The following is a 54,876-nucleotide window of genomic DNA, read 5'->3' as shown; positions in this document are numbered from 1 at the left end:
GCAGTCGACGGCTCCTGCCCGCGCCCCACGCATTCGACGACCTTGCCGCCCTGGACGACAACGCCGCGTTCGGCTCCGTCAGCCAGAACCGCGAGGGGATCCTTGATCCAGATCGGCTGCATTTGATCCGTCATTTTCGTCTCCCGGCGACCGCCCGCCGCTCGCCTGCAGGGACGTCCCGGGTCCCGCGACACTTGGCGTTGCTCTTGCAAGACTTCTTAGTCAATGATGTCTCATGTTGAAAGCGTTGACGCATCCATGGACTTGAACACCGTTACCGAGGTCGTCCATCCGCTGTCGCGGACGCAACTGCCCGTTTGGACGGCAGGTGATGCCTGGCTCGCGGGCGGCACCTGGCTGTTCTCCGAACCCCAGGTGCATCTCACCCGCCTGATCGATCTCACCGACCTGAACTGGCCGGCGCTCACGATCGGCGACACACACCTCACCATTGCGGCGACCTGCACGGTCGCGCAGCTCGATGTCCTGGCCTGCCCGCCGGACTGGATGGCCGCACCGCTGATCAACCAGTGCTGCCGTGCCTTTCTCGCCTCGTTCAAGATCTGGAAGACCGCAACCTTCGGCGGCAACATCTGCATGTCGCTTCCGGCCGGACCGATGATTTCGCTGACCTCGGCACTGGATGGCGTTTGCACGATCTGGGCAGCCCGCGGCGGAGAGCGAACCATCCCGGTCATCGACTTCGTGACCGGCGATCATGCAAACGTGCTCGCGCCCGGCGACCTGCTGCGGCAGATCGATATCCCGATCGCCGCCCTGAAGCGGCGTTCGGCCTTCCGCCAGATTTCGCTGACGCCGGTCGGCCGCTCTGCCGCAGTTCTGATCGGCACTGTCGCGCATGACGGCGCCTTCACGCTGACCGTCACCGCCGCGACGATCCGGCCCGTACAAATGTCGTTTGCTGCCATTCCTCGTGCCGACGAACTGCGCGACACGATCCTGCGTCGCATTGCGGACGGCTTTTACCACGCCGACGTCCATGGCAGACCGCTGTGGCGCAAGCACATGACGCTGCGGCTTGCCGAAGAGATTCGCGACGAATTGCAGGCACGCCCATGACGTTCGAGGTCAACGGCAAGACGTTCTCGAATCCGCCGCGTCCCGGGCAATGCCTGCGCACATTCCTGCGTGAGCTCGGTCATCTCGGCGTCAAGAAGGGCTGCGATGCCGGGGACTGCGGCGCCTGTACCGTGCTGCTCGACGGCGACCCGGTCCACAGCTGCCTGATCCCGGCATTCCGCGCCGACGGTCACGCGGTGACCACCATCGAGGGCTTCGCCGGCGTGAACGGAACGCATCCGCTCCAGCGCGCGTTTCTCGATGCGCAAGGATTCCAATGCGGCTTCTGCACCGCCGGCATGATCCTGACCTGCGCTTCGCTGAACCAGGCGCAAAGGCAGGACCTGGATGCCGCGCTGAAGGGCAATATCTGCCGCTGTACCGGCTATCGTGCGATCCAGGATGCGCTCGACGGCAGGATCAATATCGAGGACGCGACGACCGGTACCGCCTTCGGCCGCAGCCTGCCGGCGCCCGCGGGTCCCCTCATCGTACGCGGTGCCGCGCCCTACACCTTCGATACGACGATCGACGGCCTGCGGCACATCAAGCTCCTGCGTTCTCCTCACGCCCACGCACGAATCATCGGGATCGACAAGACGGACGCCTTGAGGGTCGCTGGCGCCCACGCGGTGCTGACGCATGAAGATGCGCCTGACGGCCTGTTCTCGACCGCCCGACACGAGCGCGACTGGATGGATCCAGATGACACCAGGGTGCTCGACACGATCGTTCGCTTTGTCGGCCAGAAAGTCGCCGCCGTGGTTGCGGACAGCGAAGCCGCCGCAGAGGAAGCATGCCGCCGCCTCAAGGTCGACTACGAGATACTCCCCGCCGTGTTCGATCCGGCCGCGGCGATCGCCGACGGCGCCCCGCTGATTCACGGCGACAAGACGAGCATGCACCGCGTCGCCAACGCCGCGCGCAACATCGTCGCGGAAACGCATGGTGAATTCGGCGACGTCGCGCGCGGACTGGCAGAGGCGGCCGTCAGCTATGAAGGCACATTCACCACCCAGCGCGTCCAGCATGCGGCACTGGAGACCCATGGCGGACTGGCGTGGCTTGACGCCTCTGGCATTCTCAACATTCGCTCCAGCACGCAGGTCCCATTCCTCACCCGCCGCGCGTTGGCCGGCCTTTTCAAGTTGCCGCCCGACAAGGTCCGGGTGTTCTGCGAGCGCGTCGGAGGCGGCTTTGGCGGCAAGCAGGAGATGCTGGTCGAGGACATCCTCGCGCTTGCCGCGCTTCGCACGGGGCGGCCAGTCAAGCTCGAACTCACGCGCGAGGAGCAGTTCGTTGCGACCTCGACGCGGCATCCGATGCGCGTCACCGTGAAGGCCGGGGCAGACAAGGATGGCAGACTGACCGCGCTGCAGCTCGACGTGCTCTCGAACACCGGCGCCTACGGCAATCATGCGGGGCCGGTGCTATTCCATGCAGTGAGCGAATCCATCAGCGTCTACAACTGTCCCAACAAGAAGGTCGACGCGATCGCCTGCTATACCAACACGTTGCCGGCGGGCGCCTTCCGTGGCTATGGACTGCCCCAGACGCTGATCGCCGTCGAGGCCGCGATTGACGAATTAGCCAGGCAGCTCGGCATCTCACCCTACGAAATGCGCCGTCGCAATATGGTGAAGCCAGGCGACCCCATGCTCTCGCCGCCTGGCTCCGAATATCACGATGTGAGATATGGTTCATATGGTCTCGACCAGTGTCTCGATCTGGTTGAGCGCGCAATGGCAGAGGAAATCCCCTCCCCGCAGCTCTCCACCGACTGGCTGATCGGCAATGGCATCGCACTGACCATGATCGACACCGTGCCGCCTGCCGGCCACATCGCTGATTGCAGCATCAGGCTTTGCGACGACGAGCGCTTTGAGCTAACCGTCGGCACCGCCGAATTCGGCAACGGCACCAGCACGGTCCACCGCCAGATCGCGGCCACCGCGCTCGCCACGTCGGTCGATCGCATCCGCCTGAGACAGTCCGACACCGCTCATGGCGGCCACGACACCGGCGCTTATGGCAGCGCCGGGATTTTCGTGGCCGGCAGCGCCACGCAAGCGGCCGCAGAAAACCTGGCGCGCGAACTGAAGGCGCTGGCAGGCCAGATGACCGGGAGTGATCCGGGCAGCTGGATCCTGGAAGCCGGTCACGCTGTCTGCGGCCAGCATCGACTGCCCTATGCCGAGCTTGCACGATCGGCACGCGCCGCTGGTCAGACCCTGCAAGCAAGCGGGACGTCGGCGGGCACGCCGCGTTCGGTTGCCTTCAACGTGCAAGGGTTTCGCGTCGCCGTGAACAAGGGCACCGGCGCGCTCAAAATCCTGAAGAGCGTACAGGCCGCGGACGCCGGCCGGGTCGCCAACCCGATGCAATGCCGCGGCCAGGTCGAGGGCGGCGTCGCGCAATCGCTCGGCGCAGCACTCTACGAGGAGCTGCTGATCGACGACGAAGGCCGCGTGATCAATCCGAAATTCCGGGATTATCACGTCCCCTCTTTCGCCGACGTGCCGCGCACCGAGGTCCATTTCGCCGACACCTCCGACAGCATCGGCCCGATGGGCGCTAAATCGATGAGCGAGAGCCCCTACAATCCCGTCGCCGCCGCGCTCGGCAACGCCATCGCCGACGCGACCGGCATCCGCTTTACCGACGTTCCCTTCAAGCCGGACCGGCTGTTTCCGGAACTGCTCAAGAAATTCGGCTAACGCATGATCCGGAAAGGTGCGAAGCGCTCTTCCGAAAAACCGGCCCTGGCTATCGCCGCCCTACCGTACATTCAATCTGGCCATGAGGCTCATCGGTGGGCAGAAACACGTCGTTGTTGTTGTCCAGGCCGAAGGCCGAAAGATTCATCGGGATGAAGTGCATGTTCGGGCAGGCCATGCTGATCTCGGATATCTCAGGAACTGCGGCCAATGCCGCCTCGCCCATCCGGTACAGACTGTCCTGCACGCTCCTGCTGTAGGTTGTCGAGAAGACCTTCAGCACCGTAGCGAGGATAAGCGAATTCGCGGCCGGATAACTCTCGGGCTTTGCGGCCCAAGCCCATGACGCGACCATGCTGGTCGCGCAGATGCGATCCGCAGTCTCGGGGATCGTAGTGTAGCGATCCTTGACGTAGTTTTCCCAGCCCGATTGGGTCGACTTCATGAACGCGAACCCGTCGATACCCGAAACCAGTGACGGCGCGCCGCCGCGGATCATCGCAACTTCAACCGTCGGACGACCGTTGGCGTCGAGCACGAAGCTGTGTGGATGTGGCTTGCCGTCAAAACTCAGTCGGCTCCATTTGGTCTCGTGCGACGCAATCGCGACGGATGAAATCTGCGGATAGGTGTCGAGATATTTCCTCGCCAGCACCTGGCAGAACTCCTCGGTACAGAGACCGGTGTTCTCGCGCGCCACCACGTTGACGATGTTCTTGATGGTGTCGGTCGAGACCGTCATCCTGTTGTCGGCGTGGGTAAAGGTGCGAGCGAAATCGCCTTCAAGCATCGCCTTGATGCTCAGCTGACTGACCTCCTGCCGGTCTCCATCGCGGTGAATCCGCATCACACGGACCCGGCCCTTGCCATATCGGTTCTTGATCAGCGGCACGTCACAGTCTCCAGCAATGGCGTTACGGCGGCGGCGCCGGCCGCCGGTCATGGCCAGTATCGAGCAACGTTCGTGCCATCGGCAAGCCCTTGCCGCGCACTGGACCGGGCGGCATCCACGGCGCGGGCGATCGCTGCCGGAATCTTCACCATGCATGCCGCGCCTTTCGGCAACCGTCCACCGCTTGCAGCTTCGCCCCAGAGCCGTTACGGGACGTCAGATTCGCGCCTCGACGAACGCTCTTTGCGTGGACCGGCTTCCATTTCGCCCGACACCTTCTAGCTGCCGCGATAGGTCGCGTAGCTCCATGGTGTGACAAGCAGCGGTACGTGGAGGTGACCTTCGGGTTCGCTGACCGAAAAGCGCAAGGGTATCCTGTCCAGGAACGGCGGATCGGACAGGGGTACGCCGCGCCCGGCGAAATAGTCGCCGACGTTGAACCGCAACTCGTATGTCCCGGCCGGAACGGGCCGTCCGCCAATCAAGGGCTGATCGGTCCGCCCGTCGGCGTTTGTCGAGGCACGCGTCACGATGCGGCTCACACCAAGTTCCGAGAGTTCGACCAGCTCGACGGCGACCCCGGCGGCTGGCCTGCCACTATGGGTATCCAGCACGTGGGTCGAGAGGCGCCCGTGAACGGCAAGCCTGTCGTCGGCCGTTACGGTCTGATCGAGCCGCAGTGCCGCGATTCGAAAGATTTCTTCCACCGAGTTCTTAATTTCGACGGCGATGTCATTCGGCAGGCGTCGCTCGAAATTGCGCAGAATGGAATCCTTGGTGTGGCGGCGCACACAGACGATGTAGGGAAAGCCGAACTTGGCGCGGTAAGCATTGTTGACACGCTGAAACGCTTCGTGTTCAGCATCCGACAGGCGGTCTAGTCCCGCACCATTCTGCTCGGCAAAGGAGTCGTCGGTGAGGCCTGCCGCACGTTGCGTCTTGTCGGCGAGATCGGGATGCGCCTTGATCAAGGCCAGTTGCAGTTCGGCCGGCGCCCGCTCGACCGCGGCTTTCATCGCCGTGAACAATTGAGCGATGCCGGCATAGGGCCGATCCATCGCGACCTGCTCGGCAATCCACGGCGAATGCTCGAAGACGTTGGCAAGAGCCGCGACAAAATCATTCCGGCTCGCATTGTTGAGACCGATCAACGTCGTCATGACTTCGTCCACTCGTTCATTCGATGGATGGGTTCGCGGCGCGGTGCACCGGAGATCATCCCGTGCAATGCACACCCCTACTGCAACGCACTAGTCCCCTTGCTTCCGCCGGTCGTAGGACCATCCAAACAATCCAGACCGTTGCACTTCTGGTTCCGGTGGCGGCGCAGCAGCTCTTGACTCGGCCTCCGGCGCTGCGGCTACCGGTACATCCTGACATTTCATCGAATAGACCAGTTCGCCTTTCGCGGTGCGACCAATAGGAGCGCAGATGTCCGCAGGTGCGGTTGCGGCCCTTGGGGCTGCCTTGGGCGTTGTCCGCGTCTCTGCGGCCGCGGCGGAAGCGGCCAGCAGCGTGACAAGCAGGATCATCGTCTTCATCGGCTGTGCTTCTCGCATGTTGTGTGTGCGGCTGATCGACATCGCCGCACGATACCCCCTGCCAAAAATTTAGTCGCGCCCAATTATTTTGCGCACCACTTCGTGATTGCAGCCGGGCTAAGCAACGCCGGCGCCGCCACTATTTGCCAGAAACAAGGCCGACGATTCCTCCGGCCGGACGCCCAAGGGAGAACCCAATGAAGAAAAACACCCGCGTTGTCTGCACCGTTCTAGCTGGTCTGCTGCTCGGATCGATCTCGCAAGGCGCTACTGCCGCGGAACGTCACCGCAAGGCGCATGTTGTGCCGACCCAGCAATCGCAGTCCCGGCCTGCCGACGCCTACGCGGCTTGGCAGCCACCCAGGATCAGCAGCCCCGTGCCCTCGTATTACGCCGGCGGCTATTCGGCTCCGGCCGGACATTAGACCAACTCCAGACTGTGGCGCGCCAAGACATCTTCGGCCTGGCCCTGTCGGTCAGGCCGAAGTCGCGACAGAGCCTTGCCGGACCGGAGCCCATCATCAGCTTGGCTTCGCCGCCCGCAACGGCTATTCCATTTCGAGGTGATACCACCGCAGCTTCTCACGCGTGATGCAACGAATGGCACGATCGGCGAGCCACTTCTTTGCGGTGCCGTAATGCACGACATGCACCGAGAAGCCGCCGCTGGGGTCTCCAAGTACCCCGACCTCCGCCACAGCCTCGCATCCCGGCCAGAGCCGGATCTCCTGAAGGCACTCCTCAGCGAGCACCGACCGGACAACACCCGCGGTGTATCTCACAGAACCCCTCCAAGTCCCAGATGCATCGATCGGTCTGAGTTCTAAGCGTCGTAGGCCGTGTACGGCCAATACTGCCGATGGATTAAAATCGAAGCGCTCGCTTCCGTCACAACGCGACCGGCCCCATCGCAAATGATTGCACCGAACGGGCGACCGCTGCACCGGGCGGACGGCCCGGAAAGCGCAACTGCCCATCGAAGCAACGTAGGCTTTCCAGATCTCAGCGGCGGAAGTTCATCTCGGTTCAAGCGACCCTCTCCCTCGGCTGCTCCTTTTCGTTGTGCTCGTCCAGCAACGCGAGCAGGCGCTTTCGCATGATCATCCCGGGCCGATCGGAAGGCATGTGCATTTCGAGCTTCCGGCTCATGTCGACGATCGCGTCAGGATCAGTCGATTCGAGCATCTCGCGATCCTCTGCAATGATGGCGGCGTCCCAATCGATCAGCTCCTGGGTGGAGCAATCGGCTTCGGTATCGTTGCGGAAAAGCAACTGCACGACCTGGATCTGGCCGTCGGAGATCGGCGTCGCGCAATTGAAGATGATGTGACGAATGCCGGACGGATACTCCATGTCGAGGCGGCGGCAGAACGGCATGAACCACTTGTTGCGCTGATGACGTCTTGTGGTTGGATCGGTCGTTCCGCTGATCCGGAAAGCGTTCGGCGGATTGCGGATGGTGATGATGGTCTCGGCGTCGAAACCATCCTCGGTTTCGGTGATCTCGTACTTCTCGGGCTTCGGCTGATTGATGTCGCCGAACGTCCCCTTGTGCACAAACGCGAAATGGGCGTTGTCGAACGAGTTTTCCATCAGGCGGAGCGCCGCCGTGTCCCACTTCTCGTAAAACTGATGGATGCGGCGATAGCCCGTTTTGCCCTCTTCGGGAATGTCGGGAATGCCGCTCAACGGCTCATCGAGGGCGACCCAGACATAACCATATCGTGCGCTGGCCCGGAACGAGCGCGCCCTGGCATCGGGGATCGGCTGCTCGAAGGGAAACTGCGGGACCATGACCAGCTTGCCGTCACGGTCGTACTCCCAGCCGTGATAGCCGCAGACGATATTCCCATTGTTGCACCAGCCTTTCGACAGCTTGGCGGTACGATGGCAGCAGCGATCCTCGAGCGCGGCCGGCGCGCCATTGGCATCCAGGAACAGCACGATCGGCTCCCCCAGCAGGGTGAAGGGCTGTGGACCTGCCCTCAGATGGTCGAGAGGCATCGTTGCGTACCAGAAGCGGCGCAGCACGGGTTGCTTGGTAGCGAGCATCATTTCCTCCGCGGTTCAGGCAGCCAGACGCGAGACAACGCGGGCCGCATCGAATTTCAGCTTTTGCATGTCGAGGCCGGGAATCGCACCGTCCTCGACGACCAGGCGACCGCCGACCAGCAAATGGCGAACGTGCGCTGAGCCGGCACACGTCACCGGCGCGATCATGGGATCGTGCATGCCGAAGTGGCGCGGCTGGTCCAGGCTGAAGATGGCGATATCGGCCTGCTGGCCCGGCGCCAGCGTACCGACGCGCGGCAGGCCCAGCACGCGCGCACCGCCCGCCGTGGCCCAATGCACGACGTCTTCCGCGGTCACCGCGTCGGCCCCCTTCACGGCGCGATGCGTGTGCCAGCAACTATGCATCTCACTGATCATGTCAGCCGCCTCATTGGAGGCCGCGCCATCCACACCGAGCGACACCGCGCCGCCCAGCCGGGCCATCGCGTCCGCCGGCGCAATACCGGAACCGAGGCGGCAATTGGACTGCGGACAGTGCGCCATGCCGGTGCCGGAGCGGGCCAGGATCGCCACCTCCTCTGGATCGAGATGGACCAGATGCGCGAACCAGACGTCCTCGCCGAGCCAGTCGTGCTCTGCGAGCCAATGGACTGGCCGCTTGCCATGAACCGACAAGCAGAAATCGACATAGTCAGACGTTTCCGAAAGATGGCTGTGCAGCCGCAGCTTCATGCGCCGCGCGGCGGCGATCACTTCGCGCAACTGGCCCGGATCCAGCGACCAGGTCGGCGTGGTCGGCGCCAGTGCGACGTGGGTCAGGCTGGCCGGCGACGGATCGTGGAAGCGCTGCGCACAGGCCTCGACCGATTGCAGCATCCGATCCAGCGTTTCGACCGGCATCGGCACAAACTGATCGGTATCGAAATGGCGGCTGACGGTCGCGCCTCCGCGGCAGAACACGAGGCGAATGCCGAAGTCGCGCGCAACGTCGAAAATCACCTGCGCCGGATCGAAGCGAAACGTGTCGCTGAAGAGATAGTGGTGATCGGCGACCGTGGAGGTGCCCGAGAGAAGCAGTTCGGCGAGTGCAATCCGCGCAGCGACCGCCAGGGCCTCTTCGTCGATCGCGGACCAGAAGCGGTACGGTACCGAGCGCAGCCACCCTGCGAGCGGAAGATTGATGCCTTCGCGAACACCTTTCAGCACGCTCTGGAACATATGGTGATGGGTCGATACGAGACCCGGATAGATCACGCAGCCCCTTGCGTCGAGCCTGCGCTCGTCAGGCTCGGACTGCAGTGCGCCGATTGCAACGATCACGCCATTGCGGATCCGGATCGCGCCGGTCGTTCGCATCGCCTCGCCCGGCAGGCCCGTGAAGATCCCGGTGGCATTCTCGATCAGCATTGATGTCATGTCTCGGCCCGGATCTCGCTTTCATGCCAGTTCGATAACGCAAGCCGCGAAAGCGCCGCCATGAGGGTGAACAGCAAGACGCCGGTCAGCGTGATCAGGAACAGTGCCGCGAACATGCGGGGAATATCGAGCGTGAAACCGGCATCGAGGATCTCATAGGCGAGGCCCGAAGAGCGCCCTCCCGTGCCTGCCACGAATTCGGCGACCACTGCGCCGATCAGCGCGAGGCCGCTCGAGATGCGCAACCCGCCGAAAAAGTAGGGTAACGCACCGGGTATGCGAAGCTTGATCAGGCTCTTCAATCGGCTCGCCCGGTTCATCCGGAAGTAGTTTGCAAGGCCCGGATCGACACTGCGCAGACCTAGCGTCGTGTTCGAGATGATCGGGAACAGCGCGACCAGGGTCGCGCAGATCGTCAGCGATATCTGGGTATTCTTCACGAGGATGATGATCAGCGGCGCAATCGCGACCACCGGCGTGACCTGCAACAGCACCGCATAGGGAAACAGGCTGACCTCGATCGCCCGGCTCTGCACGAACATGAATGCGATCAGGGTGCCAATCACGGTCGCAGCAACGAAGGCCTGCAGCGTCACCCGCAATGTCACCAGCAGGGCCCGCAGCAGCGACGGACCGTGCTGCACGAGGCTTATGAAGATATCACTCGGCTTGGGAAACAGGTACACCGGAACGGAGGCCAGGCGGAAACTGCCCTCCCACAAGCCGAACAGCACGATCCCGACGGCGACCGGAGCCGCGACCCGGACGAAGGCATCCGATTGCAGCAACGGCTTCATGCTTCGCCCCCGCCCGACCGCGGCAGCGAAGCTTCAGCGAGCCAGGTCGAGAGCTCCCGGCAATAGGCAGCGAATTTCGGGCTGTCGCGAAACCCGACCCCACGCGGCTGCGGCTCGTCGATTGTCATGGTGCGGAAGATGCGGCCGGGACCGGCAGCCATCACGATGATCCGGGTCGAGAGAAACACGGCCTCATAGATCGAATGGGTGACGAACACTGTCGTGAGCTTGCGGTCCCACCACAGCCGAACGAGATCGTCGTCCAGCTTGTTGCGCGTGAACTCGTCGAGTGCGCCGAAGGGCTCGTCCATCAGGAGGAGGTTGGGCTGCGTCACGAGCGCCCTGGCGATCGACACCCGCATCCTCATTCCGCCCGACAGCTGCCGCGGGTAGTGTTGACCGAACGCTGACAAGCCGACCCGCGCGATCGCATCCTCGACCAGCGGGGCCGCCTTCACCCTGGGCATGTCGGCAAGCTCAAGCGGCAGCCGGACATTGGCTTCGACGCGCGCCCAGGGCATCAGGGTCGGCTCCTGGAACACGAAGGCGAGCCGTCTCCCCTCTTGCCCGACTTGGCCGTGGTCGCCGCGCCACCACAACAGCCGACCGTCGGTTGGCTCGATCAAGTTGGCGATCAGCTTGAGCAAGGTACTCTTGCCGCAGCCGGAGGGGCCGATCAGCGTCAGGAACTCGCCGTCCGCGATCGTAAGGTCGATCGGCGCAAGGCCTCGCGTGCCGTTCGGAAACAGCTTCTCCGCCGAGAGCACCTCGACGACGGGCGGACGGCCTTCGGAGGTCGTCCTGGGCCCGGTGTCGTGATCGAACGCGCAGGGTGGCGGCAGAACGTTCATGGCCGCTCCTATTTCACGCCAATCCTGAGATCCTTGACGAAACGGTCGTCAAACGACTTTTGCCAAGCGGTCTTCGGATCGAGCAGCTCGCCGGCCACCAGGAAGTCGTAGACTTGCTTGTAGCGCTCGGCGGTGATGATGCCGATGCCAAGCTTCGCTGCGTCGCCGCCGTCGACCGCTTTGCTCTGCTTGAGCTTCTCGATCGCAAACGCGATCTGCCCGTCGGTCATCTTGGGATTGTCAGCCTTGATCAGGCCGTTCGCCGGAGCAGGATTCTGCAGATAGTCGCGCCAACCTTCGAGCGAAGCCTTGACGAAGCGAGCCACCACGTCCGGCTTTTCGGCGACCATTCGCTCGGTCGTCACGATTGTCGAGCCGTAGGGTGGATAGCCGCCATCTGCCAGCAGGAAGAACTTCACTTTCTTCTTCTGCTCCTGCGCTTGATACGGCTCGGATGACGGGTAGGCCTGCTGTGCCATGGTCTTGTCGGCGAAGAACGGCTGCAGGTTGAACGTGTATGGCCGGATCTGGTCGTCGCTGTAACCGTATTTCGCCCTCAGCCATGGCCAGAACGTCACGCGCGAGGATCCCGCGATCAAGATCGGCCTGCCCTTCAGCGCTGCAAGGTCCGGCACGTCGTCATGGGTCATGATTCCCTGCAGGTCGAACTGGAACGACGATGCGACAGTCACGAGCGGCAGGTTCTGCTCGCGCCCTTTCATCACCTGGATGTCGTAGCCCATGATGAAATCCGCATCGCCTGCGAGCAGAAGCTGCGTGCCGTTGACCTGGGGACCGCCCATCTTGATGGTCACGTCGAGGCCGGCCTTGTCGTAGAGACCGGTCGCCTTCGCCTGATAGAAGCCGCCATGCTCGGCCTGCGCGAACCAACTGGTGAGGAAGGTGACCTTGTCGGCAGCCCGAGCGGGAGCGAGCGACAGCACAAGCAAGGCGCTCCCCACCAGGGCGGAAGCAAACGTTCGGGAGGCAATCGTCATGGCCATCATGGCTACCCTTAACCGTCCGGTGAATGCCAGCTGCGGATGATTTCAATATTGTCTGGACGGCAACCCGCTCGCGCGGATCGAACCCTCGATGAACTCAGGATGCACGCGTCGACTGTCGCCCGAAAGCATTTTGATTCGAGCGATCTGTTGCTTTTCCGGCAACGCCGATTTTTTGAGCAAGAGGCACCAAATGTCGGCGCCGATCAGCCAAATTTCGGCATGCCGGCGGCAACGCCGTGGCCTAAGCTGGCAGCAGCAATGACAAATTTTGAGCCTGTGGTGATGAGCTTGCGCGCGCTTTCCCCTCCTGCAATTCGTCCCCCGTTCGCACGATACAGCCACGGCGTTGCCGTGCCGGCCGGACATCGCCTGGTGTTCACGTCCGGGCAGCTCGGCGCCGGCAGCGACGGGACTGTTCCGCCGGACAGCGAGGCACAGGCCGATCTCTGTTTTGCGAACATCGCAGCGATCCTCGCCGAAGATCGGATGACGCTGGCGGACATCGTCCGGCTCAACGCCTATGTGACGGCGCGCGAGCACATGCAGGGCTACATGCGGTCACGCGACCGGTTATTTCCCGGGACGCCGCCGTCCTCGACCCTGATGATCGTGTCCGGCTTCAGCCGGCCGGAATTCCTGGTCGAGATCGAAGCGGTCGCTGCCGCGCCGGACCCGAGCTAGCGAGCTTTCCAGCCGAATGCATTTCCGCTCGCGTCAAGAAAGCCGTCCCGGACGGACCTAGCTCTAGAACCGGCGCATTTCGCGTCTGACCTTGGCCAGAAAGCGCGCGCGTTTGGCCGGCGTGGCAACGTTCATGTGATAGAGCGCATGATAGCGCGTCGTCGCCCTTGCCCCGGTGAACCACGGCAGATATCGCTTGATGAGCTTGCGCGGCGGATCGGCCATCGCAATCGCCTGCCAGCGCGGGCGGCCATAGGTTGCGATGCCGCAGATGCGGCGGACGTGATGCAGCATCGGCTGTGCCCGCGCGGGATCGGACAGATCGAGCGCGATGCCGGGGCCGAACATTCGATCGAACCAGCCCTTGAGCATGGCTGGCGGCCCGAACGACCAGGTCGGAAACTGCACCACGATCGCGTCGGCCGCCATCAGGCGGTCGGCGTAGGCCTGATTGTTGTACCGGTTGCGCACGGGGTCGTGGTAGTCGCGCCGACGTTCAGCCGTCAGGACCGGATCGAATCCCTCCGCATAGAGATCGAGCAGATCAACGGCATGGCCGGCTTCGGCGAGCCCGGCCAGCGCCTCCCCGCGGATCGCGGCGTGGAAGCTGTCGGCAAGCGGATGGCAGTAGACATAGAGAACGCGCATATCACGACCCGGCAGCGACGAAACTTCGCATCTTGCCGGGATTGAGCAGATTGTGCGGATCGACCTCGCGCTTGAAGCCCAGTTGATCCGCGTCGGCACGCTTGTAGCGACTGCCGTCCTCGACCGTGTAGACGTGCGGATTGGCGATGAAAACGCCGCGCTGCTCGTGCATCCGGATGATCTCGTTCAGTCGCTCAGCGCCGCGGTAGCGCACGACCGGCAGGCCGCTGCAGGTGACCCGGCCGCCAAAGCGGATGAACTCGAGATGTTGCAGCACCTCATCCGGAAACAGCGCCTCCATCTCGGCAACTTTCTCCATCAGGCCATCATGCGGATAGAGACATTGCAGATAGGTGACGGTGCGGTCGGACTTCAGGACCTGCAGCGTGGTGTGATTCCAGGTGTATTCGTAGAGCGGCACCTGGCCCGGGCTGTCATCGGTCGGGGTCTCCAGCGAGATGGTCCCGCGACGACCAAGCAACGATTTGAAGCTTTCGAGCGACGGCTCGGCGATCATCGCGATCAGGATGCTCTGTCCGTCGGCTACGCAAGGTCTCAACGCACCGAAGTAGGACGGGAGCGGCCAGCTGATCGGCGACAGCAACTTCTTCGTGATGCCATCGGCAAGAGCTGCCTCGTATCCGACCGCCACCGCATCCAGGAAGTCGTCGAAGCAGACGACGACGTCGATCCAGCGCCAGGCAGGAGCCAGCGGCATTTCCAGTGCCGTGATGATTCCCGTGGTGCCATAGGCACGGTTGATCTTTTGTGCCGCCTCGCCGCGCAGTTCGATGACCCGGGGCGTTTCCTCGACGGAGACGATGCGGGCTGCCTGGATATTGCCCGGCTCGCGCAATCCACCATACGTCACGGATCCGATGCCGCCGGAACCGCCGGCCACGAAGCCACCGATCGTCGCCGTGCGCTTGGTGGACGGATGCATGCGCAGTTCCCAGCCCGTCGGCTGCAGGTCGGCGTCGATGGCGCTGAGCTTCGCGCCCGCGCCAGCACGTATCGTTCCGGGCGCCGTCCATTCAATGGCCGACAGCGCCATGATATCCAGCAGCACCCCGCCTTTGAGCGGCACCGCCTGACCATAGTTTCCAGTGCCACCGGCGCGGACCGTCAGCGGCACGCGATGGCGCGCACAGGCCGCAGCGAGCCGGATGACTTCGTTCTCGTCGCGCGGGACGACAATCAGGTCCGCCGATTTGTCATTCAGTAGATCATTCAGGATGGGGCTGTACCAGAAGAAGTCGCGCGAGCGGCGCCGCACCACCTTGTGGTCACGGATCACCGTCATGTCGCCGAGATCGCCAACCAGCAGGTCCAGCGCGCTGGCGGAAAGCTCGCTCACGACGTTTCGTCCTGGCTGGATTGCGCACTGGCGAGTTCGGCCAGGATTTCGTTCGACCTGACGACGAAGCCAAAGCACTGGCGGACATTGTAGAGGGTGGCGGCGAGGCAATAATCCGGCGAGGTCGTGGCCGTGCAATCCTGCAGGAGGAGGCAGTCGTAGCCGCGGAAATTTGCGTCCTGCAGCGTGCACAACACGCACTGGTCGGCGTTGACGCCGGCAAACATCAGCGTCGTGACGCCGAGATTGCGCAGAATGCTGTCGAGCTCGGTATCCTGGAAACCCGACATCCGGTATTTCGCGACCTCGATATCGGAGGTCGCGACGGCGAGTTCCTCGACCACGGCCGCAGACCAGCTGCCACGCTCCAGCACGCGTGCCCCGGCGCGCGGCAACGCGTCGCCGAGGCCGATGCCGGCGCCGCTCGGCTTGTAGACGTGCAGCAGCGCCGGGCTGAGATTGAGACGGTCCGGCCGATTACCCCAGTTGACCCAGATCACCGGCATTCGACAATCGCGCAGCACCGGCAGCAGACGCCGCAGCGGCTCGATGGGTGCACGCGCCGGCGCTATATCTACCCCGATATGGGCCAGCCAGCCGTCCGGGTGGCAGAAATCGTTCTGCATATCGACGATGATGATTGCGCTGCGCGCAAGGTCGATCGAAATCACCTTGCCATCGGCCCGCAGCGCAACCGGACGCGGCGGAACAGGCTGTCGGACCAAATCGGCGCGGCTGTCCGACACCAGCCAGAGGTTGCGCTCGCTCGAACCCAGCGGCGTGAGCGGTTCGGCGGCCGGGTCATGGCGGGGAGCAAAGTTCATGACTGGTGTCCCTGCAGGACGCGGATATCCTCCGCATCGAGCTCCACCGGCTCGCCGCCACGAATCAGCTCCGCAAACCCCTCATTCGGCGTCATCACCGTGAGCGTGTAGAGCTTGCCGGCACCGGTATTCTCGATCACATGCTGGGAGCCCGGATGCAGCAGCAGCGAATCGCCCTTCCGGATCGGCACCGTCCTGCCGTCGCAGCTGGCGAGTCCTTCGCCATGCAGGACGTGGAGGAATTCGTGCGCGATCGCGTGCTCGTTCGGCGGCGTGGCGCCGCCGGGCCGGAAGATCTCGATGACGAAGATATTGTCTATTCCGTCAGTCGCATGATCGAACAGGATTGCGAAATAATTCGTGTCGTTCGGCGAGATGCGAAAGGCCTTGGCCTGGGCAAGTTGCGCGATACCGAATGCCATGCGTCGGTTCCTGTCGTGTTCAGATCTGCTCGGGCCGATCAAATGCGGTGCGGGTCGCAACCGCCGCCAGCGGATACCGGGCGATCTCGTCCACGAGCGTCACCAGGCGCGCGGCCGCGCGCTCGACCACCATCTTGCCGAGCCCGGCAGTTGCCCTGGTGGCGTCGCCGCAGGCGCCCTTGGGATGAAGATCCTGGGTCTGCCAGCCGAATTTGACGACGCCTTCCAGTCCAAGCATCTCGAAATCGCGCGCGACCCGCGTCGTCGCGGGCTCGAAGTTTTCGGCCCGGCTCATCGCCACGGTCTCCGGCGCCAGATGCAGCATCACACTGGTTTCGATCTGGCCGCCGTGAATCCCGTGGCGGATCTCGTCCGCGTCGAACAAATCGGTCATGTCGATCAATTGCGGCCACATCGTCGTCGCCGCAAACATGCCGAAGCGGACGCGAAGGTCGCGGCAGACGATCTCGAGCAGCTGCGGCTGGCCGCCGTGCGAGTTCAGGAACAGGATCTTGCGGACCCCGGCGCGGTGCACCGACTCGCCGATCTCGCACCATACTTTTGCAAGCGTCTCATGCGAGAGCGTCAGCGTGCCCGGAAACGCCAGATGCTCGTCGGACTTGCCATACGGCAATGGCGGAAGCACGAGCGCGGGACAATCGGGATGCATCAACTCGACCGCACGGGTCACGATCCCCCATCCGATCGCCGCATCGACCTTGACCGGCAGATGCGGCCCATGCTGCTCGACGGCGCCAACCGGAAGGATCGCGACGGCTCGTTCGCCATCGAGTTCGGCGAAGTCACCTCTCGAGAGATCCCACCACCAACGAGATTTCACTGCCATCGCAAGACCCGAGCCGGTGGCCAACCCCGCATATGCGTTGGACCACCGACCGAGAATCTTGCACGTGCATCCATCACTTCAAAGCGCTTAGATTCGGCAACCCCGTTGCCTTTTGGGCAACGGCGCGCCATGGTCGGCATATCATCTTTCGGATCGGTGACGATGCTGCATAGCCGCCTCCTGAGCTACATCGACGAGGTTGCGCGGACCGGATCGATCCGCAAGGCGGCAAACCACCTCAACGTCGCAGCCTCCGCCATCAGTCGCCAGATCCTCGCCCTCGAAACGCAACTGGGCACCCCGATCTTCCAGCGTCTGCCAAAGAAGTTGATCCTGACCGCCGCGGGCGAAGTCCTGATCGGGCACATCCGGCAAACGCTGAAGGAGTTGACGCGGGCTCAGGCAAAGATCGAGGAACTCAAGGGACTGCGCCGCGGAGAGATTACAGTCGCGATGATGAGCGGGCTCGCCTCCAACCTCGTGCCGGGCACGGTGAAAGAATTCCGCCTCGCCAACCCGCGCGTCAAGCTGAACCTGACGCTCTTCAATACCGGGGCAGAAATCCAATCCGCGGTCGCAAACGGAGAGGCCGATCTCGGGATCGGCTTCGATTTCGCCAAAGATGCGAACCTGAAGTTGCTGGCGCGCGCGGTTGCCAGGCTTGGCGGGGTGATGGCTCCGGACCATCCATTGGCGAAACGGGCAAGTATTCGTCTCAACGATTGTGTCGACTACCCGATCATCATTGCCGACAGCAGCAGCGCGATACGACCTTACCTCGATGCCGCTTTCACGAGGGCCGCGCTGGATCTTCGACCGATCATCGAGACAAATTCCATCGAGATCATGAGGCATGCCGCAATTCTGGACAACGGCATCACATTCCTCACCCCCTTCGACATCGAGTTCGAACGCAGGGCGGGCCGGCTCGCTTACGTCCCGGTCCGCGAACTCACCAATGACGCTCAGGCGCTGATGCTGATCGGTCACGAGCGTGGCACCAGCGCCATTGCGAGTGTCCTCGCCGAAATGCTCAAGGCAATGATGCTGAGTACCATCTTGTAAAAGTCCAGCCGAGCCGAGCGGATCCGCGCGATCTGGATCGGCCAGCGCGAGGGCGATCCGATCCGCCGCGCTGGTCCGGCGATCGACGCGGGGATCAATGAGCACCCGACGGTTCACGAACCTCCAGGGGGCTCTGCGGTGGTGCGCTTGGCCCTGGCCCGCAACCTTCACAGGCCACGCCCTGAAAGAGGTTGGGAGCGCATTCTGGACCGATCTGCGGCTGGCAGAGAGTGCGATGGAGAAGCTCGCTCGCCTGTTTTCGACGGGAGCTTGTAAGGTCGGAGACAACGAAACGGGCCCCGTTCCGTCAAAGCCCCCCTGACAGATTCGAGCTTTGATCTCGCGGAGGGCTGCCAACCATTTGATTTGATGGGTGGGCGCACCAGGGCTCGATATCAATGGCTTGCGATGCTTGGACAAGGAAATAGCTGCATTTCTTGCCGACAAATACCTTTCAGGACCAGGCATTTGGCACTGCGCCCCAGCTTCGCACAACGAGCCTCATGCAAATCAAAGAATCTATGGCCAAGTGGCCCTTGTCGATTCAGGTGGGGATCTGAGTCATTCCCGCTTGACTGAGTCTACCGCCGACACCCCGATTGCCAGCATATGGGTGACCCGCCCCTCGCAACGCACAGCCCGAGGATGTCCCGCGTCACGCCACGCCAATCTTAGATCGGCAGCCGTAACTGACCTGTCGAAGAGCTCCCAAGATAGCCGGCCGTCAAGTTGCGTTGGTCCGAGTTCGCGCCCGAGCCCCGCGAAGCGGCATCGGACCGGTTCGGACGCATGGAAGTCATCCCCGGAATGGCGTTAGCCGTCGCAGTCAATATCGGCGCCACACCCCTGGAAGTGATGGTTCGATGCGATCCTATCGGGGCGGCTATTTGGAGGGCGTTCCCACCCCCTGGTTCATTAGTCGACATCAGGCGCACGCGCCCCAACTGTGGAACTTCTAGCTGTTGCGCCGCTTACGTCAGCAACGGATTCCTTGCCGATGAATGCTGAAACCGAACTGAAATTCCGCGTTGCGCCGCGCAAATTGTCCTCCATCTTGCGCAACGGCGGTCGGCTGGCCGGCGACCTATCCGAACGAGTACTTGTGTCGACCTATTATGACACGAAGAAGAATAAGCTTAGACGACACGGTCTAACACTTCGCGTCCGCAAGACCGGCGATCGTTACATGCAGACCCTGAAGGTCACGGGCGCGGCCGTAACGCGGGGCGAATGGGAATATGAGCTCGCCGATAAAAGGCCTGACCTCAAGAAGGCAAAGACCACGCCTCTCGAAGACTTGGCTGACGGAAAGCTTGCTCGCAAGTTACGGCCGGTCTTTCGAACCCGCGTCCACCGCACGGCGCAGATAAGACGAGTTCGGAAGAGCCAAATTGAAGTCGCTGTCGATCGTGGCCAGGTTAACGCCAGACGGCGCTCGCGGCCCATTGCCGAGGTCGAACTGGAGCTGAAGTCTGGACATCTGGCCGATCTTTTTCGACTGGCGCGCAGTATCGAACGCAGGACTGGCGCTGAACTTGATCCGAGTTCGAAGGCGGAGCGCGGCTTCCAGCTTGTCGCCGGACATATTGAGGGCGCGCAGCATGCCGAGCCGATCCAACTCGAACGCGAATTTGCACCGCGCGATGCATTCCGCGTGATTGCGCACTCGACGGTTCGTCACATCACCGCGAACAGCGATCCGGTGCGGAACATGGATTCCGAGGGCGTGCATCAGATGCGCGTTGGCCTGCGGCGGCTACGAGCTGCCATCTCCCTCTTCGATGATATCTTGCCGCACACAGATACTGCGCGGGTCAAGGCGGGGCTCAAATGGCTCACGACAGAACTCGCACCGGCGCGAGAGATCGACGTATTTGTCGGGGAACGCATTCAGCCAATCGCGAGGCATGACGCACCGAGACGCGGCGCACGTGCAATCCGCAAGAAATTTTCACAGCAACGCATCGCAGCTTTCCGACGCGCGCGTGACGCGATTGATTCCCCCCGCTACCGCCACCTGCTGATAGATACGGTCGAGTGGATCGAAACGGGACGGTCCCGCGCATCGAATGATCAATCGATCGGCGCCTATGCGAAGGACGTTCTCGATCGCCGAATCAGGAAGGCGCGAAAGCAGGGCAAGCGGCTGAACGATCTCGATGCGAAACAGCGGCACAAACTGCGGATCAAGATCAAGAAGATCCGCTATGCCGTAGACTTCTTTGGGAGCCTCTATAGGGATGCGGATCGGAAGGCGCTCGCACATGTCTCCAATCGGCTGAAGCGGATACAATCCGCTTTAGGATCGCTGAACGATTTCGTGGCCCATCGCAAGCTGGCGATGGAGGCCGCGTTAACGGCGCCGCCCGCGAACCGCCGCGCCCAAGCCTTCACATCGGGCCTCGTCGTCGGCCAAGAGCGCGAGGCCACCCATGACCTTATGAAGGTCGCCACGAAAGCGCTTCATGGCCTGCATCCTTTGGGCGTTGAGCCCCGCTAAACCGAATTTGGCCGCGGGTGCAGCGCTTGGAGAGCCTTCAGGTGGCCCCAGTACGGCCTCGACGCTGCGAAACAAGAATGAGGGAAGCCGCAAGGAGAGACGAATCGGAAAAGGAACAAGCGAGCGCAATCCCCGTTGTTCACATCCGGCACCGTCCGCCAAGCAGTATTGCACGTCGATCTTTGGCGCGCAGCTCCGAACCGGGATTGCTCCATTAGCGCTTGGTTCAATTGAGCGGGAGCAGATTGTGACAGACGAGCTTCTGTACCGCGGTCATCGACTGGTCGTCATCGAGCAGCCAGGCGGTGGTTCTCTGGTCGAAATCACCTCTCTCTCGGGAGGTCAGACGATTCGAACGATGACCTATCAGGGCCGTCAGGAAGCGATTGCCTTGGCGAAACAGAACATCGACAAGCATCCCGGCGGATAGCACGTTACGTTTCCAGACAGCGAGGCGCTATCGGGCGGCCGCGACTCGCACACTGTCGTGTACCCAGCACTTCGCGCCCTTGTCCGATCGCGACAACCGAATAACCCGTTTGGAACGACTCGAAATCTCACGGGTTCGCCTCACGTTCAGTCGGAGGAAGCCCAATGAGATTTACCAACGTCATCTTAGCCGCTGCGCTTGTTATTGGATCGATCGCAACTGCATCCGCTCAGGGCGGCGGCGGCGCTGGTGGCGGCGGAGGAAACTCTCCGGCAAATGCGAGCGGCCAAGGCGCGAGCAGCAGTCCAGGCTCCGCGAATCCGGGCGCGACGGCCAGCGATACGAAAATGAAAAGCGGCGGCTCCGGCATGACCGCACACAAGCACCGTAAGCGGCATCATCGGATGTAAGATCAGCGCTCGCCCGGCAAATCCGGCGATCCGCAGGTTCTCACCACTGCCGCGCCTCAGAAGCGAGGCCTCGCTGCCCGTCTACCCCGGAGGCCTTTGCTCGCAGCTCGCGCGGCCACTGCATTGCCCGCGATTGCGGCAAACAGCGCCATGCGACCGAATCGGCCTGCCGGAAATCTTCCGTCTGCGGGAGCGTCCGCGCTCACCATTGCGCCGCAGCTTACGCAGACGAGGGTTGCAACCACAACCTAGGTTACGAGCGGAACACGGCCAATGGACCGTAGCGAGGGGCGCCGCCGCGGACGGACGCGGAACGCGGGACCGCGAGCCTTGCCAAAGCGCAGGTCTTCAGGAACCATTGTCAACGCGCCGCACTTGCCTTGCGGATGTCCCCGGTTCAGCTATGACGCGCTTTCAACAGACCAGCTCCTCTGTCTTCTCGATCTGGATGGGACTGCTGGTTGCTCTCGTGAGCCCCGCGCCGTGCGCGCACGCCGCGCTCAACCGGGATCAATTGGAGGATGTCGGAGCTACGTCCACTCTGGGCAGCCAATTGCCGCTCCAGGTGCCCCTTGCGAACGAGCAGGATCAGACCCGGCCTCTTCGGGTATGGCTGCAAACGACCCCGGCCGTTTGGATCAATGCCGATTACACCTGCGCGACACTTTGCGGTCCGCTGCTGTCGATCGTCTCGAACGCTTTGGCTGATACCGGATTGCGGCCTGGGCTCGATTTCCGGCTGCTGGTGCTCGGCCTTGATCCAAAGGACACGGCTGGCGACGCCCGGGCCATGAAGGCAAAGCAGGTCACTACTCGCGGCGAAGTGGCAAATCATGCGACATTCTTGCGCGGAACCCCTTCGGCCGTGAACGCGCTACTGGCGGCCTTCGGCATTCGGACGAGCTACGACAGCCAGCGCGACCAGTTCGCGCACCCCATCGCGGCATTCGTGGTAACGCCCGATGGCCGCATTTCGCGCTCGCTGTCCGGCCTCGCCATCGATCCCGGCAGCCTGCGGCTTGCGCTGGTCGAGGCCGGCCGCGGCCATATCGGTAGCTGGTCCGATCAAATCCACCTGCTCTGCTACGGCTTCGATCCCGCAACGGGCGTCTACACCCTCGCAATCTGGCGGGTGCTAGCAGGCGCCGTCGTGATTGCAACGGCCGCCCTCATCGTGCTGGTGGCGCTTCTGATCCGGCGGGGTGGCGTCTCCCCCAAGCCTGGCTGACGAGGCGGCCGTCATTGGCCAGCGCCCTGTCGAAAGCCAGCCACAGCAGTGATCCAGTGAAGAGCACTGCGGCAAGCAGCATCAGCGCCGTCGTCAGCGGTGCAATATTGTGAACCGCCGGCAGGATCAGAAGCGTTGCCTCACACCAGCGCATCAGCAGGATCAGCCCGCAGAGTTTCATCAGCGCGCGGGGGCTGGAGCGAACCGTCGCGCTCAGCAGCGTGAAGAACGGCAGGACGAACTGTCCGAGGGCGACAGCAGCGAGCAAATATTGCCACCCCTGCTCCGACCGGGCCTGATACCAAGACACCTCGTCCGGGATGTTGCCCGACCAGATCACGATGTACTGCATGGCATGCAGGTAACCCCAGAGGAGGATCAGCGAGAGCAGCAGCCCGCTATAGCCCGCACTCCGGCCGATCCTGCGTCCCGAGAGCAGGCTGACGCCGAGCACGAATGAACAGCCGCTAAGCAGCGTAAAGCTAAGGAAAAGAAGGCCGTAGATCGAGGAATGAAAGTCTGGCTCGAGCGATTCCATCCAGTCGACGCCGGCGAGCGAGACGGTCAAGGCGTAAACGACCAACCCCGCCGACGCAACGCGCACCATGTCGTCATCGTTGCGCCACGCCCGGCGCAGCCACACTGCGAACCCGATCCAGAGCCCGAAATAGATCACGCCACGCGATATGAAGAACCAGGGCGCAAGATAGTATGCCTTGAATGACGGCAAGGCGGACGGATCGGCTGCCGCCGGATAGAGCTGCTTGATGAAGAGCAGGACCGGCAGCGAGGCCACGCCGATCACCGGCAACGTTGCCGTCGCCGCGACGAATTGCACGTAGAGTGCCTCGGTCCAGACGCGACGAACCAGGTAGCTCGTCATCCACAACGCCAGCGCTCCGATCGGAACCGCGCCCCACGTCACCCAGGCCACGAGATAGGCCGCGGCCGTGGAGCGGCCGTCGAGGATGAAGCCGGCCGCGAGGACCAATCCCGTAACGAGGAGCACCATCAACCGGATGTCGCGGCGCATGCTCATGGCTGCCCCGTGAGCTTGGCGCGCGCGTCCGCCGGCACGTCTTCGATCGCGGCGCGGCGGCTGAGCTGCAGGGCGCGGATATAGGCCGCGATGGCCCAGCGGTCCTCAGGCGGCACGCGCGCGGCGTAGGAGTACATCGCGCCGTAGCCGTTGGTGATCACATCAAAGAAGTGTTGATCGTCAGCCGTCACCAACCGGTCGACATGGTAGCTGGTCGGGTGTGGCATCCCACGATGAACGATAATGCCATCGCCGTCCCCGCCTGCGCCGTGGCACGGCGAGCAGAAGATCGCAAACCGCTGCCGGCCACGATCCAGCAGAGCAGCCGACAGCGCAGGTTTGGTTGCGACCGCCCTCTCCCGCTCGAGGTCGCCGCGCGCCACGATATTGGCTGGCGGAGGACGCGACACGCTGCCACGGAACAGCGGCGCGCGCGAGTATCCGCTGTATTTCGGCTGCACATCCATGTTCTGGTCGCAGGCTGTGAGCGACAAGGCGAGCACGGCGATGAGCGCCAATCTGATCATGGCGGCACGCGCTCCACGGACGCTGCGCCCGCGTCGGTCAGGAATCCCGCGGTGCCCCGGTCATCGAACATCGGATCCTGGCTCTTGATGCAGAGGAAGAAGCGATCCTTGCTGGCGAGGTGAAAGCGCGGCGCCGAGAAGACCGGATAATTGAGCCGCGGCAGGCCATTCTGCCAGAGCATGGCGACCAGCATGGCAAGCGCGGAGAACAGGATAGTCAGCTCAAACATGACCACCGCAAAAGCCGACAATGCGTAGAGCGGCCGGCCGCCGACATTCAGGGGATAGTCATAGTTAGTGAACATCTGCATCAACAGCGCCGTAGCAGCCCCTGAAAAAGCCCCGATTACGCCGACCAGGGAGATCCATGGGCGCGGAATCCTCAGGATGCGCGCCAGCCCCTCGATCGGAAACGGCGTGAAGGCATCGAGCTCGCGATAGCCGGCAGCACGCGCCTGCTTTGCCGCAGCCAGCAATCCCTCCGGGCTATCGAACTCCCCGAGCATGCCGTAGCTTCGCTCAGCCATGGTGCGCCTCCTGCTTCTCTTCGTGCAGCAGCTCCTTGGACTCGAAGATCGAGATCATCGGGATCAGCCGCACGGCGATCAGGAATGGCACGAGGAACAGGCCGATCGTGCCGAGATAGGTCGACCAGTCCCAGAAGGTCGGGGTGAACTTGCCCCACGACGACACCAGGAAGTCGCGATAGAGGCTGGTGACCAGGATCATGTCCCGCTCCAGCCACATCCCTATCGCAACCGAGATCGAGATCAGGAGCAGCGCCCAACCGGTGCGTCGCACGCCTCGCCACCACAGCGCCTGCAGCGGCACGAAGTTGAACAGCACGGCGCCCCAGTAAGTCCAGGCGTAGACGCCGGCGACGCGATCGAGCAGCGTCCGCATCTCGTGCGCCTCGCCTGAGTAGAGCGCATCGAACGCTTCGAAAACGTAGCCGTAACCGGTCATCAACCCCGTCGCGAGCAGGACCTTGCCGAGCACATCGAGATGGTCGTCGGTGACCAGGTTTCGTAGCCCGAACCACGAGCGCAGCGCGACCGCGATGATGGCGACCACGGCAAAGCCTGAAAACGCGGCACCGAGGACGAAATACGGAGGGAAGATCGTCGAGTGCCATCCCGGGATCTGCCCGGCCGCAAACAGCAGCGACACCTCGCTGTGCACGGACACGACCAAGGGCACGGCGAGCGCCGCGGTCAGGCGATAGGCCTGCGACCAGCGCAGCCAATGTATGGCGGAGCCGCGCCAGCCGAGCGAGGTGATGCCGAAGAAGATCTGCCAGCCGCGCCCGGTTGCGCGGTCTCGCGCGGCGGCGAGGTCCGGGATCAACCCGGTGTACCAGAACACCAGGGAGACCGTCAGATAGGTCAGCACCGCCCAGATGTCCCACTCCAGCGGGCTGCGAAACTGCGGCCAGACGCCCATCGTCGCGGGATAGGGAAACATCCAGTAGACATACCAGGGCCGGCCAAGGTGCAGGACCGGGTAGATGCCGGCGCAGATCACCGCGAACAGCGTCATGGTCTCGGCGAAGCGGTTGAGCGAGTTGCGCCACTCGCTGCCGGTCAGGAGCAGCAACGCCGAGATCAGCGTGCCGGCATGGCCGATGCCGAGCCACCAGACGTAATTGTGGATCGCAAACGCCCAGTTGACGGGAATGTTGATGCCCCAGATGCCGACGCCGCGTGTGAACAGCGCGGTCACCGAGATTATCAGCAGCAACAGCAACGCGCTTGCGAAGGCCATCGCGATCACCCAGCGGCGTTCCGCGGGGAAATGCAGCGGAATGCCGGTGAGCTGGTCGGCGATGCCGCCCATGCTCTGGCGCCTCGGCAGGATGTCGGAACGATCGCTCATCCCTGCCCGCTCCCCGAGCCGTCATCGCGCCAGCGCGCCAGATAGGTGGTGCGGGGCCGCGTGCCGAGCTCTTCCAGCAAGACGTAGTGCCGGCCATCGCGCTTCAGCCGCGCCACCTCGGAATTGGGATCCTTGATGTCGCCGAACACGATCGCCTTGGTCGGGCAGGCCTGCTGGCAGGCGGTGACGACCTCGCCGTCGCGGAGCGGACGGCTCTCCTTGTCCGCCGTGACGTGGGCCGCCTCGATGCGCTGGACGCAATAGGTGCACTTCTCCATCACGCCGCGCGAGCGCACCGTCACGTCCGGATTGTGTGCAGCCTGGGTCGGGGAATCGGCCGGCGCCCGATAATCGAAGAAGTTGAAACGCCGCACCTTGTAGGGGCAGTAGCTCGAGCAGGTCCTGGTGCCGATGCAGCGATTATAGACCATCTGGTTGAGCCCTTCCGGGCTGTGCGTGGTCGCATGCACCGGACATCCCATCTCGCAAGGTGCGTCCTCGCAATGCATGCAAGGCACCGGCTGGAAATGGCTTCTGGGCTCCTCGATGCTGCCGTCATAGTAGCGGGCGATCCGGAGCCAGTGCATCTCGCGGCCGACCTTGACCTGCTCGGCCCCCACGATCGGAACGTTGTTCTCGGCCGTGCAGGCGGCCACGCAGGCATTGCAGCCGATACAGGCGTCCAGATCGATCACCATGCCCCAGGCGTTCTCCGAGGACGACCATTGCGGATAGAAGCTCGCGTGCTCGGAGGCCGGCTGCTTCGCGACCTCCCCGGGGTTCGCCTCACGGACGAAGTCAAAACCTTCCATGCGGTGATGCAGCTGCGTCACCGCGAGCGTTTCGGTGCCATCGACCCGGTGCAGGCTGCCCTTGGCGAGCCACGGCCGATCGGACGGCTGCACCTGGTAGGCGTCGTAACCAAGGCCGTCACCAACCCGCCCCGCCCGCGTCCGGCCGTAGCCCAGATAGAGTGCAACCGTATTGCCGGCTTGGCCCGGCATGATCCAGGCCGGACCTGTGACGCTGCGGTCACCGATCCGGACCTCCACGTGATCGCCGTTGGCGACCGGGATGCGCTTCGCCAGATCGGGGGCGATCGCGACGACGTTGCTCCAGGTGACTGTCGTGAGGGGCTTCGGCAATTCCTGCAGCCATCCGACATTGGCGAACTGGCCGTCCCAAACGGTCGGATCGAGCCGAAACACGATGTCGACTGCACCGTCCGCCGGCGGCGCGGTGACCGCTCCGCTGACGGCCCGCGCATCCACAAAGCCTGCTGCCCCCTGAACGAACCCATCATGGAGCGCCTGCTTCCACTGCGTCGAGAACGTGTCGCCAAACGTGGCCTGCCAGGTTTGGCGGACGGCGGCATCGGGTGCTGGATCGATTTCGCCGAGCAGCATCGCGATGAACTGATGGATGGTTCTTACGTCGTAGAACGGCGCGATCACCGGCTGGATGATGGTCGCCGTCCCGTCGACGGCGCGCGCGTCGCTCCAGCTCTCCAGCGCATGCGCCATCGGGAGTTGCCATTCGCAGAGCGCACCGGTCTCGTCGCGCTGCGAGCCGAGATGCAGCGAGGTTCTCACCCGCTGCAACGCCTCCGCCGCTTTGAGTTCGCCGGGCGCGCTATAAGCCGCATTGCAGTCGATCACGATCAGGGAATGGACTTTTCCAGCGCTGATGTCGGAGACAAGTTCGACAAGCGTCCCGGTGCCGACCGGGCCAGCGATTGGGGCAGTGAACCTCAATGTCTGCCCGGCATTGCCAAGAGCGTCATTGATCCTGGCCGCCCAGATGGCGCCCGCCTGCCCCCCGACCGAGCCGGCGACGATCAAGGACGTGCCGCGCGCGTTGCCGCAGGCATCGGCTGCGCGCTTGATCCAGTCGCGCTCGCGTCCCGTGATGTCGCCCGCGACAGCGCCGGAAACGCCAAGCGCATTCGCCAACGCCTCAGCGAGAGCGGGCATGCGCGAGGCGTCGGCGATCAGCCGGCTTCCTGCCATCGCTCCGGTGGCCGACGGCACGCTCTCCGCCATAAACAGGCGATTGCCTGGACGATCAGCAAAGCGATGCCGGGAGGCTGCCCAACCCCGCGCATTGCGCACCTGATCGAGGCCGGGGCCTAGGAAATCATCGTCGAAGCTGACAATGACGTCGCATTGCTCCAGCGCATAATGAAGGTCTACGCGCTTTCCATAAGCAGCCATGGCGAGCGATTGCTGCGGAGATTGCGCAGCAGGACCATGGAGATGAACCCGCGCTTTGGGAAATTGCTTCAGCAAGGCATCGAGCTGCCGCAACAGGGTCGGTGAAGTGATCGGGCCGACCAGCAGCCGCAGCCCCTCTCCTCCGTCCTTGCCCCATTCCTCGCGAAGAACGCCGGTCGCCGCAACCACATCCTGCCAACTGACCGGTTCGCCGCGGCGGGTCGGAGCCTGCGCACGGTCGGGATCATAGAGCCCGAGCACCGCGCTTTGCATGAAGATGTCGCTGCGCCCCCCGGTCACGGGGTGGTCGGGATTGCCGTCCAGCTTGGTCGGCCGGCCCGAATAGGTCGTGGCGATCACCGGCTGCGCATAGCCGTCGAGGACGACCGCAGTGGCATAGCGGCGCGGTACGCCGATCGTCACGTCATCAGGTTGGTCGACATAGGGCAGCCCCGCCACGAACGGGCTCTTCTCGCAGCCGGTGAGCCCGGCCAATGCGAAGGAGGCGCCCATCAGCTTGAGAAACTCGCGCCGGGCGGTCGGCGAGAACGTTTGCGCGGCCGGATATTCCGCATCGACGAAGGCCTGGAACGCGGGATTGTCAGACAGTTCCTCGATACCGGACCATTGGCGTGGCCCGCCTTCCGGCGGTGCGGCTTGATTGCGGTGCGCTCGAACATTGCGCGTCATCGGTGACACACCGTGCAGTGGGTGAGCTCGCCGAAGCGGATCTTTTCATGTGCCGCGATCGCCTCGCCCTTGGCGCGAGCATCCGTCGGCGGCGTCCACGCCATGTCGGTGATGTGCTCCGGCGGCCGCAGCTTGGGCGCGGGATCGCGATGACAATCCAGGCAGAACTCCATCGTGAGCGGCCTGGAGCGATAAGTCAGCGCCATTTGATCGATGCGGCCATGACAATCTGCGCATCCGACGCCTTTGGCGATGTGGATGTCGTGACGAAAATAGACATAGTCAGGCAACTTGGCGACCCGCGTCCATTGGATCGGCGTGCGGTGCGCAAGGCTTTGCCTGACCGGTTCCAGCATGGAGGCGTTGGTCCAGATCTGCGAATGACAGGTCATGCAGGTTTCCGTCGGCGGCAGGCCGGCTTGGGGGCCGCTCTCGACATTGCTGTGGCAGTAGCGGCAATCGATCCCGAGTTCGCCCGCGTGGTGACGGTGGCTGAACGGCAGCGGCTGCTGCGGGCGGACGTCGGTCGAGGTCATGTAGGCGGACCGCGCAAAGCCAATGATCCCAACCGTGCCACCGGCCATCAGCGAAAGACTTCCGACGAGGAACAGCCGCATCCAGGTATCGGCGGCGGGTGAAAAGAGCTGAGCCATCCGTGGCCGACCAGCTGGCGGGGACTAATCGTCAATCTCGCCCCTGTCGATTGGTTCCTAGCTGAGGAACGCCGCGACCCGTTCCGCATTGACCTCCAACGCAAGGACCCGGAACATGGTTCAGACGAGCGGCTTCGACTTCGAACGGTCGGACATCGCGATCAACGCCATCGTCTGGATCGCGGTCGGTCTCGGCGCTTTCGTGCTGATTGTTCCGCTCGTCATGCCGCTGATCTTTCCGCAATCGCTGCACCACGCCAGCCCCACCGCGCGGCCGGCGCTGAGCTCAAACGCTCCTCCACTCGAAATCGCGCCATCCGACGAACTTGCGCGCGTGCGCCGTGAGGACGCCGAGATGACCGATACCTATGGCTGGGTCGATCGCGACCGCGGCATCGTGCGTGTGCCGGTCAAGCGCGCCACTGAAATGCTGCTGCGAAAGGGCCTGCCGGGATGGCCTACCCCATGATTTGCGATCTTTCCGCCCGGTCGCCGACGGTGACCTGAGCATGTGGCGCCAATGGATTCCGTTCTGGCACCCCGGCGTGTCTCCGGAAGGCGGCGACGTCGATCTGCTGTTTGCCGGTCTCTTGATCGCCAGTGCGCTCGTGCTGGGACTGCTGTTCTTCCTGCTGGCGCTGTTCTGCGTGCGCTACCGCGCCGGCAATGAGATTGACCGCGAGAACGACGAGGCCAAGAGCTGGTACTGGGAGGTCAGCTGGACCACAGCCTCGTTGCTCTGCTTTCTCGCGCTGTTCGTCTGGGGGGCCAGCGTTTACTTTGAAATCTACCGCCGGCCACCCGATGAGCTGACCGCTTTCGTCGTTGCCAAGCAGTGGATGTGGAAGGTCCAGCACTCCGGCGGTCAATCCGAGATCAATGCATTGCATATGCCGGTCGACCGTCCGATCCGCCTGGTGATGGCTTCGCAGGACGTCATTCATAGCTTCTTCATTCCCGCACTCCGACTGAAGCACGACGTCGTTCCCGGCCGCTACCAGGACCTCGAGATCACGGCCCAGAGGATCGGGCATTATCACCTCTTCTGCGCCGAATATTGCGGCACCGCGCATTCCGGAATGACCGGCGAGGTCGTGGTGATGGAGCAAGCCGATTTCGCCGCCTGGCTCAGCCAGCAGACGCCCACAAGCTCTCTCGCAGACGAAGGCGGCGCGTTGTTTCGGCAGCTCGGGTGCAGCGGCTGTCACAGCGCGGGCAGCAAGATCCATGCTCCGCAGCTGGAAGGGGTCTACGGACGCCCGGTGCCGCTGTCCGACGGCAGCACCGTGATCGCCGACGACAAATATATCCGCGATTCCATCCTGCTGCCCCGCAGCCAGATCGCCGCGGGCTACGAGCCGCTGATGCCGTCCTTCGAGGGCAAGGTCACCGAGGATCAGCTGCTGCGCCTGGTCCTCTACATCAAATCGCTGGGTCGACAGCCATGACCGAACCCAACTATCTTACCGCCGACTACACGCTTCGTTCGTGGTTCTTCACCACCGACCACAAGCGGATCGCGATCCTCTATTTCGCCAGTCTCACGATGTTCTTCTTCATCGGCGGCGCGGCGGCGACCGCGATGCGGATCGAGCTCGCAACGCCGCAGGCCGATCTCGTCAGCGACGACATCTACAACCGCCTGTTCACCATGCACGGCATCATCATGGTGTGGTTCTTCCTGATCCCCTCGATCCCCAACACGCTCGGCAACTTCATCGTGCCGCTGATGATCGGCGCCCGCGATCTTGCCTTCCCGCGGCTCAACCTCATGAGCTGGTACATCTTCATGCTGGGTGGCAGCGTGACGCTGTTTGCAATCCTGGCCGGCGGCATCGACACCGGCTGGACCTTCTACACCCCATTCTCGACGCTCTATTCCAACAGCTACGTCATGGTCGCCGCCGCCGGCGTGTTCATTGCTGGATTCTCGTCGATCCTGACCGGACTGAACTTCATCGTCACCATTCATCGGCTGCGCGCGCCGGGACTGACCTGGTATCGGCTGCCGCTGTTCCTGTGGTCGCTCTACGCGACGTCGGTAATCCTCGTCCTCGCCACCCCGGTGCTGGCGATCACGCTGGTGCTGATCGCGGTCGAACGCTTCTTCGGCGTCGGCTTCTTCGATCCGCGCATCGGCGGTGATCCGCTGCTGTTCCAGCACTTGTTCTGGTTCTACTCGCACCCGGCGGTCTACATCATGATCCTGCCCGGCATGGGCGTGATCAACGAGCTGGTCTCATGTTTCTCCCGCAATCAGGTGTTCGGCTACAAATTCGTGGCCTGGGCAAGCCTTGCGATCGCGGCGCTCGGCTTCCTGGTCTGGGGCCACCACATGTTCGTGACCGGACAATCCCTGCTCGCGAGCCTCGTGTTCTCCTTCATGAGCTTCGTCGTCGCGGTGCCCTCGGCGATCAAGGTGTTCAACTGGACTGCCACGCTGCACAAAGGCTCGTTGCGGTTCGACGCGCCGATGCTGTATGCGCTGGCCTTCATCGGGCTGTTCACGATCGGCGGGCTCACCGGCCTGTTCCTCGCCTGCCTGGCCTTCGACGTGCACGCCACCGATACCTATTTCGTGGTTGCACATTTCCACTACATCATGGTCGGCGGCATGGTGACCGCCTATTTCGGCGGGCTGCACTATTGGTGGCCGAAGATCACAGGCCGGCTTTATTCGGAATACTGGGCGAGAGCCGCCGCAATTCTGATCTTCCTCGGCTTCAATCTGACCTTCTTCCCGCAATTCGTGCTCGGCGCCGAGGGCATGCCGCGGCGCTACCACGTCTATCCGCCCGAATTCCAGGTCTGGAACGTGCTGTCTTCGGGCGGCGCCACCATCCTGGCTGCCGCCTACCTGCTGCCGCTGTTCTACCTCGGCTATTCCGTGTTCTTCGGCGCACGTGCCCCCGCCAACCCGTGGGACGCACCGGGACTCGAATGGCAGACATCGTCACCGCCGCCCGAGCACAATTTCGATGTCCAGCCGGTCGTGACACGCGCGCCTTATCAATATTCTCGCAAGTTCGAGGCGAAGCCGCAGAATGCCTGACAGCCCCGCGGTCGCCCCGCAATTCACCTCAGCCAGCCATCGCGACGAGACGGCCGAGCTCGGCATGTGGGTCTTCATCGCGACCGAGGTGCTGCTGTTCGGCGGGCTGCTGCTCGCCTATTTCGTCTACCGGCACGCCTATCCGCAGGGTTTCGTCACCGGTAGCCGGCACACCGAGATCGTGATCGGAACGGCCAACACCGCGATCCTGCTCACCTCGAGTTTCCTGGTCGCCTGGGCCGTCGAGATATTCTCCGCGGAAACGCGGCGGCTGACGGCCGGTTTGCTCACCGGCGCGATCTGCCTCGGGCTTGCCTTCATCCTGCTGAAGGGCATCGAGTATCACCGCGAATATGACGAGCATCTCGTGCCGGGCATCGATTTTCGTTTCACCGGCAGCCTCGCCAACGGCGTCCAGCTGTTCTTCATCTTCTACTTCATCGCAACCGCGATCCATGCCCTTCACATGATCATCGGGATTGGCCTGTTAGCGGTCCTGGCGCTGCTTTGCCGCGCCGCCCCTTCGACCCGGCGCCGCGCTGCACTGCACAGCGTGGCGCTGTACTGGCACTTCGTCGATATCGTCTGGATCTTCCTGTTCGCGTTGATCTACCTGCCGGGGAGATCGGCCCCATGACGCAATCCCGCCCCTCACTCCAGCTCGTCGCGGCCTGGCTCGGCTTGCTCGGCCTGCTCGCGCTGACCGTGACGATGGCCTATGCGCCGCTCGGAGCGGCGAACGCCGTCGTGGCGATCGGGATCGGCATCACCAAGGCGGCCCTGGTCGCCGCGATCTTCATGGAACTGCGATATCGGGATGCCCTGACATTGCTGTTCGCCGGTGCCGGTTTATTCTGGCTAGGCATCCTGCTCTGGCTCGGCTTGATGGACTTCCTGACCCGGACGTGAGGCAGCTCATGGCTCCAAAGCACCATATCGGGCGCGTTAGACTGACTCGCCCGCACCGTAGCCGGTCGCGCACCGGATCAGCCGCTCGAGCACCACCCCAATCGCCGATCCCACGATGACGTCGCTGGCCCAGTGCGCGAGCAACAGCACGCGGGTCGATATCAGACAAGCGCTCAGAGCCCGGATGATCCTGCGCTCGCCCTCGGGAAGCTGGCTCGCCGCGGAGCTGATGGCGCCGACCTGAATTGCGTGTCCGGACGGAAATGAGTCCTCCGCCCTGCCGGAGGTTGGAACGCCGTGCAGCTGCCCAAGGACGGTGAGCCGATCCGGCCGCTCCTGGTTGAATACCGATTTGAGCAGATGCGGGACAGCCAATGCGGCCAAAGCCGTGACCAGAAGATGATCGCTCGCCAGACGCTGCGGGTCCGGCTTGCCGCGGCACCACAGCCACCACCTCAGCGCCAGGGCGAGACGACATGCTCGTCAGCCGCCCATGTCAGGATCGAGGCAGCGCGCTCGGTCGGCGGCGTTGTATTGCCGCGAGATAACGCGCGCGATGGCAATATCCGGCTTCGTCGGCCGCACCGTGATCGGCATGGACGCCCTTGATTGGAACGATGGCGGCAAACGGATACGCCGACGCTTCGTTCCTTGCGAGCCTTGCGTCAAAGCGCGCAGTCGTCCGTCCACGCACGAACCGTGGCTGTAGGAACGACGCTGCAGGATGCCTGTTGTGGGTACAGATCAACCCGCACTCACGGAGCGACCGATGCCGGAGAAAGACCTCAGCGCCCTCTTCCTCGACACCCTCAAGGACATCTACTACGCCGAAAAGCAGATCCTCAAGGCGCTGCCGGGCATGGCCAAAGCCGCCGAATCCGACGATTTGCGCGCAGCTTTCGAGAAGCACCACGATGAGACCGAAGGACAGATCGAGCGGCTCGAGCAGGTCTTCGATCTGATGGGCAAGCCGGCCCGCGGCAAGAAGTGCGATGCGATCGAGGGCATCCTCGAGGAAGGCAAGGAGATCATGGAGGAGTACGCTGACACGCCGGCGCTCGATGCGGGCCTGCTGTCGGCGGCTCAGGCGGTGGAGCATTATGAAATAGCCCGTTACGGCACACTGAAGGCATGGGCCACCAAGCTCAGCATGAAGGATGCCGTCAAGCTCATCGACCAGACGCTGGCCGAGGAAAAGAAGACCGACGAGACGCTCACCAAGCTCGCCGTCAGTGCTATCAACGCCGAAGCGGCCTGAGGAGACGCGCGATGAAGCGAACTATCTTGGCTATTGCCATCGGTTGCGGGCTGACGATGCCCGCCATGGCCCAATCGGTCGGTGAGAAGACCGGTGTCAACTCCGTGCTCGGCGTCGCGCCCAAGACGGAAGATTTCATCAAGGAAGTGGCCTTGAGTGACATGCTGGAGATCGAAGCGGCCAAAATTGCCCAGCAAAAGGGCAATACTGCCGAGAAGAAGTTCGCCGAACAGATGGTGACAGACCATACCAAGACCAGTACCGAGTTGAAGGCAATGGTCACCGGCGAGATGAGGTCCGCGTTGCCGGCCGGTCTCGACGACAAGTCGCAGAAAAAGCTCGACGTGCTGCGCGACACCAAGGCGGACGATTTCGCCAGCGAGTATGATCCGATGCAGGTCAGCGCTCATAAGGACGCGGTCTCGCTGTTCGAACGTTATGCCAAGGGCGGTGACGATCCGAAGCTGAAGGATTGGGCCGGCAAGACCTTGCCGGCCCTTCAGCATCATCTCGCAATGGCGCAGGACTTGGACAAGAACCGGAAGTAGTCGCCGATCTGGTCGCTGGCGGCATCGCCTGGAACGAACGGCGCGATCACGGATTGCCTTGCTATTCCGGCTTCATGAGGCAGTTTGGCGTCGGCCTGCTGTCGAGCCTCACCAACACGGCCATTCCTTCGCAGTCGTCGCGCTGATCTTCGGCCTGGTCTACGGGCGCTGAAGCCGGGCTTTCTCGGATAGGAACAGCCGGCCGGCGGAGCCGTTCAATTCCGAACGTCAGTGCCTAGGTAGGTCCGCATGTCCCAGACCGTCAGCGATTTCATCGTCCATCGCCTGCACGATTGGGGCGTGCGGCATATCTTCGGCTACCCCGGCGACGGCATTAATGGCGTGTTCGGTGCGCTCAATCGAGCAGACGGCCGGATCGAGTTCATCCAGGCGCGGCACGAGGAGATGGCCGCGTTCATGGCCTCGGCTTATGCGAAATTCTCCGGGCGCCTCGGCGTATGCATTGCGACATCCGGGCCAGGGGCATCACATCTCACGACCGGTCTCTATGACGCGCTGCTGGATCACCAACCGGTCCTCGCGCTGGTCGGTCAGCAGGCGCGTAACGCGCTTGGCGGCCAATATCAGCAGGAGCTCGACCTTGTCTCGATGTTCAAGGACGTAGCCGGGGCCTATGTCGCGCAGGCCTCTGCGCCTGCTCAGGTCCGCCATCTGATCGACCGCGCGGCGCGCATCGCGTTGGCCCGGCGTACCGTGACGGCGGTCATCCTTCCGAACGACCTTCAAGAGGAGGCTTACCGGGATCCGCCGCGCGCCCATGGCACGCTGCGCTCCGGCATCGGTTACGCCCCGCCGCGCGTCATCCCGCTTGAGGCCGAGCTCGACCGCGCCGCCGATATCCTCAATGCCGGAAAGAAGGTTGCCATGCTGGTCGGCGCCGGCGCACTCGGCGCTACCGACGAGGTCATCGCGGTTGCGGAGCGGCTGCAAGCGGGCTGCGCCAAGGCACTGCTTGGCAAGGCCGTGCTCCCCGACGATCTTCCCTGGGTCACTGGCTCGATCGGACTTTTGGGCACCGAGCCAAGCTACGACCTGATGATGGAATGCGACACGCTGCTAATTGTCGGCTCCGCTTTCCCCTACTCCGAGTTCCTGCCCAAGGAAGGCAGCGCCCGCGGCGTTCAGATCGACATCGATGCCGGGATGCTGTCGATCCGCTTCCCGATGGAAGTTGGCCTTGTCGGCGATGCCACCGAAACTCTACGCGCCTTGCTGCCGCGGCTGACGCAAAAGAACCCGGACGGCTGGCGCAAGTCGATCGAGGGAAATGTCCGCGAATGGTGGACGACGCTTGAGGACCGCGCGCGGCAACCCGCCAAGCCGGTCAATCCGCAGCGCGTCACGTGGGAGCTGTCGCCCCGGATCCCCGATCGCGCCATCATCACCAGCGACTCTGGCTCCTGCGCCAACTGGTTCGCGCGCGATCTCAAGATGCGGCGTGGCATCAACGCTTCGCTGTCGGGCGGCCTGGCCTCAATGGGAGCCGCAGTCCCCTATGCGATCGCCGCCAAATATGCGGCGCCCGACCGTCCAGTGATCGCGCTGGTCGGGGACGGCGCGATGCAAATGAACAACATGGCCGAATTGATCACGGTCGCGAAATACTGGCGGCAGTGGAAAGACCACCGCTGGATCGTTTGCGTGTTCAACAATGAAGATCTCAATCAGGTCACCTGGGAGCAACGGATCATCAATGCCGATCCGAAGTTCGAGGCGTCGCAGCGCATCCCTGATGTCTCCTATTCCCACTTTGCCGAGATGATCGGCCTGTGCGGCATCTATGTCGATCGACCCGATCTCGTCGGACTAGCCTGGGAGCAGGCCCTGGCGAGCGATGTGCCTGTGGTGCTGGAGGTGAAGACCGATCCCGAGGTCCCGCCACTCCCGCCGCACATCACGCTGGAGCAAGCCAAGAACTTCTCCATTGCATTGGCCAAGGGCGATCCTAACGAGGTTGGCGTGATCCGCGGTGCCGCTCGGCAAGTCCTGGAAACGATCCTTCCGGGCAAGGAGTGAGGCGGGCCACTGAGGCACCGACGCTCGGAGCATCGCATGGCACGCATCTTGATCGGCACATCCGGCTGGCACTATCCGTCCTGGCGCGGTCCGTTCTTTCCGAAGGGACTGCCGCTGAAGCGACAGCTCGATTACTACGCGACGCAGTTCACAACCACGGAGCTGAACGGCGTGTTCTATCGCACGCCGACGAAAAAGGCGGTGGCGGGCTGGCGGGATGCGACCGATAGGGATTTCGTCTTCGCCTGGAAGGCGTCGAGATTTATCACACATTGGAAGCGCCTCTCCGAACGCTCGGTCAATAGTCTTGAACTGCTCGAAGACCGTCTGTCGCTGCTGCGTGGCAAGGCCGGTCCGATTCTGTTCCAGCTGCCGCCGAACTTTGCGATCGACGCCAATCGTCTGGCGTCGTTCCTCAAGCTGTTGAAACGCCGGCGGCGATATGCCTTCGAATTTCGTCATCCTAGCTGGTACGAGCCGCGCATCCTGAAGCTGCTGGCGACACGCAACATCGCGCTCTGCATTTCCGACCATCACGATGCCCCGGCCCCCTGGAAACGGACTGCCGATTTCGCCTATGTGCGCGGCCATGGTCCGGGAGGCCGCTACAGCGGGCACTACAAGCCGGGCGAGCTCTCACACTGGGCGAAGCGCATCCGCGGCTGGAAACGGCAGGGATACGACGTCTATGTCTATTTCGACAACGACCAGAAAAGTGCGGCGCCGGCTGATGCCAGGAGGCTCTGCGACATGCTTGCCTCCGCGCTTCCGCGCCGGCCGGCGCAATAGGAACGAACAGTTCCACCCCGCATTGGCCGCAGAAGTGAAATACTGCTTTGAGGATCAGGAGATCGAGGACATCGCGCAGAACATGGGAGCGATCCAGGTCCGCCGCCTGCCCGTGCTTAACCGGGACAAGCGCCTCGTCGGCATTATCGCGCTTGGCGATATTGCTCGGGTGCAAGCGAACGACGGCATTGGCATGGCACTGAGCCAGATCTCACGCCCGACTACCCAGCACGCGCAACTTTGAACATTCGTGGCTTCGCTCCGCGCGCCCTCGCTCGCGGAGCGGGGTCCACCAAGGCAGGCCAATGGCCGAGTACGTCTCGTGGTTTCTGATCGCCGGCGGATTTGCCACGCTGATCGTCATAGCGCTGCTCTGGCGCGCTAATTATGTCAGTTCGGACGAGGCGGCTTATGCGTCCTGGACTGGATCCTGCTGGTTGCGAGAGCGCACAGCGCCGAGCTTAGCGCAACGATCAGCTTGCCCGCTTGGTCAGGGCAGCCTCGCCCTCTTCGCGTCCGGGCACGCTGACATGGACCTCATGTCCCATTCTGATCGCCAGTGCCGCGGCGGCTGCCGCGGATTCGAACGCGGCCTCCTTGGTGGCGTATCCGCCATTGACATTGCCGTCGTGCAGAACGCCCCATTCTTCGCCGGCCGCAATCACCGCGTACTGTGCCAAGCCCATGATGTCCTCCTCAATCAAACCGCTGCGTTACGTCTCATTCCGCTCGTATCTCTCCCGGACAACCTTGTCGGCGGTCTGAACTGACCGCCGGTTGCGGAAGCGATGTTGCAGCACTGCGAAGAATCAGGGCGGTCAGCAGCACGAGCGCTCCGACGCCGTAGATGATTTCCAGACCCATATCCATTGGTCTCGCTCCTGGTCACGATCCTCGAGCCCAGCCGTCATACTGCCGATTAGTGCGTGTTCGACTCATGCCAGTTTTCCAGATCCGGCTTCTCATCCCCGGGATGCTTGTTGCCCCCAGAGCGCTTCTCATGTCCGGCGCGCTGCTCCTTTTCGGGATTACCCTTCCAAGGCTTGTCGGTTTGCGCGTGGGAGCCCCAGTCGCTGGAGCGGCCGGAATCCGGCGTCACGGGTTTTCTGTTCATGTCGATCTCCTCAAGACCAGAAGCGCCGATAAGGCTAGGAGTTCCTAAAACGACAGTTCCTCAAGGCCTGCCCGCGACCGATTGCTCGTGATGCGAGGACTCGCGGACGGTCAGGGTCTGCCCGATGCGCTCACGCGCCACACAGTGTTGCCGACATCGTCCGCAATGAGCAGCGCGCCGGATTTGTCGAACGCCAGACCCACCGGCCGGCCGCGGGATTTCTCCTCGTCATTGAGAAATCCGGTCACGACGTCCTGCGCAGGTCCATTTGGATGGCCGTCGGCGAAGGGCACGTAGACCACCTTGTAGCCATTGAGTTGCGGCCGGTTCCAGCTGCCGTGCTCGCCGACGAAGGCGCCACCCCGGTACGTCGAAGGCAGGCTGTCCCCGGTGGAGAAGGCAAGCCCCAGCGGCGCGACGTGCGAGCTCAACGCATAATCCGGAACGGTGGCCTTCGCGACAAGGTCCGGCCGTTGCGGCTGCACCCGCGGATCGACATTCTGACCGAAATAGCTGTACGGCCAGCCGTAAAAGCCGCCGTCCTTCACCGACGTCAGATAGTCCGGCACGAGATTCGGACCGATCTCGTCCCGTTCATTGACGACGGTCCATAGCGCGTGGCTCTGCGGTTCGAAGGTCAGACCGTTGGGATTGCGCAGACCGCTGGCAAAGATCCGCCAGCGGCCTGTGGCACGCTCGACCTCGAGGATTGCCGCGCGATTTTTTTCCGCCTCGATCCCATTCTCGGTGATGTTGCTGTTGGAGCCGACGCCGACATAGAGCAATGCACCGTCCGGGCTTGCCACCAGGCTCTTGGTCCAGTGGTGATCGATCGGCCCGCCCGGAAGCTGCGTCAGCGTCTGCCCCGGCTCGGTGATCTTGGTATCGCCCTCGTGATACGGATATCGGACGATCGCATCGGTGTTCGCGACGTATAGATCGTTGCCGACCAAGGCGACGCCGAATGGCGAATGAAGGTGATCGATAAAGACGCTCTGCATCTCCGGCTTGCCGGCGCCTTTGGCGCCGCGCAGCAACGTGATACGATTGCTCTCGCCGGTATCGCCGCCGGACGTCGCCCACGACTCCACCCATTTCATGATGAAGTCCTTCGGCCGCTTGATCGGCTCGGTTCCCGGCGCCTTGGACTCGACGACCAGGATGTCGCCGTTCGGAAGCACATAGAGCGAGCGCGGGTGCTGCAGACCAGTCACGAGCGCATTGATCTGCAAGCTATCGGGCACCTTGGGCTTCTCGCCCTGCTTCCAACCGACGACCGAGGCAACGTGCATCGGCGGCAGCAGATATTGCTCCAGCGCCGGCAGGTCAGGACGTGCACCGATCTGGGTCTTCGGGTCGGGTGCCGCCTCCTTGCTACAGCCACCAAGGCCCAACCCGGCCATCAGCGCCGCCGCCAGCGCAATTTGGGTGGTGTTTGTCAGATTGAACCGCATTAGCCCGCCACTCCGACCCGATGATGATAGACCATGGCCCAACCGAGCCAACCCGTGAACAGCATCACGAGGACGGTCAGCGCTGACAGCACCAGCCCGGTCGGCACCACCGAGGTCCAGGCATCACGGCTGTGGACGAACGCGTTGAACAGCGCGAGCAGCATCACGACCACGTTGCCGACCATGTGAAACCAGGCATAGGCCAGTCGGCGGATCAATCGATTGCTCAGGAAGTCGATCAGGCCGGCCATCGCGGCAAGGCCACCCATGATCAGCCCCGCGAACAACAGCCAGGCCGAAAAGTTGGCCCACTGCATCTCAGCTGTTTGCCAGTACGCAATGTCGGTCACCAGCGCGCCGACAAAGCAGGCGATCGGAAACGGCACTAGCATAGGATGGATGGGGTGCGTGCCTATCCTTGCCGTCGAGGCCGGATTGACCGAATGCGCGGTGACTACTGTGACGTCTTGCATCTGCGCAGCTCCGAAACAGGTCCAACGGCACGTTCGGAACGAGGTTCCTAAGTACGCCGCACTGCCCCCGGGCTGCGATAGGAACCAAGCAGCATCGGCAGCGTCGGGATAGAGCTTCTTCGTGCAGGACACCAACATGGCAGGACACCAACATGGTCAGAGAAGGTCCCGCTGAACCGGCACCGCCGAGCATCGCCGAGACGACGCAAGCAAGACAGGCGCGTCCCTACGGCATGATCGTCACCTCGGCTATCATTGCGCTGGCGATCATCACCCTCGTCTACGTTTTGATGAGATAGACGACAGCTGCCAGGATTCCAGGCAGGAACGGCCGGTGGTCAAGCCGCCATTTTCCGGCAGGATTCCGCGCACGCCCGGCACATGGCAACGCATTCGTCCATGCCGCCAAGGCGCTCACAATCCGCGGCACATTCACTGCAGATCTCGGCGCATTCGCGGCACGTATGCTTGTGGTGCGGCGTGTTGATCAGCATAAAGTGAGCTGCCGTCCGGCATATCTCCGCGCACGCCATCATCAGGCGGAAATGTGCAGGTTCGACATGCTTGCCTCCGCTAACGAGGCAATGGTTCATCGCGGTGGCAAGACACGTCTTGTAACAGGACAAGCAGGTCTCGATGCATCGGTTCATTTCCTGCGAGAATGCCATGATCACCTCACGCCGCGCTGCGCCGCGTATGACGCCCTTCCTTCACTTCCTCGATGATCTTGGCGCTGAAGGCCTCGAGATCTCCTGGATTTCGGGAGGTCACGACGCCTTGATCCACCACGACCTCGGCATCCTGCCAGGTCGCGCCGGCATTCACGACATCGGTCTTGATCGATTTGTAGGAGGTCATCTTGCGCCCGTTGGCGATGCCGGTCTCGATCAGCAGCCAAGGGGCGTGACAGACCGCGGCGACAATCTTCTTGGCATCGAAGATATCCTTGATGAACTTCAGCGCCTTGGGTTCGACACGCAGGAGGTCTGGATTGATCTGTCCGCCCGGCAGGACGATCGCCTCGTAATCGGCGGCCACGGCTTGATCGAGCGTCTTGTCGACCTTGACGGGACGCCCCCAATCCTTCTTGTCCCATCCCCTGATCTCGCCGGCGGCGATAGACACGATTTCGACCGTTGCGCCGGCCTTGATCAGGCGATCCCGCGGCACTTCGAGCTCCGACTGTTCAAAGCCATGCGTTGCGAGGATGGCGATCTTCTTGCCGTTCAAATCCATGAGCTGCTCCGTTGAGAGTTTTCTGCCAGTTCATGATCAGCGCGCAGCAGCTAGTGACCGTTGTGCGATGACTCGAACAACGCCCCGGTCAGCAACCGCCGCAAGTAGCATAGCCCGTCAAAAGTCAGCCTGGTTTCCCTGACCTCGCCCTTGGCGACCTGCTCCTCGAGGAACGTCTCGAGTTCGGGAAGCGCACGATCGAACTTGTCTGCGATGCCCGTCAGCTCGCAGGTTTCCTTGACGCGCGCGATCGGTGTTTCCAGCACGGTGATCTGAACCATTTGGCTCAAGTGTGCGTGCTGTCGTTGGTTCCTACGCAAGTTGCCGCATGTTCGGTTGCGGAAATTATCAAGCCGCAATGTGTCATTCGGCGGCTATGCGCGTTCATGGAACATGCACCGCCGCAAAGCACGAACTTCCGCTCCCTCGGCACGCCTGTGGCCGCTGCTTGCCGTCAACTTCTTCATGGCGGACATGCAATCGGGAATCGGACCGTTCGTCGGGATATTCCTGCAGCTGCATGGCTGGAGCAGCGGGCTGATCGGGACTGCAATGACCCTCGGCAGTGTCGCCGGCATGCTGATTACGACCCCGATCGGCGGCTGCATCGACACCACGAGCCACAAGCGAGCATGGGTGATCGTGCCCGGCATCGCGGTCGTCGTGGCATCCACCACCATCCTTTTGTCGCAAACATTCTGGGCTGTGGCCCTGTCCCAGGTTGCGACGTCGATCGCAGGTGCGGCCATCGTTCCGGCGGTCACCGGCATCACGCTCGGCATCGTCAAGCAGCGCGGCTTCAACCGACAGAACGGCCGCAACCAGGCCTTTAATCATGCCGGAAACATGATCGGCGCGGCGGCATCCGGCTATCTCGGCTGGCACTACGGCTACCTGGCAGTGTTCCTGCTCGCCGCGCTGTTTGGCGCAATCACGATCGCCTGCGTCCTGATGATCACGCCCGGCAGCATCGACTACCACGCGGCCCGCGGTAAGGAGGAAGACCCGGAAAGCCAGCCCAGCGGCTTCACGGTGCTGGTCAAGCACAGACCGCTGCTGGTGCTTGCAATTGCGCTTGCCGCTTTCCATCTCGGCAATGCGGCCATCGTGCCGCTCTACGGCCTTGCTGCGGTCGCCGGCGGGCTTGCCGACGGTCCGAGCTTCGTCGCAACAACCATCGTCATCGCCCAGGCGGTGATGATCCTGGCGTCGATCGCCGGCATGCACGCAGCCGAGCGCCGCAACTACTGGATCGTCCTGCTGCTGTCGTTCCTGGCCCTGCCGGTGCGCGGCGTGCTTGCCTTCTTTCTTTCCGGCTGGTGGGGCGTGGTGCCGGTGCAAATCCTCGACGGCGTCGGAGCCGGACTGCAAAGCGTCGCGGTCCCGGGAATGGTGGCGCGATCGCTGAACGGAACCGGCCGCATCAATCTTGGGCAAGGCGCGGTCATTACGATCCAGGGCATCGGCGCTTCGCTCAGCCCTGCGCTTGGCGGCTGGGTCGCGCAATGGCTCGGCTATGGCCCGGCCTTCCTGGTGCTCGGCGGACTGGGCCTGCTGTCGGTCGTAATCTGGATCGCCTTCCGGCCGACGGTGCAGCAGTACTAAGGTGATTTTCGCGGCATAGATCGAGCTATGATACCTTGCCGACCGTATCCGCCATCCTCGCGCCGCGCGCTCCGAGCGGCTTGCGGCGCCCCTCGGTCGAATCGATCACGGTCTGATGCTCGATCTCCGAGTTCAGTTCGGCCCCGCACAGCACGATAATGGCGGACATCCACATCCAGGTCATCAGGCCGATGGCGGCCCCCAGCGAGCCGTAGGTCGCGTTGTAGTTCCCGAAATTCGCCAGATACCAGGACAGCAGCGACGAGCCGATCAGCCATAGAGCGGCCGCGGCGACCGCGCCGACGCTGAGCCATTGCCAGCGCGGCTCGGTTCGGCTGGGACCATAGCGGTAAAGCACCGCAAGCGCGGTGAGAAGCAGCAGCACCAGGATCGGCCACCGGCCGAGACCGATGATGAGTTCGGCCCGCGAGCCCAAGCCAACCTGCTGCAGCAAAAGCGGGACGACGACGACCGCTCCGACCATCAGCATGATCGAAATCAGGGCGGCGATCGTGAACAAGAGCGACATCAAATTGAGTTTGATGAAGCCGCGCTTCTCTTTCTCCTCATAGACGACGTTGAGCGCATCGAAGATCGCCTTCATGCCGGCATTGGCGCTCCAGATCGCGATCAGCAGGCCGATCGCAAAGGTCAGGCCGAGTGTCGAAGTGCCCTTTGCCAAGACGCGGGCGATCTGGTCCTGGACGACGGCAAATGAACCTTCCGGCAACATCAAAGCCAGGCTTTGCAGATTGGACGAGATCGTCGACGGATCGGCGAACAGGCCGTAGCTCGAGACCAGTGCGGTGATGGCCGGAAAGATCGCCAGCAAGCCGTAGAACACGACACCGGCAGCGGTCGCGAGCAACCGGTCCTCGTCGATCTGCTGATAGGTTCGCAGCAGAATGTCCTTCCAGCCGGCGGCCGGAATTTGCAGCGGCGTGTCAGCCAGCCGCCCGCGATCCTGCGCTTCGGCTAGCGGGGGCTCGGCGTCGATCCCACGTTCGGCCGGCATCTCCGATCGAGACACATGCCGATAGACAGCCAAGGTCGCTAGCGCCGTTGCACCGGCGAGCATCAGGTCGTTCGGCCAACTGGAGCGCGGAGCCATCGCTAGTCCTGGACGGTGTCGGGCCGGCGCCGGAAACGCGATGCGGCGAACCAGCCGATCAGCAGGACGGCAGCGCCTGCGGCCAGTGCCTGGGTCTTGGGATCGACGCCCGCCGCCGCTCCCGACCGGGAAACCGCGATCAGGCGCGCCGCGACCGGCACTGCGATCGACCGCTTGAGCATGTCGGCCTGCCGGGTTGGGCGCGGCACTTCCGGTGCCGGACGCGCCAGCAGTGCACGACCCGCCACAAGTCCCGCGAGCCCGAGGACAAGAAACGTGCCGCCGACCACAGCGTACGCAATCCAGATGTCGTAACGTACCTCAAGAGCATGAAAGGCCGCGCCGACCGCGATCCCGATCGCAATCAGCAGCGAGATCGCACCGACCAGCATGACCCCACACGCCACCGCGTAGCCGGTCACAAGACGCCCGATCCACTGCCGCAAGTCCCCGAGATAGGAGTGGACTATCTGGCTCAGCGACGGCGATCGGGTCGGGGCGCCCATGGCGATATCCTTGGTGGTACTCATTGCAAGTTCGGCAACCGACAACCCGGCAGGATCAGCGACGTTCCCTACCCCGCCAGCGCGATGGCTCGGGCCGGCCGCAAGGACAATCGCGTTCCCGATCGCTTGTGCACAGGACGAACGCTCTACCGAACCGGACGATGACTTGCGCGGGGTGGAAGGGTGCTCGGGAATGGCTGCGCCACCATGAGCGTCGCGCGCTCGTTGGTTTCCAGCGCGATCTTCTGGGCCAGCATCACGTCGCCGGGCACCAGAGAACCGACAGGGCGGAAACACCAACCGAGCACAACGCGATCCCGGCCATCCATCTCGTAGACGTTGGTCGATGTCCCGTAGCAAATCCGATAGCGCTTGCCCGAGTCCGAGCCGACGACGTCGAAGCGCCTGTACCTCTCGAATTGCGATCGCTGCTCCGGTGAGAGCCATGCGGACAACAGCGCAATTCCACGCGCTTCGATCCGCTCATAGGCCTGCCAGCGCTCCCAGATCGCGACCGCGGTCGCCCATAGCGCGCTGCCGGCGCGCCGAAACACAGACGACAGCGACACCTCGGGCAGACGGGCCGTCACGGCGTCAACCGCCGACCAGCCTGGGATAGAACAGGGTTTCCTCGGCGGCCGGATCAAGCGCGCGAACCAGAGCGGCTTCGCCGGAGGACCTCCGCACAGCGGCGGTATAGCCGTCCGCCGTCAGTTCAGCGAAACGTGCATTGGCCCAAGCGAGCTGCTCGCCATCATTCGGGTCGAACTGCTGCCTCGTGTCGCCGGTGTAATCCATCACCAAGATCGTGGCCATTATTGTCTCCTTGAAGGACGTTCAACTGCTTCAGACGATCGGCACGGCGGTCGTCGGCCTGCCACCCATCCATTCCGGCAGCGCGGCACCGTCGCGATGGCGGCCACCCGCACAGGCCGCGGCCCACGCAGCGACCGCGCCGAACAACAACGCTGCCGCAACCGAGAACGCCAGGATCACCGCGCTGCGCCGCGAGCGCTGGATGGCGATCCTGGCATCGCCGATCACGCTGTCGACGCGCTTCTCCGCCTCGGCGGCGGCCAGACCGGTGGTGGCGGCGACCTGCTGGATCAGATAGCTGTGATCTTCGGGGCTGATACCGCTGTGGCTCGAGGTGGTCAGCAGGATGCGGCCGGCTTCCGCCCGCTCGTAACCAACATCGATGTTGGCCGGGCGTCGTGTGGAGCGATACAGACGGTCGAGTTCTGCGCTCAAGAGCGGCTCGGCGGCCGTCGCTGTTGGCCGCGTCTGCAGCACCGGGCGCGCGGTCGACATGCCCACCAGCGCGACCATTGCTGCTCCCAGGATGACAGCGAGAGCCCAAGCTGTCAGGCCATGAAGCCCGTCACGGCTTTCCATCATATCGACCGGTGTCGCGCCGATCACGCGTTGCGCCCTGCCGGCGATGTAGCCGCCCGCGCCAAAGCTCACCAGCGCCTGCAAGATCAAATACAGCCCGGACAGCAGCGCCAGTGCGGCCGATGCGTCACGCCATGATGGCGAACTCGAGCTCACGCCCAGGCCGATTGCAGCGCCAAAGCCGATCAAAATCGCCGTTAGCGCCGCCGCGGTGAGCGCGCCGGCAATCACCGGGCTCCACTGCAGCCAAAGGCCGGTCCTGTTGGCGGCAGATACGGCAACCCCTTGCTCGCTATCCATGGTGCGCCCTACCGCAGCCCGAAGAATGACAATATCGCGAGAATAACCACGATCAGTCCCACCAGATAAATCAGCTGGTTCATGCAAGCCTCCTCCGCTCACTTCGTGCTGACAATCTGTCCGAGGAGGCAAAGTTCCTACGCGGATCGGCAGCTCTCCAGCGGCGAGAAGCTCGCTTCGGGAGGCCTTCTTAGCGATAGAGCTCTATTGATCGAGTGCACGATCGGCGCCCGCTGCGCACACCGATTGACGAAAGAGAGCCCCGGCTCACGGATTGCGAGCCCCGGGTTCGAGTGGAGTTCTCGTAGTTCAGCCGATGTCCCTTCGGGGCCACATGCCTGGGATGGCGCGCAACGCGGCGCGGCCGGCCCGTCTGAGCTCTTCAATGGACGAATGTCCCTCGCGAACCGCCCGTAGCAGGCCCGATGCCACATCAGTCCGCCGTGCCGTGTCGGAACGTGGAATGTCGCCGCAGACCTCGTCGAGCACCGCGCGAAGCACTGCCGCGGTCGCACCGTCGAGCATGGCGTCCTCCCCTACCTCGTCTTGGACGGGTACTGTAATGCAAGGGAGCCTGGCGCGACTTCAAATATGTTAAGGCTGGAAACGGAATTCGCAGAGAGCGCCTAGCCGCGCCGTTTGGTGTGCAAATAGTCGGCCGAGAACAGTGCAGTATCCTCGAGGACCTTCAGATCGGTAATCGTCAAGGTGCGATCGCGCAGCACAATCAGTCCGGAGGCGCGCAGCTCCTGCAACGTCCTGTTGACATGGACCACGGACAGGCCGGTGGCATCGGCCAGGTCCATTTGCGTAATCGGGAACAGACAGGAGCCATCCTCGATCATGTCGACCGGAAGCAGCCGCTCATAGAGTTCGCACAACGAGTGCGCGACTCGTTCCAGCGCCACGCGCCGGCCGATATTGACGGTCCATTCGCGCTGGATCGCACTGTTCACCATGGTTTCGCACCACATGGCTTCCGCCAGCGAACGATCGCTTGCCAGCAGCTGCTCGAACGCCCCGCGCGCGATCACGGCATAAGTGACCGGTGTGAGCGCACCGATCGAGTGATCCATCACCGACAGCAGATAGACGCAGGCATCGCAGCAATCGCCCGGCAAAACAAAATTGACGATCTGGCGCCGGCCATCCTCCAGCGTCTTGTAGCGGGCGAGCCAGCCCGACAGGATGATCCTCACGCTGTCGATCGGATCGCCCTCGCTGACGAGGTCTTCGCCCGGGCGGGCACGCTGCAGCCCGTCCTGGATCGCCTGCTGCAGAAGCGCGATCCCCCGCTCGGACAATCGGCGCAAGGCGCTGAGCCGCCGGATCACCGGTTGCGCCAGATTCCTCTCGAGCATCGGGGAATGCATCTCAACTCCCCATGCTCGGCGTATGGATGGCCTCCGGGCTCATCGGTATCGCGATCGTGCAGTGAAGTCCCGACGGATTGAAATCGAGTGTGCTCTTGGCCTTGAACTCGAACGCCAGCGTCCGCTCCAGCAGCTCTGATCCGAATCCCCTGCGGCTCGGTGGCGTCACCGCGGGGCCGCCCCGCTCGCGCCAATCGAACACCAGCTGCCGCGTGTCGGCCGCATCGTCGATGCGCCAGGACACCTCGATCCGTCCGGCCATCTGGCTGAGCGCGCCATATTTCAGGGCGTTGGTCGCAAGCTCGTGGATCGCCAACGCGAACGTCTCTGCCGCCATGGGCTGCAGGCGGATCTTAGGGCCCGAGACCCTCAGTTGCTCGCCCTCCCGCGCGTTATAGGCCAGCAATTCCTCGACCACGAGGAATTCCAGGTCGACGCCGCCTTCCGGATCGCGCGTCACCAGCGACTGCGTTCGCGCAAAGGCGTTGAGACGGCCATCAAGATGCGATGCGTAGTCCTGGTCTCGGCCGAGCGCCGGGCGATCGAACGCACCACGCCGAGCGTGTTGCGGACGCGGTGCTGCAGCTCGGCGAGCAGCAGCCGCTGCCGTTCCTCCGCTCGCGTGATCGCAGTGACATCGATGAAGGTGATCACGACGCCGGCAATGAAATTGTCGATGCTCCGGTAAGGCAGGATGCGCACGATGTAGCGGGTGCCGCTGTCGGGCGCGGTCAGCTCGCGTTCGGCGCTCGCCAATGTCCGAAGCACGCGCCGGACGTCATCATAGAGCTCCTCGATGGGGATGCGCGCCTTGATATGCGCGATCGGACGGCCGACATCGGTCTCGACCAGATGCAGCAATTGCGTGATCGCGGGGGTGAAGTTCATTACTTTGAGGTCGTTGTCCAGGAACACGGTTGCGATCTGGGTGCTCTCGAGGAAATTCTTCAGGTCGCTGGTGGCTCGGGTCAGTTCCTGCACGCGGTGTGCCAGCTCGCCGTTGACCGTGGTCAGCTCTTCGTTGACCGACTGCAATTCCTCGCGCGAGGTCTCCAGCTCCTCGTTGGCCGACTGCAGCTCCTCATTGAGCGACTGGTATTCCTCGTTGGAGGACTTCAGCTCCTCGTTGGTGCTTTCGAGCTCCTCGATGGTGGCTTGCAGACGCTCGCGGGTGGCCCGCAGTTCGCTCTCCAGCCGCTCCACATGCTCGGTCCGGACCAGGACGTCGCGATTGTTCTCGGGATGGTCGACGGGACGGATCGGGCCATCCTTGAAGAGAACCACGAAATTGCGGTGTCCCGCGGGCGCGTCCGGAATCGGCTCGACCGTGATATCGACCAGCACGCGATGCCCATTGACCCCGAGCTGCACCTGCTCGGCATGCGCGGCCTCATTAATCTCCGCAGCCCGGCTCAGTGCGGTGCGCAGCTCGAGCCTGAGGTCGCGATGAACGAGTTGCAGCAGGTCGAGCGTCGCCGTGCCCGCCGTCGGCTCGATGTAGCGGCCGGTGCGGCCGGAGAAGTGCAGAATGTGGAAACTCTCGTCGGTAATCACATAGGCCGGCGCATAGCGCTCTGCGAGCCGTTGTGCGCGCCGCTCGAGGCCGACATCGGGGCCCATGGAGCGCACCGGCGGGATGTCGACGGCGGCTCGCCCGGCTGCCGTGGTGATCGGGAATTCGGGCGGAAGCCGCGTCCCGGTCTCGAGCTTCTTGAAAATGCGCGCGCGGCGGTCGACCGGCGCGAATAGCTTCGGATGCCGCGTGACGTTCTCGGAGTTGCCAAGAAAAAGGAAGCGATCCGGCAGGAGCGCGAAGTGAAACAGCGGAATGACACGGTTCTGCAATTCGGCATTGAGATAGATGAGGAGATTGCGGCACGACACCAGGTCGAGCTTGGAGAACGGTGCGTCCTTGATCACGTTGTGCTGCGAGAAGATGCACATTTCGCGCAGTTCCTTGACCACGCAATAGGTGTCGCCCTCGCGCACGAACCAGCGCGCGAGCCGCTCCGGCGTCATGTCGTTTTCGATGCTGGTGCGATAACGCCCGACCCGCGCGGTGGCGAGGGCCCGCCCGTCGATATCGGTCGCGAAGATCTGCACCTGAGGCACGGAATCGAGGCTCGCCATATGCTCACGCAGCAGGATGCCGATCGAGTAGGCCTCCTCCCCCGTGGCGCAACCGAGCACCCAGACCCGCACCTGCTGGCCCGTGCCTTTGCCTTCGAATAGCTTCGGGACGATCTGCGTTTCCAGAACATCGAACTCCTTCTTGTCCCGGAAAAACTCGGTGACACCGATCAGGAGGTCGTTGAAGAGATGCTGCGCCTCGTCCTTATCGTTCCTCAGGAAATCGACGTAGGCGGATATGTCGTCGATCTGCACCACTTGCATTCGGCGCTGGACGCGGCGCAGGAAGGTGTTCTGCTTGTAGCCGTGGAAGTCATTGCCGGTCTTGTTGCGCAGGATGTCGGCAATGCGGGCGAGCGAACTGGCGGCCGCCGCCAGCACCTCGTCGAACCCCTGTTTCTCCTCGAGCCGGCGCAAGTGGCGGGCATAAACGTCGATATGCTCTGGAATGTCCTCGGGCGGCAGCACAAAGTCCGCGATCGCGACGGCCGAATTGCCTTCCTCGTGCGGGTCGGACTGGCCGTCCCCGATGCGCTCAGCAATCGCCAGACCACCGTGGTCCTTCAGCGTTGCAACCCCGAGGGTGCCATCCCCGCCCGTGCCGGCCAGCACGACGCCGATCGATTGCTCGGCATGTTCCTCCGCCAGGGTCACCAGGAAGCTGTCGATGGTCGCTCGCTCGCCGCGCGCTTGCTCGGCGCGCCGGACAGCGAAACGGTCGCCATGGATGGTGGTGATCATATCGGAGGGGCAAACATGGATCGCGCCCCCCTCGGCGACCTGACCATCCGTGATCTCGAGCAGTTTGGCGCCTTCCGATCGCTGCAGCGCGGCACGCAACCGGGCGTCCTCGATGCCATCCCGATACTGCATGATCAGAACGATGGCCTGGTCCGGGGTGAGCCTGAGCCTGGAGAAAAACCGCTCGATGCTATCCAGGGCGCCTGCGGACGCGCCCACACCGATGATCAGCGGCGCCTTGGACTGACGCTCTTCGTCTCTGCTTTTGGGTTGGCCAACGTCATCCATGATTGCAGCGGCTCTCACTCTTTTGCTGGCGCCTCGCCGGCTCCCCGTAGATAGCAGAGTTTGCTGCTACCCAATGGAATAAGTAGGAATTCTCCAATGCCTTGGAAACTTCGACGATGGCACGCCTCCGGCTCGCCCGCGACCGCCATCCGGGACCGAACGCCCGAGCCCAAACGCACCCCCGGTCAGCAACGAAAATGATCGATCGCGGCGACGGTTCCTTCGGCTGCCTTACCAGAAGTGCGAATTCAGGACGGCTTCGCATCCGGTCCCGGCTCCAGAGCGGCTAGTGGGACGTCAACTGATCCTCGAGGTAGGCTACCCGCTGCACGATCAGCGTCCGGTGCCGCTCCCACTCGACGAGGGTTCGCTTGAGCAGGTTGACCAGACGTTCGGCCTGCTCGGTGTCGTGGCCTGCCTGCTGCAGCCAATCCAGCAGCTCCTGCTGATTGCGGACGCGTCTCCAGCCCTCCTCGACGTCGATCTCCGCTTTTGCCAGGAGCGCGCGTTCGGACTGCAACTGTTGGGCCCAGCTCGCATGCTCAGCGCTGGCCATCACCGTTCCTTCCGCGCCGGTCGCTTCGGATCGAGCGATTGTAGCACGACCTGGCGGATCATATCGGCATATTCACGATATTCAGCGGCGCGCGCATCGTACATCTGCGCGACCGCGGGGCGACCGCTTTGGCGGCCATCCTCGGCCATCCGGTGCACCAGTTCGGCACGCTCCTCGATGATGCGCAGGGCGACCCGAAGCGCCTCGTCGATCCGGCTCTCCTGCTCCTTGGCGAGTGCGTCTGCGGTATAAGCGTGGCCGACCTGACAGCGAAACCGCAGTGGGTGTCCCATCCTCAGGACCGACAGGACGCCACCACATCCCGGACAGGTCAGTGGCGCGGGATCCGCAATGTCGACCAGGGTATCGCTGCCGATGCGTTCGCCCGCGGCGATCTTCACCTCCAGCACGATCTCCGGCGGGATCGGCAGGACTGCGCCTGGACGCTCGTGGACCAGATCCGAAAGCACGTCGCCAAGCCGCACGCCCGGGATGCAGAGATCGACCGTGGTCGCTTCCAGGGCCCGTAGTGGCATCTCGTCGGAAATGGCGTCCTGCGGGTCCTGGACCAGCGCGATCCCGCCGCAGCGCTTGACGGCATTCAGACCTGCCGCCCCGTCTGACAACAGCCCGCTCAGCACCACGCCGATCACGCGTGGCCCGTAGTGGAGAGCGGCCGAGCGGAACAACGGGTCGATGGCGGGCCGCGCCAAGTTCTCGCGCGGACCGCGGCCGAGCATCAGATGGCCGTCCTGGATCAGGAGATGGTTGTCCGGCGCCGCCAGATAGACGTGGCCGTTCTCGATCACCATGCCGCTTTCCGCCTGCCGGACCGGCAGCTTGCCGGCCGCGCTGGCGACCGTCGAGAGAATGCCGATGCCGTGAGCCGGGATGTGCAAGACGATGAAGATCGCAGCCGGAAGATCCCGCGGCAGCCGGCCGAGTATGGCCTTCAGCGGTGCTGTCGCTCCGGCCGAGCCGCCGATGACGATGATGTCGCGGTTGGCCATGGAACTAGCCTTTCCAACATTGTTTGCAACAAGGCAGGCTTTCGTCCTATGTTCCAATTTCGCTGTGGTTGCACGCCGAAGCGTGGCCGGGGTCGATATGTCTGATTTGGTCGCCAATTTGCACGAGCGTGCGCTTCTGACCGGACGTCGCGTCCTGATCGTTGAAGACGAGTATTTCCTCGCCGACGACATGAGCAGTGCGCTCCGGTCACTCGGTGCAGACATCGTCGGCCCTGCCGGCGACATCGACGATGCGCTTCGCATCGTAAACGATGGCGGTGTGATCGACGGCGCCGTGCTCGACGTGAATATCCGCAAGCAGATGATCTATCCCGTCGCACGCGAGCTGAAGGCGCGCGGCATACCGATCCTGTTCACCTCGGGATACGACAGGATCGTGATCAATAGTGAGTTCGCAGACGTCCCGCTGTGGGAAAAACCGCTCGACCATCGCGCAATGGCGCGAGGCCTGGCTGGCATGATCCTGCGCGCCTGAACGCCGCGAGCGTCCGGTGCCGGAAATCCAGCGGGCGCTTTGCAAATGTTAGTGCGGACGCTTGCAAGGCGGCTCACGATGCCCGCGTCACGATATCGGACGGGGGATGGGTCATGACCGAGATCGAAAGACGTATCGAGCAACTGGAGCAGACGGCCTCGGAGCGGGCGCTGGTAGCGGACCTCTCAACCGTGAGCGAGACCCGCCTCCGCAATGCACAAATGGCTGACGAGTTACGCCTCGTCGCAGCGCAACTGCGGGCCTTGAGGCTCAACATCAGCTAAGGTCGATCACGGGCGAGTTGATCTGTCCGATGCATCCTCCTCTATGAAGGACAGCGATGCTGCACGATTCAACCGGCGAGATTGCGAAATGTCAGCTATTGGCCGACGATGCCGACCAACGCGCCGCAACGTCGGGCGACGAAACCTCCCGCAAGGATTACGAACTGCTGGCGCGATCCTGGCGAAGGTTGGCGCTTAGCTATCAATTCGCTTCGCATCTCGAAGGCTTCCTGGACACCGACAAGAAATTGCTTCGGCGGATCCGGGCAACCGGTCCCAAACGGCCCTGACGCGGGCGGCGACGCGTCTCGACCCGTGCACCCCACTGTCGGTGGCGGCCGGATCGCGAATTCCGCCCTCTCCCGCTGATCGGACGTCCAACGCCGGATTGGTCCGCCGATGCGGTGTCGGGAAAAGGCGGCAGCCTTTTCAAACGCGATTCATCCTTGTGATTCCAGGAACTCGCGTCCACGCCTATCCTGCAAACG

62 protein-coding genes and 1 pseudogene (1 of these 63 cut by a window edge) are annotated in these 54,876 nt (G+C 63.2%); 24 read left to right on the top strand and 39 right to left on the bottom strand.

All coding sequences use genetic code 11. The annotated features are described in order from the left end of the window. Positions 1-134: the start of an 8-oxoguanine deaminase gene (locus ACVISU_RS33385; RefSeq protein ID WP_456709769.1), read on the bottom strand. The gene continues 1,219 nt to the left of window position 1, outside the view; the window shows 134 of its 1,353 coding nt (coding positions 1-134); its start codon is at positions 132-134; its stop codon lies beyond the left edge, outside the window. A gap of 124 nt (positions 135-258) precedes the next feature. Between ACVISU_RS33385 and ACVISU_RS33380 the strand changes: the two genes are divergently transcribed. Then, positions 259-1,080 (top strand): FAD binding domain-containing protein, encoded by an 822-nt coding sequence (locus tag ACVISU_RS33380; RefSeq protein ID WP_456709768.1) that lies wholly within the window; start codon positions 259-261, stop codon positions 1,078-1,080. Further along, a complete protein-coding gene (locus ACVISU_RS33375) occupies positions 1,077-3,797 on the top strand; it encodes a molybdopterin-dependent oxidoreductase (protein WP_456709767.1) in 2,721 nt (906 codons plus the stop codon). Before ACVISU_RS33380 ends, ACVISU_RS33375 begins: the two co-directional genes overlap by 4 nt. Before the next feature lie 49 nt (positions 3,798-3,846). Here the strand turns inward: ACVISU_RS33375 and pucL are convergent, their stop codons facing one another. From pucL to ACVISU_RS33360, 3 genes are all read right to left on the bottom strand, one after another. After that, the gene (gene pucL, locus ACVISU_RS33370; protein WP_456709766.1) at positions 3,847-4,740 is read right to left on the bottom strand and encodes a factor-independent urate hydroxylase; all 894 of its coding nucleotides are present in this window, start codon (positions 4,738-4,740) and stop codon (positions 3,847-3,849) included. A 227-nt stretch (positions 4,741-4,967) separates the two neighbouring features. Then, complete coding sequence (gene uraD / locus ACVISU_RS33365; RefSeq protein ID WP_456709765.1) at positions 4,968-5,849, bottom strand: 2-oxo-4-hydroxy-4-carboxy-5-ureidoimidazoline decarboxylase; 882 nt, start codon at positions 5,847-5,849, stop codon at positions 4,968-4,970. Positions 5,850-5,939: 90 nt separating this feature from the next. Next, positions 5,940-6,200 (bottom strand): hypothetical protein, encoded by a 261-nt coding sequence (locus ACVISU_RS33360; RefSeq protein ID WP_244522022.1) that lies wholly within the window; start codon positions 6,198-6,200, stop codon positions 5,940-5,942. Between ACVISU_RS33360 and ACVISU_RS33355 the strand changes: the two genes are divergently transcribed. Together ACVISU_RS33355 and ACVISU_RS33350 are read left to right on the top strand one after the other, a co-directional pair. Then, positions 6,121-6,303 (top strand): hypothetical protein, encoded by a 183-nt coding sequence (locus ACVISU_RS33355; RefSeq protein WP_050405181.1) that lies wholly within the window; start codon positions 6,121-6,123, stop codon positions 6,301-6,303. The genes ACVISU_RS33360 and ACVISU_RS33355 overlap by 80 nt on opposite strands. 124 nt (positions 6,304-6,427) lie before the next feature. Beyond that, positions 6,428-6,655, top strand: coding sequence for a hypothetical protein (locus ACVISU_RS33350; protein WP_157113421.1), 228 nt, complete (start codon positions 6,428-6,430; stop codon positions 6,653-6,655). Positions 6,656-6,778: 123 nt separating this feature from the next. On the opposite strand, the gene ACVISU_RS33345 is transcribed toward ACVISU_RS33350, so the two are convergent. The 6 genes from ACVISU_RS33345 to ACVISU_RS33320 all read right to left on the bottom strand — a co-directional run bounded on the left by ACVISU_RS33345 (position 6,779) and on the right by ACVISU_RS33320 (position 12,311). Then, positions 6,779-7,012, bottom strand: coding sequence for a hypothetical protein (locus ACVISU_RS33345; protein ID WP_456709764.1), 234 nt, complete (start codon positions 7,010-7,012; stop codon positions 6,779-6,781). A gap of 244 nt (positions 7,013-7,256) precedes the next feature. After that, a complete protein-coding gene (locus ACVISU_RS33340; RefSeq protein WP_456709763.1) occupies positions 7,257-8,282 on the bottom strand; it encodes an aromatic ring-hydroxylating dioxygenase subunit alpha in 1,026 nt (341 codons plus the stop codon). A gap of 15 nt (positions 8,283-8,297) precedes the next feature. Beyond that, entirely contained in the window at positions 8,298-9,659 is a 1,362-nt protein-coding gene (locus tag ACVISU_RS33335) for an amidohydrolase family protein (RefSeq protein WP_456709762.1), read from the bottom strand. Beyond that, the gene (locus ACVISU_RS33330; protein ID WP_456709761.1) at positions 9,656-10,456 is read right to left on the bottom strand and encodes an ABC transporter permease; all 801 of its coding nucleotides are present in this window, start codon (positions 10,454-10,456) and stop codon (positions 9,656-9,658) included. The genes ACVISU_RS33335 and ACVISU_RS33330 overlap by 4 nt, the downstream gene beginning before the upstream one ends. Beyond that, positions 10,453-11,307 (bottom strand): ABC transporter ATP-binding protein, encoded by an 855-nt coding sequence (locus ACVISU_RS33325; protein WP_456709760.1) that lies wholly within the window; start codon positions 11,305-11,307, stop codon positions 10,453-10,455. The genes ACVISU_RS33330 and ACVISU_RS33325 overlap by 4 nt, the downstream gene beginning before the upstream one ends. Before the next feature lie 8 nt (positions 11,308-11,315). Beyond that, complete coding sequence (locus ACVISU_RS33320) at positions 11,316-12,311, bottom strand: ABC transporter substrate-binding protein (RefSeq protein ID WP_456709759.1); 996 nt, start codon at positions 12,309-12,311, stop codon at positions 11,316-11,318. Between the two features lie 261 nt (positions 12,312-12,572). On the opposite strand from ACVISU_RS33320, the gene ACVISU_RS33315 reads away from it, so the two are divergent. Beyond that, positions 12,573-12,995: a RidA family protein gene (locus ACVISU_RS33315; protein WP_244522002.1), complete on the top strand. Its 423-nt coding sequence runs from the start codon at positions 12,573-12,575 to the stop codon at positions 12,993-12,995. Between the two features lie 63 nt (positions 12,996-13,058). Here ACVISU_RS33315 and ACVISU_RS33310 read toward each other — a convergent pair whose 3' ends face one another. Genes ACVISU_RS33310 through ACVISU_RS33290 form a run of 5 tightly spaced genes read right to left on the bottom strand, consistent with a single transcriptional unit; the run spans position 13,059 to position 17,093 of the window. Continuing rightward, on the bottom strand, positions 13,059-13,643 hold the full coding sequence (locus tag ACVISU_RS33310) for an NAD(P)H-dependent oxidoreductase (RefSeq protein ID WP_456709758.1): 585 nt from the start codon (positions 13,641-13,643) through the stop codon (positions 13,059-13,061). A 1-nt stretch (position 13,644) separates the two neighbouring features. Beyond that, positions 13,645-14,946, bottom strand: a complete 1,302-nt coding sequence (locus ACVISU_RS33305; RefSeq protein ID WP_456710961.1) for an FAD-binding oxidoreductase — start codon at positions 14,944-14,946, stop codon at positions 13,645-13,647. A 50-nt stretch (positions 14,947-14,996) separates the two neighbouring features. Beyond that, positions 14,997-15,824, bottom strand: coding sequence for a cysteine hydrolase family protein (locus ACVISU_RS33300; RefSeq protein ID WP_456709757.1), 828 nt, complete (start codon positions 15,822-15,824; stop codon positions 14,997-14,999). Further along, positions 15,821-16,246 carry a cupin domain-containing protein gene (locus ACVISU_RS33295; RefSeq protein WP_456709756.1) on the bottom strand — a complete coding sequence of 142 codons (426 nt, stop codon included), beginning with the start codon at positions 16,244-16,246 and terminating at the stop codon, positions 15,821-15,823. The genes ACVISU_RS33300 and ACVISU_RS33295 overlap by 4 nt, the downstream gene beginning before the upstream one ends. A gap of 19 nt (positions 16,247-16,265) precedes the next feature. Next, positions 16,266-17,093 carry a creatininase family protein gene (locus ACVISU_RS33290; protein WP_456709755.1) on the bottom strand — a complete coding sequence of 276 codons (828 nt, stop codon included), beginning with the start codon at positions 17,091-17,093 and terminating at the stop codon, positions 16,266-16,268. 162 nt (positions 17,094-17,255) lie between these two features. Here ACVISU_RS33290 and ACVISU_RS33285 point away from each other — a divergent pair, with 162 nt between their 5' ends. From ACVISU_RS33285 to ACVISU_RS33270, 4 genes are all read left to right on the top strand, one after another. Continuing rightward, complete coding sequence (locus tag ACVISU_RS33285; RefSeq protein ID WP_050405323.1) at positions 17,256-18,158, top strand: LysR family transcriptional regulator; 903 nt, start codon at positions 17,256-17,258, stop codon at positions 18,156-18,158. A 997-nt stretch (positions 18,159-19,155) separates the two neighbouring features. Beyond that, positions 19,156-20,658 (top strand): CYTH and CHAD domain-containing protein, encoded by a 1,503-nt coding sequence (locus ACVISU_RS33280; RefSeq protein ID WP_456709754.1) that lies wholly within the window; start codon positions 19,156-19,158, stop codon positions 20,656-20,658. Further along, positions 20,624-21,088, top strand: a complete 465-nt coding sequence (locus tag ACVISU_RS33275; protein WP_456709753.1) for a hypothetical protein — start codon at positions 20,624-20,626, stop codon at positions 21,086-21,088. Before ACVISU_RS33280 ends, ACVISU_RS33275 begins: the two co-directional genes overlap by 35 nt. 813 nt (positions 21,089-21,901) lie before the next feature. After that, a complete protein-coding gene (locus ACVISU_RS33270; RefSeq protein WP_456709752.1) occupies positions 21,902-22,726 on the top strand; it encodes an SCO family protein in 825 nt (274 codons plus the stop codon). Here ACVISU_RS33270 and ACVISU_RS33265 read toward each other — a convergent pair. The 6 genes from ACVISU_RS33265 to ACVISU_RS33240 are packed head-to-tail and all read right to left on the bottom strand — an operon-like array spanning position 22,668 to position 29,723. Next, the gene (locus ACVISU_RS33265) at positions 22,668-23,759 is read right to left on the bottom strand and encodes a hypothetical protein (RefSeq protein WP_456709751.1); all 1,092 of its coding nucleotides are present in this window, start codon (positions 23,757-23,759) and stop codon (positions 22,668-22,670) included. The genes ACVISU_RS33270 and ACVISU_RS33265 overlap by 59 nt on opposite strands. Before the next feature lie 2 nt (positions 23,760-23,761). Further along, positions 23,762-24,292, bottom strand: a complete 531-nt coding sequence (locus tag ACVISU_RS33260; RefSeq protein ID WP_456709750.1) for a c-type cytochrome — start codon at positions 24,290-24,292, stop codon at positions 23,762-23,764. Then, positions 24,289-24,819: a DUF3341 domain-containing protein gene (locus ACVISU_RS33255; protein WP_456709749.1), complete on the bottom strand. Its 531-nt coding sequence runs from the start codon at positions 24,817-24,819 to the stop codon at positions 24,289-24,291. Before ACVISU_RS33255 ends, ACVISU_RS33260 begins: the two co-directional genes overlap by 4 nt. Continuing rightward, the gene (gene nrfD / locus ACVISU_RS33250) at positions 24,812-26,167 is read right to left on the bottom strand and encodes an NrfD/PsrC family molybdoenzyme membrane anchor subunit (RefSeq protein ID WP_456709748.1); all 1,356 of its coding nucleotides are present in this window, start codon (positions 26,165-26,167) and stop codon (positions 24,812-24,814) included. Before nrfD ends, ACVISU_RS33255 begins: the two co-directional genes overlap by 8 nt. Beyond that, positions 26,164-29,070, bottom strand: coding sequence for a TAT-variant-translocated molybdopterin oxidoreductase (locus ACVISU_RS33245; RefSeq protein WP_456709747.1), 2,907 nt, complete (start codon positions 29,068-29,070; stop codon positions 26,164-26,166). The genes nrfD and ACVISU_RS33245 overlap by 4 nt, the downstream gene beginning before the upstream one ends. After that, positions 29,067-29,723: a cytochrome c3 family protein gene (locus ACVISU_RS33240; RefSeq protein ID WP_456709746.1), complete on the bottom strand. Its 657-nt coding sequence runs from the start codon at positions 29,721-29,723 to the stop codon at positions 29,067-29,069. Before ACVISU_RS33240 ends, ACVISU_RS33245 begins: the two co-directional genes overlap by 4 nt. Positions 29,724-29,838: 115 nt before the next feature. On the opposite strand from ACVISU_RS33240, the gene ACVISU_RS33235 reads away from it, so the two are divergent. From ACVISU_RS33235 to ACVISU_RS33215, 5 genes are read left to right on the top strand one after another with little or no spacing between them, the layout of a single operon-like run. Next, positions 29,839-30,192, top strand: coding sequence for a hypothetical protein (locus tag ACVISU_RS33235; protein WP_456709745.1), 354 nt, complete (start codon positions 29,839-29,841; stop codon positions 30,190-30,192). A gap of 40 nt (positions 30,193-30,232) precedes the next feature. Next, complete coding sequence (coxB, locus tag ACVISU_RS33230; RefSeq protein ID WP_456709744.1) at positions 30,233-31,171, top strand: cytochrome c oxidase subunit II; 939 nt, start codon at positions 30,233-30,235, stop codon at positions 31,169-31,171. Next, a complete protein-coding gene (ctaD, locus tag ACVISU_RS33225; RefSeq protein ID WP_456709743.1) occupies positions 31,168-32,775 on the top strand; it encodes a cytochrome c oxidase subunit I in 1,608 nt (535 codons plus the stop codon). Before coxB ends, ctaD begins: the two co-directional genes overlap by 4 nt. Then, the gene (locus tag ACVISU_RS33220) at positions 32,768-33,412 is read left to right on the top strand and encodes a cytochrome c oxidase subunit 3 (protein WP_456709742.1); all 645 of its coding nucleotides are present in this window, start codon (positions 32,768-32,770) and stop codon (positions 33,410-33,412) included. The genes ctaD and ACVISU_RS33220 overlap by 8 nt, the downstream gene beginning before the upstream one ends. After that, positions 33,409-33,684: a cytochrome C oxidase subunit IV family protein gene (locus tag ACVISU_RS33215; RefSeq protein ID WP_050405160.1), complete on the top strand. Its 276-nt coding sequence runs from the start codon at positions 33,409-33,411 to the stop codon at positions 33,682-33,684. The genes ACVISU_RS33220 and ACVISU_RS33215 overlap by 4 nt, the downstream gene beginning before the upstream one ends. A gap of 36 nt (positions 33,685-33,720) precedes the next feature. Here ACVISU_RS33215 and ACVISU_RS33210 read toward each other — a convergent pair whose 3' ends face one another. Continuing rightward, positions 33,721-34,080, bottom strand: coding sequence for a phosphatase PAP2 family protein (locus ACVISU_RS33210; protein WP_456710960.1), 360 nt, complete (start codon positions 34,078-34,080; stop codon positions 33,721-33,723). Between the two features lie 373 nt (positions 34,081-34,453). Here ACVISU_RS33210 and ACVISU_RS33205 point away from each other — a divergent pair, with 373 nt between their 5' ends. The 5 genes from ACVISU_RS33205 (at position 34,454) to ACVISU_RS33185 (ending at position 38,560) form a co-directional block, all read left to right on the top strand. Then, complete coding sequence (locus ACVISU_RS33205; RefSeq protein ID WP_456709741.1) at positions 34,454-34,942, top strand: YciE/YciF ferroxidase family protein; 489 nt, start codon at positions 34,454-34,456, stop codon at positions 34,940-34,942. Positions 34,943-34,953: 11 nt separating this feature from the next. Then, complete coding sequence (locus ACVISU_RS33200) at positions 34,954-35,490, top strand: DUF4142 domain-containing protein (protein ID WP_456709740.1); 537 nt, start codon at positions 34,954-34,956, stop codon at positions 35,488-35,490. A gap of 249 nt (positions 35,491-35,739) precedes the next feature. Further along, positions 35,740-37,527, top strand: coding sequence for a thiamine pyrophosphate-requiring protein (locus tag ACVISU_RS33195; RefSeq protein WP_456709739.1), 1,788 nt, complete (start codon positions 35,740-35,742; stop codon positions 37,525-37,527). A gap of 36 nt (positions 37,528-37,563) precedes the next feature. Next, the gene (locus tag ACVISU_RS33190; protein WP_456709738.1) at positions 37,564-38,316 is read left to right on the top strand and encodes a DUF72 domain-containing protein; all 753 of its coding nucleotides are present in this window, start codon (positions 37,564-37,566) and stop codon (positions 38,314-38,316) included. 22 nt (positions 38,317-38,338) lie between these two features. Beyond that, positions 38,339-38,560, top strand: coding sequence for a CBS domain-containing protein (locus tag ACVISU_RS33185; RefSeq protein ID WP_456709737.1), 222 nt, complete (start codon positions 38,339-38,341; stop codon positions 38,558-38,560). Positions 38,561-38,789: 229 nt separating this feature from the next. Here ACVISU_RS33185 and ACVISU_RS33180 read toward each other — a convergent pair whose 3' ends face one another. The 5 genes from ACVISU_RS33180 to ACVISU_RS33160 form a co-directional block, all read right to left on the bottom strand. After that, complete coding sequence (locus tag ACVISU_RS33180; RefSeq protein ID WP_050405321.1) at positions 38,790-39,002, bottom strand: hypothetical protein; 213 nt, start codon at positions 39,000-39,002, stop codon at positions 38,790-38,792. Between the two features lie 34 nt (positions 39,003-39,036). After that, positions 39,037-39,186, bottom strand: coding sequence for a hypothetical protein (locus ACVISU_RS33175; RefSeq protein WP_456709736.1), 150 nt, complete (start codon positions 39,184-39,186; stop codon positions 39,037-39,039). 49 nt (positions 39,187-39,235) lie between these two features. Further along, positions 39,236-39,430, bottom strand: a complete 195-nt coding sequence (locus ACVISU_RS33170; RefSeq protein ID WP_083992090.1) for a hypothetical protein — start codon at positions 39,428-39,430, stop codon at positions 39,236-39,238. 110 nt (positions 39,431-39,540) lie between these two features. After that, complete coding sequence (locus tag ACVISU_RS33165) at positions 39,541-40,833, bottom strand: PQQ-dependent sugar dehydrogenase (protein ID WP_456710959.1); 1,293 nt, start codon at positions 40,831-40,833, stop codon at positions 39,541-39,543. Positions 40,834-40,883: 50 nt separating this feature from the next. Then, positions 40,884-41,357 (bottom strand): DUF2231 domain-containing protein, encoded by a 474-nt coding sequence (locus tag ACVISU_RS33160; protein ID WP_456709735.1) that lies wholly within the window; start codon positions 41,355-41,357, stop codon positions 40,884-40,886. Positions 41,358-41,509: 152 nt separating this feature from the next. Here ACVISU_RS33160 and ACVISU_RS33155 point away from each other — a divergent pair, with 152 nt between their 5' ends. Further along, positions 41,510-41,656, top strand: coding sequence for a hypothetical protein (locus ACVISU_RS33155; protein WP_456709734.1), 147 nt, complete (start codon positions 41,510-41,512; stop codon positions 41,654-41,656). 39 nt (positions 41,657-41,695) lie between these two features. Here ACVISU_RS33155 and ACVISU_RS33150 read toward each other — a convergent pair whose 3' ends face one another. From ACVISU_RS33150 to ACVISU_RS33140, 3 genes are read right to left on the bottom strand one after another with little or no spacing between them, the layout of a single operon-like run. Continuing rightward, positions 41,696-42,025, bottom strand: coding sequence for a four-helix bundle copper-binding protein (locus ACVISU_RS33150; protein ID WP_456709733.1), 330 nt, complete (start codon positions 42,023-42,025; stop codon positions 41,696-41,698). A gap of 7 nt (positions 42,026-42,032) precedes the next feature. Further along, a complete protein-coding gene (locus ACVISU_RS33145) occupies positions 42,033-42,593 on the bottom strand; it encodes a type 1 glutamine amidotransferase domain-containing protein (protein ID WP_050405152.1) in 561 nt (186 codons plus the stop codon). 50 nt (positions 42,594-42,643) lie between these two features. Further along, positions 42,644-42,883 (bottom strand): hypothetical protein, encoded by a 240-nt coding sequence (locus ACVISU_RS33140; protein ID WP_172803561.1) that lies wholly within the window; start codon positions 42,881-42,883, stop codon positions 42,644-42,646. Positions 42,884-42,986: 103 nt separating this feature from the next. Here ACVISU_RS33140 and ACVISU_RS33135 point away from each other — a divergent pair, with 103 nt between their 5' ends. Then, entirely contained in the window at positions 42,987-44,198 is a 1,212-nt protein-coding gene (locus tag ACVISU_RS33135) for an MFS transporter (RefSeq protein WP_456709732.1), read from the top strand. A gap of 25 nt (positions 44,199-44,223) precedes the next feature. Here the strand turns inward: ACVISU_RS33135 and ACVISU_RS33130 are convergent, their stop codons facing one another. The 9 genes and pseudogenes from ACVISU_RS33130 to ACVISU_RS33090 form a co-directional block, all read right to left on the bottom strand. Continuing rightward, the gene (locus ACVISU_RS33130; RefSeq protein ID WP_456709731.1) at positions 44,224-45,309 is read right to left on the bottom strand and encodes a YihY/virulence factor BrkB family protein; all 1,086 of its coding nucleotides are present in this window, start codon (positions 45,307-45,309) and stop codon (positions 44,224-44,226) included. A 2-nt stretch (positions 45,310-45,311) separates the two neighbouring features. After that, complete coding sequence (locus tag ACVISU_RS33125) at positions 45,312-45,839, bottom strand: phage holin family protein (RefSeq protein WP_050405319.1); 528 nt, start codon at positions 45,837-45,839, stop codon at positions 45,312-45,314. Between the two features lie 122 nt (positions 45,840-45,961). Then, positions 45,962-46,405: a hypothetical protein gene (locus tag ACVISU_RS33120; RefSeq protein ID WP_456709730.1), complete on the bottom strand. Its 444-nt coding sequence runs from the start codon at positions 46,403-46,405 to the stop codon at positions 45,962-45,964. A 4-nt stretch (positions 46,406-46,409) separates the two neighbouring features. After that, positions 46,410-46,631: a hypothetical protein gene (locus ACVISU_RS33115; RefSeq protein ID WP_456709729.1), complete on the bottom strand. Its 222-nt coding sequence runs from the start codon at positions 46,629-46,631 to the stop codon at positions 46,410-46,412. Between the two features lie 30 nt (positions 46,632-46,661). Beyond that, positions 46,662-47,510, bottom strand: coding sequence for a hypothetical protein (locus tag ACVISU_RS33110; RefSeq protein ID WP_456710958.1), 849 nt, complete (start codon positions 47,508-47,510; stop codon positions 46,662-46,664). A 626-nt stretch (positions 47,511-48,136) separates the two neighbouring features. Then, positions 48,137-48,883, bottom strand: coding sequence for a Crp/Fnr family transcriptional regulator (locus ACVISU_RS33105; protein ID WP_456709728.1), 747 nt, complete (start codon positions 48,881-48,883; stop codon positions 48,137-48,139). 1 nt (position 48,884) lies between these two features. Next, a pseudogene (locus tag ACVISU_RS33100) lies at positions 48,885-52,042 on the bottom strand (CheR family methyltransferase). Between the two features lie 286 nt (positions 52,043-52,328). After that, positions 52,329-52,598, bottom strand: a complete 270-nt coding sequence (locus ACVISU_RS33095) for a hypothetical protein (RefSeq protein WP_456709727.1) — start codon at positions 52,596-52,598, stop codon at positions 52,329-52,331. Next, complete coding sequence (locus ACVISU_RS33090) at positions 52,598-53,608, bottom strand: chemotaxis protein CheB (protein ID WP_456709726.1); 1,011 nt, start codon at positions 53,606-53,608, stop codon at positions 52,598-52,600. The genes ACVISU_RS33095 and ACVISU_RS33090 overlap by 1 nt, the downstream gene beginning before the upstream one ends. Here ACVISU_RS33090 and ACVISU_RS33085 point away from each other — a divergent pair. From ACVISU_RS33085 to ACVISU_RS33075, 3 genes are all read left to right on the top strand, one after another. Further along, positions 53,583-54,104 (top strand): hypothetical protein, encoded by a 522-nt coding sequence (locus ACVISU_RS33085; RefSeq protein WP_456709725.1) that lies wholly within the window; start codon positions 53,583-53,585, stop codon positions 54,102-54,104. The two genes, ACVISU_RS33090 and ACVISU_RS33085, sit on opposite strands and share 26 nt — an antisense overlap. Positions 54,105-54,217: 113 nt before the next feature. Beyond that, on the top strand, positions 54,218-54,388 hold the full coding sequence (locus ACVISU_RS33080; protein ID WP_456709724.1) for a hypothetical protein: 171 nt from the start codon (positions 54,218-54,220) through the stop codon (positions 54,386-54,388). Positions 54,389-54,486: 98 nt separating this feature from the next. Continuing rightward, positions 54,487-54,678, top strand: a complete 192-nt coding sequence (locus tag ACVISU_RS33075) for a hypothetical protein (RefSeq protein WP_456709723.1) — start codon at positions 54,487-54,489, stop codon at positions 54,676-54,678. The last annotated feature ends 198 nt before the right edge of the window (positions 54,679-54,876 follow it).

This window comes from Bradyrhizobium sp. USDA 4452, from assembly GCF_054063575.1.
Note: the sequence above shows the minus strand (reverse complement) of the source record. Positions and strands in the feature narration are given on the sequence as shown.

Coding starts and splice junctions, on each gene's coding strand:
- ACVISU_RS33375 (WP_456709767.1), top strand. CDS start 1,077: ATGACGTTCGAGGTCAACGGCAAGACGTTCTCGAATCCGCCGCGTCCC.
- ACVISU_RS33260 (WP_456709750.1), bottom strand. CDS start 24,292: ATGATCAGATTGGCGCTCATCGCCGTGCTCGCCTTGTCGCTCACAGCC.
- nrfD (WP_456709748.1), bottom strand. CDS start 26,167: ATGAGCGATCGTTCCGACATCCTGCCGAGGCGCCAGAGCATGGGCGGC.
- ACVISU_RS33240 (WP_456709746.1), bottom strand. CDS start 29,723: ATGGCTCAGCTCTTTTCACCCGCCGCCGATACCTGGATGCGGCTGTTC.
- ACVISU_RS33190 (WP_456709738.1), top strand. CDS start 37,564: ATGGCACGCATCTTGATCGGCACATCCGGCTGGCACTATCCGTCCTGG.
- ACVISU_RS33125 (WP_050405319.1), bottom strand. CDS start 45,839: ATGAGTACCACCAAGGATATCGCCATGGGCGCCCCGACCCGATCGCCG.
- ACVISU_RS33130 (WP_456709731.1), bottom strand. CDS start 45,309: ATGGCTCCGCGCTCCAGTTGGCCGAACGACCTGATGCTCGCCGGTGCA.
- ACVISU_RS33290 (WP_456709755.1), bottom strand. CDS start 17,093: ATGGCAGTGAAATCTCGTTGGTGGTGGGATCTCTCGAGAGGTGACTTC.
- ACVISU_RS33135 (WP_456709732.1), top strand. CDS start 42,987: ATGCACCGCCGCAAAGCACGAACTTCCGCTCCCTCGGCACGCCTGTGG.
- ACVISU_RS33300 (WP_456709757.1), bottom strand. CDS start 15,824: ATGAACTTTGCTCCCCGCCATGACCCGGCCGCCGAACCGCTCACGCCG.
- ACVISU_RS33350 (WP_157113421.1), top strand. CDS start 6,428: ATGAAGAAAAACACCCGCGTTGTCTGCACCGTTCTAGCTGGTCTGCTG.
- ACVISU_RS33145 (WP_050405152.1), bottom strand. CDS start 42,593: ATGGATTTGAACGGCAAGAAGATCGCCATCCTCGCAACGCATGGCTTT.
- ACVISU_RS33235 (WP_456709745.1), top strand. CDS start 29,839: ATGGTTCAGACGAGCGGCTTCGACTTCGAACGGTCGGACATCGCGATC.
- ACVISU_RS33340 (WP_456709763.1), bottom strand. CDS start 8,282: ATGCTCGCTACCAAGCAACCCGTGCTGCGCCGCTTCTGGTACGCAACG.
- ACVISU_RS33335 (WP_456709762.1), bottom strand. CDS start 9,659: ATGACATCAATGCTGATCGAGAATGCCACCGGGATCTTCACGGGCCTG.
- ACVISU_RS33330 (WP_456709761.1), bottom strand. CDS start 10,456: ATGAAGCCGTTGCTGCAATCGGATGCCTTCGTCCGGGTCGCGGCTCCG.
- ACVISU_RS33175 (WP_456709736.1), bottom strand. CDS start 39,186: ATGGATATGGGTCTGGAAATCATCTACGGCGTCGGAGCGCTCGTGCTG.
- ACVISU_RS33315 (WP_244522002.1), top strand. CDS start 12,573: ATGACAAATTTTGAGCCTGTGGTGATGAGCTTGCGCGCGCTTTCCCCT.
- ACVISU_RS33380 (WP_456709768.1), top strand. CDS start 259: ATGGACTTGAACACCGTTACCGAGGTCGTCCATCCGCTGTCGCGGACG.
- ACVISU_RS33150 (WP_456709733.1), bottom strand. CDS start 42,025: ATGGCATTCTCGCAGGAAATGAACCGATGCATCGAGACCTGCTTGTCC.
- ACVISU_RS33170 (WP_083992090.1), bottom strand. CDS start 39,430: ATGAACAGAAAACCCGTGACGCCGGATTCCGGCCGCTCCAGCGACTGG.
- ACVISU_RS33285 (WP_050405323.1), top strand. CDS start 17,256: ATGCTGCATAGCCGCCTCCTGAGCTACATCGACGAGGTTGCGCGGACC.
- pucL (WP_456709766.1), bottom strand. CDS start 4,740: ATGACCGGCGGCCGGCGCCGCCGCCGTAACGCCATTGCTGGAGACTGT.
- ACVISU_RS33280 (WP_456709754.1), top strand. CDS start 19,156: ATGAATGCTGAAACCGAACTGAAATTCCGCGTTGCGCCGCGCAAATTG.
- ACVISU_RS33295 (WP_456709756.1), bottom strand. CDS start 16,246: ATGGCATTCGGTATCGCGCAACTTGCCCAGGCCAAGGCCTTTCGCATC.
- ACVISU_RS33110 (WP_456710958.1), bottom strand. CDS start 47,510: ATGGATAGCGAGCAAGGGGTTGCCGTATCTGCCGCCAACAGGACCGGC.
- ACVISU_RS33265 (WP_456709751.1), bottom strand. CDS start 23,759: ATGCGCCGCGACATCCGGTTGATGGTGCTCCTCGTTACGGGATTGGTC.
- uraD (WP_456709765.1), bottom strand. CDS start 5,849: ATGACGACGTTGATCGGTCTCAACAATGCGAGCCGGAATGATTTTGTC.
- ACVISU_RS33325 (WP_456709760.1), bottom strand. CDS start 11,307: ATGAACGTTCTGCCGCCACCCTGCGCGTTCGATCACGACACCGGGCCC.
- ACVISU_RS33200 (WP_456709740.1), top strand. CDS start 34,954: ATGAAGCGAACTATCTTGGCTATTGCCATCGGTTGCGGGCTGACGATG.
- ACVISU_RS33245 (WP_456709747.1), bottom strand. CDS start 29,070: ATGACGCGCAATGTTCGAGCGCACCGCAATCAAGCCGCACCGCCGGAA.
- ACVISU_RS33195 (WP_456709739.1), top strand. CDS start 35,740: ATGTCCCAGACCGTCAGCGATTTCATCGTCCATCGCCTGCACGATTGG.
- ACVISU_RS33205 (WP_456709741.1), top strand. CDS start 34,454: ATGCCGGAGAAAGACCTCAGCGCCCTCTTCCTCGACACCCTCAAGGAC.
- ACVISU_RS33095 (WP_456709727.1), bottom strand. CDS start 52,598: ATGGCCAGCGCTGAGCATGCGAGCTGGGCCCAACAGTTGCAGTCCGAA.
- ACVISU_RS33115 (WP_456709729.1), bottom strand. CDS start 46,631: ATGGCCACGATCTTGGTGATGGATTACACCGGCGACACGAGGCAGCAG.
- ACVISU_RS33310 (WP_456709758.1), bottom strand. CDS start 13,643: ATGCGCGTTCTCTATGTCTACTGCCATCCGCTTGCCGACAGCTTCCAC.
- ACVISU_RS33160 (WP_456709735.1), bottom strand. CDS start 41,357: ATGCAAGACGTCACAGTAGTCACCGCGCATTCGGTCAATCCGGCCTCG.
- ACVISU_RS33220 (WP_456709742.1), top strand. CDS start 32,768: ATGCCTGACAGCCCCGCGGTCGCCCCGCAATTCACCTCAGCCAGCCAT.
- ACVISU_RS33180 (WP_050405321.1), bottom strand. CDS start 39,002: ATGGGCTTGGCACAGTACGCGGTGATTGCGGCCGGCGAAGAATGGGGC.
- coxB (WP_456709744.1), top strand. CDS start 30,233: ATGTGGCGCCAATGGATTCCGTTCTGGCACCCCGGCGTGTCTCCGGAA.
- ctaD (WP_456709743.1), top strand. CDS start 31,168: ATGACCGAACCCAACTATCTTACCGCCGACTACACGCTTCGTTCGTGG.
- ACVISU_RS33080 (WP_456709724.1), top strand. CDS start 54,218: ATGACCGAGATCGAAAGACGTATCGAGCAACTGGAGCAGACGGCCTCG.
- ACVISU_RS33270 (WP_456709752.1), top strand. CDS start 21,902: ATGACGCGCTTTCAACAGACCAGCTCCTCTGTCTTCTCGATCTGGATG.
- ACVISU_RS33275 (WP_456709753.1), top strand. CDS start 20,624: ATGGCCTGCATCCTTTGGGCGTTGAGCCCCGCTAAACCGAATTTGGCC.
- ACVISU_RS33215 (WP_050405160.1), top strand. CDS start 33,409: ATGACGCAATCCCGCCCCTCACTCCAGCTCGTCGCGGCCTGGCTCGGC.
- ACVISU_RS33105 (WP_456709728.1), bottom strand. CDS start 48,883: ATGCATTCCCCGATGCTCGAGAGGAATCTGGCGCAACCGGTGATCCGG.
- ACVISU_RS33355 (WP_050405181.1), top strand. CDS start 6,121: ATGTCCGCAGGTGCGGTTGCGGCCCTTGGGGCTGCCTTGGGCGTTGTC.
- ACVISU_RS33155 (WP_456709734.1), top strand. CDS start 41,510: ATGGTCAGAGAAGGTCCCGCTGAACCGGCACCGCCGAGCATCGCCGAG.
- ACVISU_RS33090 (WP_456709726.1), bottom strand. CDS start 53,608: ATGGCCAACCGCGACATCATCGTCATCGGCGGCTCGGCCGGAGCGACA.
- ACVISU_RS33320 (WP_456709759.1), bottom strand. CDS start 12,311: ATGGCCATGACGATTGCCTCCCGAACGTTTGCTTCCGCCCTGGTGGGG.
- ACVISU_RS33255 (WP_456709749.1), bottom strand. CDS start 24,819: ATGGCTGAGCGAAGCTACGGCATGCTCGGGGAGTTCGATAGCCCGGAG.
- ACVISU_RS33165 (WP_456710959.1), bottom strand. CDS start 40,833: ATGGCCGGGTTGGGCCTTGGTGGCTGTAGCAAGGAGGCGGCACCCGAC.
- ACVISU_RS33085 (WP_456709725.1), top strand. CDS start 53,583: ATGACGATGATGTCGCGGTTGGCCATGGAACTAGCCTTTCCAACATTG.
- ACVISU_RS33305 (WP_456710961.1), bottom strand. CDS start 14,946: ATGACGGTGATCCGTGACCACAAGGTGGTGCGGCGCCGCTCGCGCGAC.